Origin of the sequence: Proteus vulgaris (assembly GCF_033708015.1) — a bacterium.
Taxonomy (GTDB): domain Bacteria; phylum Pseudomonadota; class Gammaproteobacteria; order Enterobacterales; family Enterobacteriaceae; genus Proteus.
In genome coordinates, this window is record NZ_CP137920.1 from 807399 (window position 1) to 865069 (window position 57671).

Sequence of the window (57671 nt, forward strand, 5' to 3'; positions counted from 1 at the left end):
GCCTGCGATATTTATAGCGGTTAAAAATGCAATAAACCAAGTCCCTAAAGTCATATTTCATACCGCTATTGCTATGTTGATCCCTGTGATATTTGGAGTTTTGATGATGAATTTTATTCCACAGGATATAAGTAGTGAGTTAGCTTCTAATTGGGTCTCTGATTTAATCAAAGCGGATTATTTTAAACAATTTATAATGGCGATAATGAGTGTGATGTTTTTAATGGTTTCCGTAATCGTTTTATTGATCCTGTTTGTTTTCCCTTCATCGAGTATATTGAAAAAAAGGCCATAGATTAGGGAAAATAAAATGAAAAAAAGAGTAAAACTTATACTGATTATTATTGGCATTATAACGTTACTGTTCCCTTTTTGGTTACCTGCTTTTTTAGTTTCAACTTTTAGTTTGATTGATAGTTTTAATAGCAAAATTCTCCCCTCATCTGTTCGCTTTGATGAGCGTAATTTCTTACTGGGAGTGTGGGTAGGCTCTCTGATTATGACGATTGTGATGTTGTTGCAATCGTGGCGATCTAAAAATATTTATTATTTATGTGGTGGTGGGCTCGTATTTTTAATGGCACTCAGCGTGTCATTTTCGATTATCCCCAAAAATGAATTAGAAGATCGTCGTCGATTTGTTTTACAGAATATCGAACAATCAGAATGGAAAAATTATCATGACTTAGTTGTTAACAGTGAAGATGATATTCGTAAAGCTATTCGCTCTAATCAACCGAAAGCATTAGCGTCTATTAGTGCTATGGAGAAAGCCAGAATAGCTTTACCCGGGCTAGATTATTTTAGTGATGATGTGATAGACGCGATAAAAGCGAAAGAAGCTTATTTCGCTTATGCTAAGGGAACACCAGAACATGCAGAAGCAGTCAAAACACTCAATTTTTATGGCGACTGGTTATTAAATCAGCCGGAGGTTATGGTTGCTCAGGCATTGGCTTCTCTTTCAAATAGCCATGATGCTCAATTAATGCAATCAGGTATAAATGTGATTGCTGTTGCACCATTATCACCTGAAGCATGGCAAGTTTTAGCGCTGACTTATATTGCTCATCTTTCTTTGGATGCACAAGTTGAAAAAGCGATGCTAGCTTTAATGGTGGCGGATACACTGACACAAACTAAACAAGCTCGTCATGATGTTTCAGTACAACCATTATTGAAAAAAGCAATTTCAGAGCTTACTGAAAATCAACGGCAGATTTATCAAATATTGCAGGCGCGTGTTATCGAAGATCGTTTTTATCGGCAAAACAATTCTCCTCCAGAAGAGATAACAACGTTAGCAAACCAACGATTACCAGTGAATAACGCAATTAATAATGATTTAACCACTTATCTTGAAATGCAATCAATGATGGGAAAGGAGTATCCTGGAAAAGTGATCGTTGAATCGCCTAATGAAGTGAAAAATTTAACGGAGATCCGTTATCCAACCATCAGAAAGTATATCCCTCGTGCAGATGTTATTTTATCGGTTGATGTCAATCCTCAAGGGCGTATTTCAGGGCTTTGGGTACAAAACAGCAGTGGTATTGATGCTTTTGATGATCAAGCCGTGAAAGCTGCTCGCTACTGGCGTTTTATGCCAAACAAAGATGGGTATCGTCAACGAGTGACAGTACGTTTTGAAAGTACCCGTCTTGGTTGGAAAGAGTATGCCGTTAAGCTGCAATCTACATTGATAAAATTAGTGAAAGCCTACGCAAGACAAGATGCTAAAGGGATAACACTGACCGAAAATGCTTATTCAGAATTGAAAAAACAAGCACCAGAATTAAAAGATGGAAGAGAAGTGGCTCGCTCTAGCTATGATCCTTATGCTTCTTATTACCCTAGATTATCCCAACAACAGCAAGAAAAACGTGCAGCGTTACAAGCTATCTTAAAAGAGTTACAAACATTGCCTAATGGTAAAAATAACCATGAAAGTTGGGATAATAGTATTCGTTTCTTAAATGAAAAACTGGCTCTGTATCAAGATAATGCTGATGTTGTCAGAATGGTTGCTCGTTTTGAGTTGCAGTATTACAACGTGGGAATTAATAACTTAGCGAGCTCCCCTAAAATTTATCCGCAAGATAAAGAATATTGGCAAACTTTATTGTTGAAAGCGCGTACTCATTTTGAACAAGCTATTGCATTAGATCCTGAGCGTGAAGATGTTTGGTTAGGTTGGGGGATCACATGGCTTGATGAGGATCCTGAAATCGCAGCGGGAGCATTTGCTAAAGCCGCACAACAGAAGTCAAAAGAAAGTATTGGATCTCTTATGCAAATGTTAGAAATGCGTATGGTGATGGAGACACTTGAAGGTGTACGTTTAGAGCGTTATCAGACTTTACGAGCCAGAATGGATATGCGTTATTTACCTGAAGACGTCGAAATCAAGCCTGAAGAGGATTATCTCAGTGATGATTTAACTCAAATTCAATTAACTCAACGTGCAATACCCGCATCAGACCCGAATAGCAAAGTTGTTCGTTCACCGTTGAATACCAACAAAATTGAGCAATCAAATCGGGTATTTAGCATTGATTTTTCATCAGCGAATATCAAAGGCAGTGATCAGGCATTACCGAAAGTGAATGCACCTGATACAGCCCCTAAAACAGGGGATATGATCTTACAACTCGACGTTGATCCCCAAGGTGTTCCCACTGTGGTGTTATTGAAATCGAGTAGTGGTGACATGAGTATCGACGATGCTGTTATCGATGCTGCATATCAATGGCGTTTTAATGGGTCACCTGCTCTAAAAGGTAATGTGATTTTGATATCTGTTCAATTTAGCCAATAATCACTATTCAATTAAATAATGTTATAAAAAACCGCCGTTTTTGTTAATAAAAAGGCGGTTTTCTTTTATTTAGAGATTTTCTAACTTATTGAAAGTCATAAATTTGTTATCTTGATCACAAAAAAAACACCATTTAAAAATAGCAGAACCACTTAACTAAGAAAACAGACCGCTTAATTCGTTATACAACCGCTAAGAGATTTAGTCACTCCATTCCTATGTAAGAATTCTTATTATGTAGCTGCGGGCAGTTCTCTCTCAGATTCGCTTAAATCATTCTCTGCTGTCCCGCATTACTCTTTGGCTGTTCGGTCTTGCCTGAAAAAAAGGTGTCTCATGAACAAAAATACATTTTTAAAGCACGTACCTTGGGTGATCCTCGGGATTATTGGTGCTTTTTGTCTTTCAGTGGTTGCACTTCGTCGTGGGGAACACGTCAGTGCGCTGTGGATAGTTGTTGCTTCTGTTGCTGTTTATTTAGTTGCTTATCGTTATTATAGTCTTTATATCGCTCAAAAAGTGATGAAATTGGATCCAACGAGAGCAACACCTTCTGTTGTCAATAATGACGGTTTGAACTACGTTCCAACTAACCGTTACGTTTTATTTGGTCACCACTTTGCGGCTATCGCAGGTGCGGGTCCTTTGGTGGGGCCAGTACTTGCTGCGCAAATGGGATATTTACCGGGTACACTTTGGCTATTAGCTGGGGTTGTGCTTGCGGGTGCAGTACAAGACTTTATGGTGCTGTTTATTTCAACACGCCGTAATGGTAACTCACTTGGTGAGATGATAAAGAAAGAGATGGGTCCAATTCCGGGTACTATCGCGTTATTCGGCTGTTTCCTTATCATGATCATCATTCTTGCAGTGCTTGCACTTATTGTTGTTAAAGCATTAGCAGAAAGCCCATGGGGAGTATTCACTGTTTGTTCAACAGTACCGATTGCCCTGTTTATGGGGATCTACATGCGCTATATCCGCCCAGGCCGTGTTGGTGAAGTCTCTGTGATCGGTATTGTATTACTGGTTGCTGCGATTTGGTTTGGTGGTGTTATTGCTCACGACCCATACTGGGGACCTGCGTTAACCTTTAAAGATACAACCATCACCTTTGGTCTTATTGGTTATGCTTTTGTGTCCGCATTACTGCCAGTTTGGTTGATCCTAGCACCTCGCGATTACTTAGCGACGTTCCTGAAGATCGGGGTTATTGTTGGTTTAGCCGTTGGGATTGTGATCCTAAACCCTGAACTGAAAATGCCTGCGGTTACTCAATATGTCGATGGTACAGGTCCATTATGGAAAGGAGCTTTATTCCCATTCTTATTTATTACTATCGCTTGTGGTGCTGTTTCTGGTTTCCACGCACTGATTGCTTCAGGTACAACACCTAAGCTTATCGCCAATGAAATGGATGCGCGTTTTATCGGTTATGGTGCAATGTTAATGGAATCATTCGTTGCAATCATGGCGTTAGTGGCTGCATCTATCATTGAACCCGGTCTATACTTTGCAATGAATACACCACCAGCAGGTTTAGGTATTACTATGCCGAACCTCCATGAGTTAGGTGGTGAAAATACCGCAGTTATTATGGAGCAGTTAAGAGAAGTTACTGTACATACTGCTGCAACGGTGAGTTCATGGGGCTTTGTTATTTCGCCAGAAGAAATTCTACAAACGGCGAAAGACATAGGTGAGCCTTCTGTATTAAACCGTGCTGGTGGTGCGCCGACCTTAGCCGTGGGTATTGCGATGGTATTCCATAAAATCATTCCTGCTGCGGATATGGGCTTCTGGTATCACTTTGGTATCTTGTTCGAAGCGCTCTTTATTTTAACAGCGTTAGACGCAGGTACACGTTCTGGACGCTTTATGTTCCAAGACTTGATAGGTAACTTTATCCCTTACCTGAAGACAACAAACTCATTCATTCCGGGTGTGATTGGTACAGCGGGTTGCGTAGGATTATGGGGATATCTGTTATATCAAGGTGTTGTTGACCCATTAGGCGGAGTGAAAAGCTTGTGGCCACTGTTTGGTATTTCAAACCAAATGTTAGCCGCGGTTGCTCTGGTATTAGGTACTGTTATTTTAATTAAGATGAAACGTACTAAATATATCTGGGTGACAGTTGTTCCAGCAGTATGGTTATTAATTTGTACAACATGGGCGTTAGGTCTGAAACTTCTTAGTGATGATCCACAAATGGAAGGTTTCTTCTACTTAGCAAATGAATACAAAGCGAAGATTTTAGCGGGTGGTGCCGACTTAACTGCAGCTGAAATTACCAATATGAATCATATTGTTATTAATAACTACACCAATGCTGGCTTAAGTATTCTGTTCTTAGTGGTTGTTTACAGCATCATTTTCTACGGTTTCCGTACTGCAATGAAAGCACGTAAAACCCCAGAAGAAACAGCACAAGAAACACCGTATGTGCCTATGCCAAAAGATGTAAAAGTGTCTTCAGGTCACTAATTTAGGTTGGTAGGTAAAATCCCCCGCTCTGGCTTGCTAGGGCGGGGCTTAGGAGAAACTTATGTTTGGTAATTTAGGACAAGCTGGAAAATATCTAGGACAAGCAGCCCGTATGCTAATAGGTATTCCTGATTACGATAATTATGTGCAACACATGAAGGATAACCACCCAGATAAGCCGGTTATGACCTATAACGAGTTTTTCCGTGAGCGTCAGGAAGCCCGTTATGGCGGTGGTGATGGTAAAGGCGGTTTTCGCTGTTGCTAATGATCCGTAAAGGAGATAAATGATGGAACCTATTGCAGTGACAATACTGACCGGTTTTTTAGGATCCGGAAAAACAACACTGTTACGCCATATGCTTAATGAAAAGCATGGTTATAAAATTGCTGTTATTGAAAATGAATTTGGTGAAGTACCTATTGATGATGAAATCATTGGTGATAGAGCCACTCAAATAAAAACACTGACCAATGGTTGTATTTGCTGTAGTAAATCGAATGAATTAGAAGACACACTATTAGACTTATGTGACAGTCTAGATCGTGGTGAAATCGAGTTTGATAGATTAGTTATTGAATGCACGGGTATGGCTGATCCTGGCCCTATTAGCCAAACATTCTTTTCTCATGAGATCATCTGCCAGCGCTACTTATTAGATGGCATTATCACGCTTGTGGATAATGTTCACGCTCAACAACAACTGGATCAATTTACGATTGCACAATCACAAATTGGTTATGCTGATCGCATTCTGTTAACGAAAACAGATATCACGCCAGCCTCTCCTGAATTAATGGCTCGATTAAGACGTATTAATGCCAGAGCACCAGTACATACCGTTATTCATGGGCAAGTTGATTTAGGACTCCTGTTTAACGTAAAAGGTTTTATGTTGAACGATAATCTCGATGTAAAACAGCCTTTGTTTCGTTATCAGGCGGATAAGCAAGATGATATCAGTTCGATTGTGTTAAAATTCGACTATCCCGTTGAGTTACAAGAAGTTTCAGACGTAATGGAAAAATTATTATTAAGCTTTGCTGATCATCTTTTACGTTATAAAGGGATATTAAATATTAAAGATCAGCCTAATCGTTTGCTATTCCAAGGGGTACAACGTCTTTATAGTGCTGATTGGGATAGACCGTGGAATGACGATGAAATACGTCAAAGCACATTGGTCTTTATTGGTATTCAATTACCAGAAGAAGAGATAAGAGCCAATTTTGATGCATTGATGCCTAGTATTGAAGAGAAGGCTAATTAACCGAATACCCTGTAGTGAGTGTTAGAATGTAGTAAGAAGTCACCGTAGTAGCCGTAAATAGCAGTAACGAATATTGATAAGCTCCTGACTTGAGGAGGATCCTGTTCCTAGGATCTTATGTTTTACCCCATAATACGGGTTATTATGGGGTACTTTTTTAAACACTCAAATTAGCCATTAGCAACGGCTTTATATTCCATGATCTCAATAATTTGAACATCAGTATGTTGCATTGCACGGCTTGCTAATGCACATAGATTTTCAATTGTAGAATCCACATCATGAGCGACAATGCCGTCATTACCTGTCACATAAGTGTTGTCTAGCGCCATTAACACGGCTTTATACGCTGCACTCGCTCCAGTTGAGACTTTCATCGCACAGCTATTTGAGGCGCCATCACAAATCACACCACTGATATCACCAATCATGCTACTAATTGCCATAGCCATAGAATCGTAACGTTCATCCATTAGCCATGCAATTGCACCCGCCGCTCCCATTGATGCGGTTGTTGCTGCACATAATGCAGATAATGCAGGAAATTTATGGTGAATATAGATAGCCAGTAAATGAGAAAGCATTAATGCTCTTGCCATTTTCTCTTCGCTAACATGTAAATATTCAGCAACCACCACAACAGGCATCGTTGCAGCAATACCTTGGTTACCTGAACCTGAGTTACTCATTGCGGGTAAAACGGCGCCCCCCATACGTGCATCCGATGCGGCAGAGGTACGGATCATAATTTCTGATAATAAATCTTTTGCTAATAAGCCACGCTGTTGTTGGCGTTGTAAAGTTTGTCCAATATGTAAACCATAAGTATTGCTCAAACCTTCTTTTGATAACGCATCATTTAAGTGTGCTGATTCAAGGATAAAAGAAATGTCTTCTACGGGCGTTTGAGTAACAAACTGGTAAATCTCTTGGGTATTGGTTTGGGTCAACGTTTCTTTTATTTCGCAAGGTGATGCAGATTGTTCTGCATCAGTACAAGTGTTATCAAGAACAATATGACCGTTATGAATGATTTTAACAATATTAGTGTGGTTACCTGCAATAATGACTGTTGCGCTATTTTCGCCATCTTCAACAGTCACTTCGCTATATAGCACTTCTTGGCACGCTTTTTTAATCGAAACAGTCACAATGCCTGCCGCTAATAATGCTTTGCTTTGCTCTACGTGCTCTGATGTTGCATTCTTTAATACTTCAAGACCTGCTTTACAATCACCGCCCACAGCACCTAAGCTTGCGGCAATAGATAATCCCACCATGCCCGTACCAGGTACGGTTACACCCATACCGTTTTTCATTAAATTAGGAGAAACTTCTGCGCTAATGCGGGTAATCGCGTGTTGTAGGTAACTTGCTGCTGTTGCAGCCGCTAATGCAAGCGAAATAGGTTCTGTACAACCTAAAGCGGGTTTTACTTGTTGTTTAACTGCCGCTATCAATATTTTCCAACGAGAAGATAATTGTTTTTTCATTGCATGCATCCAATAAACAGTATGAGAATTCAATGGGTTATTCTATTTTTAATACCATCATCATACTGAATTTATTGGAGAAAGTTTTTTCTGAATTTACTAACATTGTTCAAATGTTGAGAAAATATTACCCTTTATATCTTCTATATTGGTAATTTTTTCCACATAAGATAAAGGTAAATGTTTTGGCTCTTTAATGTCATTTATCCGTGCAAGAGATGATGCTTTTGTCTCTAAATATATAAAGATGAGGGGATGAAAAATACAAGTGAGTAAGATTATTTAAGAAATTAATGGTGAGATGAAATAAAAAGGCAATAGAACGAATACACAATTCTATTGCTAGTATAATTATCATACTTAATGTGGGCTAACTCAGAGTTGTTAAAATAAAAATAATGAGTGGGTAATTCAATATCATATATTTATTTTAACAAAACAGATAATAGGCTCATTTTTTTTTAGTGTATAAGAATAATGCTTTATTATTTTGTTAATATTTTCATCATGATAGATTTAATGTTTTATTTAGAAAAAAGAGATTAAATCTATATTTATAAAAATAGATAACTGGTTTTTATTTATAAGAATAACCATAAAATATCTCTGCCTATTTTTAATATGTTTATTATTTGAAAATAACCTGAAGCAACAATTATTGCTTCAGGTATATTTATTAATAATAGAAGATAGCAATAATAGCACTATGGAATACAAAACCTACCATAAGCGGTATTGCCGTCCTTTTTACAACATCAAACGGTTGTAATTTTGCACCACTAGATACGGCAATGATAACACCAGCCACTGGAGACATACCTCGTCCCATATGTGACGCTTGTTGCATTGGTAAAATCATCGCAATTGGGTTTACCCCCATGCTATGAGCAATTTGTGGAATAAGTTCAACGAATGCAAGGAAAGGAGCATTACCTGAACCCATAATAATCGCTGCCGCTAATGTCACGATAGCGAAGACCAATGCCATTGCAAATGGCGGTAGACCAACAGATTCCGCCATAACAATCAGGCTATCTATTGCACCACTGACTTTAATACCATGAGCAAAAACACCCGCAGCGACTAATAATCCAACAACATGACTAAATGCAGAGCCCATACCTTTTAAAAAATGCTGGAAGCCGGCACATACTGATTTAAAATCACGCAAGCGTAATGTTTCAATCAGCATACAAATCGCCATTGAAATCAATACAATGGTGACTACATCAAGGTGAATGCCTTCAACAAATAGACTTGATGAACTTACCGCCATAATGATAGGTAACATTGGTAGTAAGGCATAAAAGCCCGGTACATTTTTATCACTCTTTGCTTCTTCAGACATTTTGCCTAATTGAGGTACAAATCCAGCTTTGCGATCACAATGGCGCTGCCAGAAGATATGAGTAATACCAACCGCTAAGACGGTTGCAATCGCCGCAGGCCCTTGGTAATAAAGCACATATTCAACAACACCTAAGTCAACCGCTTTTGCACCACGTATGGCATCAATTGCTGTTGGAGTGTAAGCAACACCTAATGAAGTCGCAATCACCCCAGCAGCAGATGCTGGAGATAAGCCAAGTCCTATCATAATCGGGAACATCGTACCCATTAATAGAACAGCCAGCCCCGTTGCTGAAGGAATAGCAAGTTGCAAAACACTCGCGAGTAAAAAAGAGAAAAATAGCAGCACATAAGGTGAGCGCATATTCTTCAATGGACGAGTTGCAACACGCACAACGGCCTCATTGGCGCCAATATGATCCATATAATGTGCAAATCCCATTAGTGCCATGATCATTAAACCAAGATCAGCTGCACGGCTACTAAAGAGATCACGCATCACTTCGAAAGGATCTAACCAACCAATACCGGTTGTTTTGACATTTTTAGGAAGAATATCTCCCCAGCCAAACATCATGGTTAGCACCATTAAGGCTAAACCCGCAACTAACAAAACAGGCTCAGCTTTATATCCTTTCAAGATCATTCTAGCGACAATAACAACGACAATTAAGACCGCAAGAATTTGGATCATGCTTTAGCTCCAGGGGCAAAGCGCTCTGCCGTGATCTTAACGACAGACTTTAAGACATCGCTAGCAGCGTAAAGTGATTTAACCGGCAGATATTCATAAATAGAGTGGAAATTATGAGCTCCTGTAAAAATATTAGGGCAAGGCAGACCATTTTGAGAGAGTGCTGCACCATCATAACCACCACGCATTGGGATTGGACGAGGTGTAATGCCATTCGCTTCATAAGCAGCCACTGCAATATCGATAGGATAGCGATTATCACCTTGTAGGCTATTAAACACGTTGGCATAACGGTCTGCGAGTTTACAAGTGACAGAACCTTCACCCCATAAACCTTCACAATAATCTGAAAGTTGTTTTAAAAATGCCATACGGTGCGCATAACCTTTTTCGGTGAAATCACGCACATCCATTTTTAATACAGTACGAGCACTATTACCTGCTAATTGTTTGACCCAATAATAGCCTTCACGGCCTTCAGTATATTCAGGGGCTTCACCGCCCGGTAACATCGCAACAAATTTGTGCGCCATTAATAATGAATTTTTTAATTTACCTTTTGCTGACATTGGGTGGGCTGATGCGCCTGTAAAGGTGATTTCAACATCACCCGCATTCCAGTTTTCATATACTAATTCACCAATACCACAACAATCTAAGGTATAGGCAAAATCAGCACCGAATTCTTTAGTATCAAAGACTTTTGCACCACGTAAACCTTGCTCTTCATCGGGTACAAAACCAATTTTAACGGTACCATGTTTAATTTCAGGATGTTGTTTAAAGTACTGCAACATATCCATAATAGAGGCGATCGCGGCTTTGTCGTCAGCGCCTAATAAGCTAGTACCATCAGTAACGATGATATCGTCGCCAATATAGTTTTCTAATTCAGGGAATTCACTTTGACGTAAAAAGATCTCAAGCTCTTTATTTAAGCAAAGATCGCCGCCTTTATAAGGTAGGATTTGCGCTTTAGTATCATTAGTTTGTTCAGCACTGGTATCTAAGTGACCAAAGAAAGCAACGGTTGGAACTTCATAGTCAAGGTTAGAAGGGAGTGTCGCGGTAACAATGGCAGTATCACGAATTTTAATATCCTCGACACCTAACGCTTTTAACTCTTCAACTAATTGTAGTGCAAGCACTCGCTGACCTTCTGAAGAAGGCATAATACCCGCAGCGCCATTTTCCCTATTTGTGGTGGTGTTAACTTTAGTATAAGAAATAAACCGTTCAACGAGATTCATAACAAGACTCCATTGTGTTTTTAATTGTATATTCTCTTTATTTAATCTAAGTCGTCTTCTTGATAAGAAAAATCCAACACTTACTTGTATCATAAAAAAAACAATAGGGAATTATGGAAAAATATTTTTTTTTATAAAAATATTTTAATGTTGATTATTATTTAATTTTTGGTTTTTTCTTTATTAAAAAAAATCGTGATTTTTGTATGTGAGGTTATTTTATTTAACTTATAGTACTGTTTTTTTGTGATCTTAATCATAAAAAAAACATACTCAATATTAAATACATTAAATATATAAAAATAATCATTATTTATTTTAATGTATTATTTTATTTAATAATTATATTTTATTAACTTTTTTATGAAAAAATTAGCTAATAATGATTAAAAAAACATAACTTATTGATAGAAGCTGACGATGATATACAGTTTAATTCTCCTAACACAATTAGGGGGATATATGTATATAACTAATATAGTTAGAAATACATTTTTAACGATAAAAAATATTGAAAATAAAGAAAGCGGAATTAAAAATATTATAAATGGGATGATATTAAGTTGTTATAATACAATTGTTATTTTTATAAAACCCAATTCTAATATAGAAAATAATTTTTTAGGGCTAAAAAAAAGAATCTCTAATATTAAAAATGAAGATAATCGTAGTGAAAGTAATACTATAAAAATAGATAATAGGGAAATAGAAAATAAAGAGAATATTAATGAGGTTTTCGACAAAAATTTAGCCAGAGAACAAAAAAAAGCAAAAAGTGATAAAATAAAAGAAATAGTAATTAATGATATTATCTCCTCTTTGGAAGAAATACCTACATTAGAGAAAGAAAAAATTACAGAGCTTAAGAATAAGTTATATTTTGATTCGAAATTGCTCTTATTTTCTGGTGATGCGGCGTCTTTAACGAAAATTAAAAAAGATTTTGTAAAATCAATAGTGGATACGCTATTAGATTCAGATGATAAGATAAAATCTAATATTGGAAATATTGATAGTTACAAATATTTTTTACAAAATAGTATTAATCATACTGTCGATATTGTTCTTTACAAAAATTAGGTTTATATATTTGTTTCGGTAAAAAATATTTATTATAAATGGTGGGTAAATGATAGAAGGATATCAAGTAATCCATAAAATAGCATTAATGTTAAATTATTTGGATAATAATGATGCTTTTAGGAAATATAAAGCCAATATCACAAGAAACACCTTCAGTTTTATCAAATTATATACCAGATAATGAACTCTATATTAATCGATACTTGGTATTATCAATAAAAAACTCATCAAATAAATTAATTAATATTAAAGAATCTACGGAAAAATACATACATGAGATAGAAAAATCTACATATATAAATATAAGTGATAAAGATACTTGCCAGGAAGAACAAATTTATAATCCAGGGGCAAAGACAGAAACAGAGACAGAGACAGAGGCAAAGACAGAAACAGAGACAGGGACAGAGACAGAGGCAAAGACAGAAACAGAAACAGAGACAGGGACAGAAACAAAGACAGAAACAGAAACAGAAACAGAGGCAAAGACAGAGGCAAAGACAGAGGCAAAGACAGAGACAGAAACAAAGACAGAGACAGAATCAGATTACGTTGATATGGATGAACTTAGTATTTTTTCTGAAAAATATAAAATGATAACAAAGGATGTTATGGATAATGAATTAATAATAGATGAATTAATTACTGATGAAGAAATAATGATTTATAATAGTCATAAAAAATTGGAAGGAATATATCGAAATGACTTTGATCGATATTTTTCTTTAATTCATTTAATCAATGAAAGTGATGATTTTATATCATTAGAAGTAAAGTCTCTGCTTGAAAAAGAAATTGCTATTTTAGGGTCTTTTAGCTGTGAACTTTTAAGTGTAAAAAATAAAATAATGGAAAGTTTATCAGAATTAGTTAATAACTCTAAATTTAAAGATAAGTTATTTCAGGAAACAAAAGAGATATCATTAAAAGAGTTGATTTCTAAAAAAGATAAAAAGAACTATTATTTGACTAATATTTTTTCTAGACTATTAAATGGTTACCATAAAGATATAAATTATTCAAAAATTGAAAATATAAAAAGAATTAACGATATTTCAAATGCGATAATTAGTTTGGTTTTAGCTAAACATGATAAGGAAGATATTATTTAAATGTTTCAAGTAGAGCTCTTTTGTTAAAGCCTGATAATGATTTTATCAGGCTCTTTTTAATATTAAATATCCAACCGTTTAGCTTGCCATTTACGAGAGCGCCAACGCCATGCGTTAGTTAATCCACGTAGCCACTCATCACAAAGGAAACCAATCCAAATACCAATTAAGCCCATTTCCATTTTTATACCCAGGAAATAGCCCACAGGAATAGCCACACCCCACATAAAACAAATTGCGGTCATAAGAGGAAATTTAGCATCGCCAGCAGCACGTAGGGCATTCACCATCACAATATTAAAAGTACGTCCTGGCTCTAAAAAGACCGACAAAATAAATAGAGGAATTAATTGATCAATAATACGTTGATCTTCTGTAATGGAATACAAAATAGGATCACGCATAAACCAATAAACAATAACCACTCCGATGGTAAATATTACTCCCGTTTTTAAGCTTTTCCAGCCTCTAGCAAAAGCGTCATCAAAGCGTTTGGCACCAACTAAGTGACCCACTAATATTTCATTACCAATACTAATTGCAATACCAAAAAGCATTAAAAATAATGACAGTTGAAAATAGAGAGTCTGTGCAGCAAGAGGAACTTCACCCATTAAGCCAATAAAGGCAGATGCAGTCATATAATGTAAAATCCAAACCAAGTTTTCACCCGCAGCAGGTAAACCGATATGTAGGATTTTCCCTAACATATTTTTAGACCACACGACGAGCTGTTTGGCTTCGAATTTTATACGCAAACCGTAGAACAGCAATCCACACAGTAAAATAACTGCAATAATACGACCAACGACGGTAGACCAAGCAACGCCGACTAATCCATATTGTGGTAACCCAAAAAAGCCATAAAGCACAATCATATTACCAATAACCGTAACAATATTGGCAATCAATGTGACATACATCGCCGCTTTAGACTTACCATAGACCCTCAGACAAGCTGCAAGAATAATTGAAATTGCCTCAGGAATAAGGCAAATACCAATAATATGTAGGTAATTGTAGCCATCTTGCACTAAATGCTCAGGCGTATTCATAATATGTAGAATCTTGTAGCCAAAGAAAAGAATGATCAACGCGCTACTCATACCTAGCAAAGAGTTAAAAGCGATAGAAATATGAATCGCTTGGCTGGCTTTTTCTTTTTTACCTGCACCTAAGTATTGGGCAATAACAACGCTACATCCCACACTAATAAAGCTAAAGATGGTAATGAAAAGATCAAAAACTTGGTTACCGACGCCCATGGCTGCTAAGTAGGCAGTGGAAACGTGGCTTACCATGTAAGTATTAATTAATAGTGTGGCTAGATGTAGGAATATATCTATAAATATTGGCCAACTAAGGGAAAAAAGCGAGCGATCCGCTACATCAGACTGATGCATTGAAAACCTTCTTAAAAACAGAGTGAAATCGATATTATTAATATAACGCGTAGGAAGATGAGAGATTCTACAAGGTTTATTTATAAGGTAATAGCGCAAATCATGTTTATCTGGCAAAAAAGATATTTATATGGTTTATTCATTGATAACTCATCACTATTATCATTAAGAGATGATTAACATTAAAGTCAGGGGAATTAATGAATACTAAAATAAAAGTAGCCATTGTAGGTTATGGCAATATTGGTCGATTTGCATTAGAAGCGGTTCAAGCAGCTCAAGATTTTGAATTAGTGGGGGTTGTTCGTCGTGATATCAATAATGTTCCAGAAGAACTGCAAAATCTTACCGTGACTAACGATATTAAAACATTAGGTAATGTTGATGTTGCGCTTTTATGTTCACCGACTCGTGCAATTAAAGAATTAGCTAAATCTATTTTAAGCTTAGGCATTAATACAGTAGATAGTTTTGATGTCCACAGTGAAATTGTGTCATTAAAAACAGAATTAGATGAAGTTGCAAAAAAACATGACCGTGTCGCCGTTATCTCAGCGGGTTGGGATCCGGGTTCTGATTCTATTATTCGTACGTTAATGTTAGCCATGGCGCCAAAAGGGATCACTTATACTAACTTTGGACCAGGTATGAGCATGGGACATAGCGTAGCGGCAAAAGCGATTGAAGGTGTAAAAGAGGCACTTTCAATGACAATCCCATTGGGGACTGGTGTCCATCGTCGAATGGTTTACGTAGAATTAGAAGCGGGAGCCAATTTTAATCAAGTAGAGCAAGCCATTAAAGCAGATAGCTATTTCTCTTCTGATGAAACGCATATTAAACAAGTTGATTGTGTTGATAGCTTAAAGGATGTGGGACATGGCGTTCATATGACTCATAAAGGGGTATCTGGTAAAACACATAATCAATTATTTGAATATTCAATGCGTATTAATAACCCAGCATTGACGTCTCAATTTATGGTGTCTGCCGCAAGAGCGAGTATGAAACAACGTGCAGGTGCTTATACCGTTATTGAAATTCCACCTGTTGATTTCTTAGCGGGGGATTTAAATACATTAATTGCAAAATTGGTTTAATTTTAATTAGTACTCTTTACATAAAATATTGCCCACATAATGTGGGCAATATGGATTAACGCTTAGGCAAACTTGATGATTTTGAATTAGCGTTTAATACTTTTAAATTCTTGGGTTGTTGCGGTTAATGCCACTTCTGTTGGTAAGCGTTCCATTGAACTTGCACCATAGAAGCCGTGACAATCAGGGCAATTATCTAAGATATATTGTGCATCTTCTGGCGTTGCAATTGGACCACCATGACAAAGCACAATCACATCAGAACGTACAGCTTTTGCTGCTTTTGCCCAGTCATTAATTAAAGGAACACAGTCCGCTAATGTTAATGCTGTTTCAGCACCAATATTACCGCCAGTTGTTAATCCCATATGAGGTACAATAATATCTGCGCCAGCCTCAGCCATTGCGATTGCATCTTCACGGCTAAAGACATAAGGTGTGGTTAATAAACCTTTCTCATGAGCTTTGCGGATCATCTCTACTTCAAGATCATAGCCCATACCTGTTTCTTCTAAATTAGCGCGGAAATTACCATCAATCAGACCTACTGTTGGGAAATTCTGCACACCAGCAAAGCCTGTTGCTTTCACTTCATCTAAGAATTTATCAAAGTTACAGAAAGGATCTGTACCATTAACACCAGCAAGTACGGGTGTATGTTTAACAACAGGTAAGACCTCTTTTGCCATATCCATAACGATTTCATTAGCGTTACCATAAGCTAATAAACCCGCTAAAGAGCCACGGCCAGCCATACGATAACGACCCGAGTTATAAATAACGATAAGATCAATACCACCGGCTTCTTCACATTTAGCTGAAAGCCCTGTACCTGCACCACCGCCAATAATAGGCTCATGGCGTTCAATCATTTCATTGAATTTTTTTAGTAACGTTTCACGTGAATGAGTCATTCTTCTTTCTCCGTGGTTAACAAATAAGTTCCTGGTGTAAATCATAAATTTGCTGAGTAAATTCAGCAGAGTTTATGTGATAAGGACTGATGACTAATTGACGAGTCTCTGTCTCTTTAAATGTTGTTATAAATGCATTAAAAAAAGCTTGGTTCGCTTGAGGATCCCAGAAAGGGGCGCCTTCAATATCTAGGGCTGAAAAACCACCCTGTGGTAATACAAACCGCAATGGACCTTCACACTGATTGAGTTTTTCAGCGATCCAGATACCTAATTGGCGGTTTTCCTCTGGTGTTGTACGCATCAAGGTGACTTGTGCATTGTGATGATAAAATTGACGCCCTTTATATTTCTCAGGAACACTCGATGGGCGACCAAAGTTCACCATATCTAATGCACCACAAGAACCTATATAAGGAATTTTGGTGCGGGCGATTGCACCAAAACGGTCTTCATCACAAGCAAGTACACCGTCAAATAAGTAATCACACACTTCTGTTGTTGTAAGATCGAGTACGCTATGAAGTAAGTGATTGTCTGCGAGTTTTTCCATGGCTTTACCGCCACTTCCTGTTGCATGAAAAACAAGGCAGTCATAATTATTTTCAAGTTTTTTTGTCAGTTGCTGTACACAAGGCGTGGTTACACCAAACATCGTTAAGGCGACAGCCGGTTTATCAATAACTTGTTCTTCTTGATAAAAATAAACAGCGCCCGCTATTTGGTTCGCCGCATTTCTTAGCACTTTACGAGAAATACGATTTAAGCCTGATACATCTGTAACGGAGTACATCATTGAGATATCACTTGCACCGATATAGCCTGAAATATCACCGGATGCCATTGTAGATACCATCAATTTAGGTACACCAATTGGCAACGATTGCATTGCTGGTGTAATCAGTGCCGTTCCCCCAGAGCCACCTAGCCCAAGAATGGCTAAGATATCATCTTGGTGGGTTAAATAATGTTTAAACGCAACTGACATTGCTTCAATTGCTTTACCTCTATCGCCACAGAAAACCGCTTCTTGACCATCTGGGTGAAAACGCGCAATTTCTGCTGCGGTGACATCCGCTTCTCGTGCGAGTGCCGTGGGTTTGGTTGTCAAATCGACGGTTTTAACAGGAAGGCCTGCTTTTTTTATTAAATCACTGACATAAAAAATCTCAGCACTTTTAGTATCAAGCGTTGTGGCAACATATATTGAACCAGCATACTGTTTCATAAGCCTTCCCTTACCTTCTATGATTATTGACGGGTAGATTATAATCATATTGAGACTTGAGTTTCATTTATCATAACACCGTTTTGAGACTCTTGTCTCATTATTTTTATTTTTATATTCTAAAGGTCGATAAGGTGACATTAATCACTTAAAGTAAACATTAATTATTATGAGTATTTGACTTAACGTAAATTAGACACATAAAGTGTAGAAATAACGAAGGATTTTCTATGAGTTACAGTGACGAAACGGATGCAATGTCCGGTACACGAAAAAGAACCCATCAGCTGTTGGTGACAACCGCGTTGGGACTTTTTGAGCAAGGAATGTTACCGACAGTGTCGGAATTAGCAGCACATGCAGGTGTTTCAAGAGCAACCGCATATCGTTATTTTCCCACACAAAGTGATTTAATTAGCGCGACTGTTGATGCAAGTTTAGCTCCGATCATTGCATGGACCCCCACTCCTGAAGATAATACGCAACAACGCATAACTGAATTGCTCAATCTTGCCTATCCACAAATGTTTAAACATGAAGGTGCATTACGTGGTGCATTACAAGTTTCATTACAGCAATGGGCAAAAGAGAGACAATCAAGTGAATATGCAGAAAAACGATTTATTCGCGGCCACCGTAAAGAGATTTTACTCAAAGTTATTGAACCCTTAAAAGCGCATTATCCTCAAGAAATGTGGGATAAGGTGATCAAATCATTTTCTTTGATTTACGGATCCGAAGTCTTTTTGGTAATGAAAGATATCTGGAAAATGGATGATCAGCAGGTCATTGACATGACTCAGTGGATGGCAAAAGCTATATTAAATCAGGCTAAATCTGATTATCCTGCAGATAACGATTAATTATTTGAATAAATCAGTTAAAATTGTATAAATCATTTACGTTTTAGCTATTGCAAGGATCGTTATGTCACATAAAACAGAAGACCAAGAGTGGCTGGTAGAACAACTACAATTTATTGCACAAGGCATTGGTAAAACATTATCGCCTTTTTGTGAAGTTGTACTTCATGATCTAACCGATAGTGAAAATACCATTATGGTCATTGAAAATAATCTATCAGGTAGAAAAGTTGGAGATAGAGCGACTGAGCTTGGAATGGCTCGCATTGAATCGTCAGATTTCCCTCAAATAGTGGCTAATTATCCTAACCAGTTTCCTGATGGCAGAACGGCAAAAAGTACGTCTATTGGTATTAAAGATAAACAAGGCAATTATGTTGCTGCATTATGTTTAAATATTGATATTTCGATGATCAAAGGATTACAAATGGTACTTAACCAATTTGCAACCCTTGAAGAAGGTAATGACATTATTGAAACCTTTAGTTCAGTGACTGAAGATTCGCTGAAAAAACGTATTGATGAGTTTTCTGCGACTTATTCTGTCACACCAAGAGCATTAAAACCGCATCAACGACGTGAATTGTTACTCTGTTTACAGGATGAAGGTTATCTTTCACTGCGTAAAGCGATGGAGATCACTGCACAATACCTGGGTGTTTCAAGGGCTACTGTATATAACGATTTAAAAGAATGATTAAAATGTACATTATTTTTTAAACTCCAGCGGAATATAAGCCATTAAATAAAAAAAAGATATCACTTATTGATATCTTTTTTTGTTTTCTATTTTAATTTTTAATTACATATGGTTATTTTATTGAAGGTCGTTAATTAATTACTATTGTGCGATTTTTATAAACTTAAAAAAATAAAGGGAATAGACTATCTATAATGATTTTTCAATAAGGTGCTAAAAAATGAGTATTCATGAAATAGGAAGAAAAATTGATAATGGATTACAGGGGATAAATAGTAAACTTAATAAAAAATGGAATAATTTAGAAGGAGTTAAATCTATTTCAAATACAAGCTTGCCAATGATTAATAAAACTAAGGATCATACTACCTCTATATTACCTATGAGTGAATTTATACAAAACTGTCAAAATATTTTAGATCAGAGTCGAAATAGTATTTTAATTCATCAATATAATGGAGTTGTTACAGAATCAAATAATGCCAGTAATCAAGAGACTAGTGAACATAGAATATCTAATAAAGATCCTTTGGATAATTCTGCACTATTGGATAAAGAATCAAATAATGCCAGTAATCAAGAGACTAGTGAACATAGAATATCTAATAAAGATCCTTTGGATAATTCTGCACTATTGGATAAAGAATCAAATAATGCCAGTAATCAAGAGACTAGTGAACATAGAATATCTAATAAAGATCCTTTGGATAATTCTGCACTATTGGATAAAGAATCAAATAATGCCAGTAATCAAGAGACTAGTGAACATAGAATATCTAATAAAGATCCTTTGGATAATTCTGCACTATTGGATAAAGAAACAAATAATTCAGTTAGTAGCATTGAAGGTCAAGGTGGAAAAGCTGATATTGTTAACAATGTTCAGATAAAAAAACTTCCTGATTGGATTTTTAACACAGGAATAGACGGATTAAATACAGAGCAAAAACTTATCTTTAAAAAAGAGAAGACAAGAAATTTTAAAAATTTAGTAAAGCCATTTATATCACCAATTAAATTTATGAATAGATCACTATTGCCTATAAAAATAAATTTAAAAAAAACAACTGTAAATAAAGCATTAGATGAATTTAAGTTTAATGATGAATTAAGTAATAATGATACTTTTATGAATTTCTCAGATAGATTAAAAAAACTCAATGAAACATTTATTGATAATATTGGTAATGTAAGGCATAAAAAAGAACTTAGTCATGAAAAAATAGATGTTGTGATTAAATATGAAACGCTAGAAAGAGCTTTAGAATGCAAACTTGTTAACGATATTAAAATATTAAGTGATGAATTTAAAACAGAGCTAGCAAAAAATAAATTTCAAGAAAATTATTCTGATTTACCCAATAAAATATCGAGTAAGTTAAATTCTATTTTTAACTCAAATTCTATTTCTAACTCAAATATTGATGAGCTTTTTTCTTCTTATATAATTGATGATTTGATTGTTTTTTTAAAACCAGAGATTGATAGCCAGAATGGTAAAATTGATGTTCGTAATGTTATTAATGATGCTATTAATTCTGTTTTGAGTAAAAAAGATAAAATAATTACAGAATTTATAAATGAACCTGGAGGTATAAAAAAAGGATTTTCTCTTAATTTAACTAAAGAGATATTTAAAAATATTTCAAAAGAGACCGCTTTTATTGGTGAAAAAGATGCTATTGATAAAATCGATAATTTAATTAAAACAGTAAAAGATAATATTGCAATAAAAATAGGTGAACCAACAGATAACATAATAAATTCTCTTGAAAAATATTTTTATGAAAACATAAAATCAAGTGATAATGGAGACAATTTACTTATTCGATTGTTTAAAAATTCAAGTAATAATATTCAGTATAAATGGGCGCAAGATGCTGTTTTGCTATTAATTAATTATGAAACATTTGAAAATAAAGATGATCAAACAAGTTCGACTAATTATACAAGCCATGGCGTAGTTGAATATGGTGGAGATGGTTCTGAAAAGAAACAAAAAACAACGATAGAAGATACATTAAGTGGTATTTATAGTCGTTTAGGATTAAGTAATGAGAATTTAGACGAATCGAAAGATGAAGTTCTTAGAAAATATTTTGCTAATTATTTTTAGTATATGTTATTAAATTTTATTATTTAATATAAAATTACATTAATCTATAATAGGATGAGATATGACTATTAAAATAAATTTATTTGAACCGAGAGTGCTATTTTCCAATAAAACACATTATTTTCCACATACGGAAAATTTCACTTTTGCAAAAAATATACGTGGAATAAAAAACACCCCCGTTGCACCTTCTTTTGCTAAGAGATTTATTCATGGAGTAATTTCTTTATTCCATAGGTTGGAAATTTATTTTCTTATAAGAGATATAAAAAATAATAAATTTTCAAATGTTTTTGATATAAATAAAAGTAATGTTATCGTTAATAGAGTAGATAGTAAAATAATTAGTTTAAAAAAAGAGATTGAAGTTATAGAAAAAGAAAGTAAAAATTTACATGATTCTATTTGTTTAAATCTTGGTTCTGAACAAACTTATTTTAAAGATGATTTCGCCCAGGATGAAATAAATAAAAAAAAGATTGAAATAAAAGAAATACTAGATGAAACAAGAAATAAAAATATATATTCTATAAGAGATATAATTTGTCATGCAAATGATAAGTTTGACTTTTATAGTTTCTGTGATTATTTAACTGAAGTAAAAAGAGCTAAAGATTTTTTCTCAGCACAAGATGATATAGGAAAAGAAGGCTCTGATAGTAAATTAATTGTAGAGTTTTTAAATGAAGTTATTAAAAATAGAATAAATTCACTAGATGATAAAAGTATAAAAAATATTCTTAAATTGATTTTTTTAAAATTTAAATTTGAAAATATTCATTTAAATGAAAAATATGATTTTATGAGTAACTTTTCAAGCATTAAAAAAAGAGATGAATTTATAAGCTGTATTAATTTTCTAGTTATTGCTGAAGTTGAAAGTAATATATTACTTAAATTTGATAAAGAGCTTCATAATGAAATAAAAAACTATTTATCAACAATAATGAACTTAGTGCTAGAAAATAAAAAAAGTGAAAACCTTTCTTTTGAAAGTGTGTCGATAGATTGGGCGAATAAATATATTAGTAACTTTAAAATAGATTTCAATACAGAGTGGGATAATGAAGATGTAGAACCATATAAAAGGGATAATCTAATGGAAAATCAATTGGTAGAGACGAATATAGATAGTTCAATCATCAAAATTGATCAATATGTCACTAATGATGAATCAAAAATACTTTTTGATGAAAACGCGCTTTTTGTTGACGAAAATATTGAAGATCAGAATATTAATACTGGTTTTGGTGATATAGAAGATAGTAAGGATAGAGATAATGTTACACCTCTTTTATCTAATGAATCGATTGAAACCTCTGATACTTTACTATCATCATTAAAAAACAATATCTATGAGTTTTTTGATTATTCAAATGAAAGGGAGCTACAAGAAAAAAACATAATACATTTATATGAGGGGCGGGACTCTGATTTTGAATCTTATATCGAAAATATAAAAAATAGGTTTAACGACATTTTGGGGGAATTAAGAAGAATAGATGTTGAAGAAGAGCGTATTTTAAAAGAACTAACATTAAGTAGTGAATTTTACCATAATATTGATTTATACAAAAATGAAATAAATAAAATTATTAAAGAAATTAATGAAATATCAGATGATGAAAATAAAAATAATTTTAAAAGTATAAAAGATACTTTAAATGATGATTTGGAAATTTTTAATAATAGTTTAAAGGATATACAAGTTTTTAATATTGAAGATAAGAAAAGTATCATTAATGGCTTGATAAAAGACCTTGATAAAATAATAGTAAGTTTTAAAAATGATGCTTTAGATAATGAACTTAATAAGTTGAGTGATATTTTTAAACAAAACTCAAAAAGTTCTAATATTGCGGCTAAGACTTTATTAGTTAATTATGAGAGTACACTATTAACAGGAAGTGAAGATATCGATATTACATCTCAGTTACATGAAAGTAACGAGGATGAATTAAATGTGGATGAATTAAATGCGGATGAATTGTTTTCATCTTTAGAAAATAGTGTAAATGAGATAAGTAGTGATATTTCTGATATTCTTGATAAGTTTAAAAGTTTATCGCATAATATTGGAAGTGGAATTGAAACTAATTCAGTGTTAAGTAAGATTCGAGCTCTAAAAAAGAAATATATTAATGAAAAAAATATAGTTATTGATTCTAAAATTAACAATCCATCTAAAAATAAATTGGATGAAGAATACATTAAAAACACTAAAAAAGTAAAAGAATTACTGAGAGAAATAGATTTAATGAAAAGAAAATCAGTGGAATCAAAAGCGCGATACAGTAAAGAAAACCAACAATCAGATGAAATTTATATTAGCAACTCAGATATAATTGAAAAAAAATCAAAAAGTGAAGAGATAATAAAAAGTAATAAGAAAAGTATCGATTCTAATATCAGTGAAAATGTTGAAAATGTTGAAAATGTTGAAAATGTTGAAAATGTTGAAAATGTTGAAAATGTTGAAAATGTTGAAAATATTGAAAATATTGAAAATATTGAAAATATTGAAAATATTGAAGAAAATACCGTAAATAAACCAATTAAAGGTAATAATGATTTAATAGAAAAAAATATAGTTGCTAACTGGAGGGGAGATGATGATAAATATGAAGGTGAATTAAGAACAGTACATTCTATTAGTATTGACAATGCGGATAAAATTGAAATAAAAGATAACGGTATTATCTTGATAAAAGACCCCGATAAAAAAAATAAAAATATTGAAAATGTTAAAATTAATATAAATGAAAATAGAGTTACCTATTTAAGAGTGGATTATGATAATAAGAAATTAGCTAAAAGTTTTAAATATGTTATTAATGATGAAATAATAAAGGAAATAAAAGATGTAATATCTAATTTGAAAATAAACGGAGTAAATAATAATGGAATTAAGACGAAAAATGAGGGATCAGATCCTAAAATAAATAAATTAAAAGAAAAAATTAAAAGCGATATAGAAAATATCATTAATGAAATCAATAGATTGTCAAAAAAAGTAGATATTAAGGAATAAAACCAGCGTTAAAGTTTTTTTCTCAAGTAATACTTCTTATCACTCAAAGGATAATTTTCTAGCATGCCAAATATTTCAAATCCCTGCTTTTGATAAAAAGGTAGGGCTTGAAAGCTAAAGGTATCTACTTCTGCATATTTGGCACCTTTTTCTTTTGCTGCGAGTTCCATTGTTTGCAGCAATTCTGTCCCTATATTTTGTCCACGATGGGCTTTATCTACCCACAAATAGCGAATGCGTAGCCAATTTCCTAAAATATCTCCTGTGATCCCACCTATTTTTTTACCGCTCTCTTCCTTAAAAACGGCAAGTGGTGTGTATTGTTCCATCTGAATATAGTGAAGATTGTGGGTTAGCAATCCTTCATAAATTTCATTGATCTCGCTAGGCGTTGGGTTTGTGGTGATCTTTAACGACATATTCGGCTCTTAATATTAAGAAAAATAATAATTATATTATCACTATTTGGTTATTAAATATTTATACAGATGATAGGATGGAAACAATAATTAAAAAAGCCGGATAACACAACATGTCGTTTTTTAAAACTCTGCCAGGTATTCTATTTTGTGCATTAATAGGTGGTATTCTTACCCTTTCAGGTTTGCCCATGGCGCTGATGTTTGGGCCAATTTTTGTTGTCATTATTGCTTATCGCTTCAAGTGGGAGCTTGCGGTTCCTAAACATACATTGACGTTTATTCAGCTCACTTTAGGCACTTCAGTTGGATTAATGTTTAACCAAGTTCATTTAGGTAGTGCTGATAACTTAATCATTCTATTACTCACTCTTGTTGTGTGTTTAGCCATTCAATTTTTTGTGAGCTATTTTTGGTTTCATCGCCATATTGGGTGGACGAAAGAAGAGTCAATGCTTGGGGCTGTACCTGGAGCGATGGCGGCTATTTTAGCATTAACGGATCACACCAAAACACCGCCTCAAAAAATCGTGATTTCTCATACTATTCGTTTAATGGTGCTGATTATTATGGCGGGTTTTATTGTGGGTGCTGATAAAGCTAATATGCCAGAATTTTCTATACCCGAAATGACCTTTATTTCATTGTTGTGGTTATTATTGATTGTTGCTTTAGGGTTAGGCTCAGGGCTTTTATTGCAGAAAATTCGATTTCCTGCGCCCTTTATGCTGACGTCATTAGGTAGTGCGATATTAGTTCAATCGTTTGTTAGCGAATCTATTGCTTTTCCGATGTTACTGAATGAATTGAGCATGGTGTTAATTGGTATGAACATTGGCGCTCACTTTGTGGTTTTCCCTTTTTCATCATTAATTAAAAATGCCTTTTCTTCTGTCCAAGTGGTTATTATTAATGTCATTTTAACAGTGATTGTCGCATATGGTGCAGCTTATTTAACGGGGGTTCCTTGGGAGACATTAGTATTGGCATGGGCGCCAGGAAGTATGGAAGCGATGACATTTGCAGCGATAACAATGAATGTTGATGCGGCTTTTGTTATGTCAAATCATATTTTTAGGATGCTGATTATTCAAAGTATTCCATCCGTTGCTTTGTATTGGAACGAATATAGACAGAAGAAAAATAATCAGGACAAAGAAGAATAAAATAGAAAAGGAATAATGTTGTTTTTGATAACCTCTATTTAGCCACTTTATATTGAAATATAAATATGCGAATTAAGAGGTTATTTTGTTCCATTAATCCAGTTGTGACTGAATAAAAGCATTAATAGTTTAATAGACTGAGTGATTTATTAGCTAACAGTTGGCATTTCTTATTGTGTGATACTTCAATACCTTTTAAATCATTGTAACTATCTTCATTCAATTGGCTCATCGGTAATATCGAGTAATTACTCACATCCCATTGCTGTGAGCGAGAAAAAATCATTAAGGCTCTTTCGATTTTAGATTTTGATATCTGCTCATAACCACAATCTTTATTTAAAAAAAGGTAGATGGCGGTTAAATCTGCCAAGTCTTCTGCTTGTGTGTAAGTTAACGCTTTTGTACTCGAAGAAAAGAGCAGGGTAAAAGAAAGCGTGAGTGTGCAGAACAAGGCGAACATTTTTTTCATTAGGTGTGCTCTTCCTTTGTGTGATGATTTAGTCAGTTTTGTTATTTGACTTAATGTAGTTAAAAGTTTTGCAAAGACCCTTTGTTTTGTTGGGTTTTAAATTGACCTTCCAGTAAGGGGAAACTTTACCATTGGTAATAGTTTACAAAACTTCTTTCTCCATTTTATTTCAATAAATACAAAATAATTTGTTTTTATTCAGAGGAATATATTATGCAACGTCGCGAATTTTTAAAATTAGGCGCCACATTAAGTGCTGTCACATTATTACCAAGCTGGAGTCGTTTTGCGTTTGCCCAAAGTAACATGCCTTCACTGGCTATTCCACCTCAAATTACCCCTGATGCCCAACAAAAGATTGTTCTGAATATTCAACAAGGTGTTTCTCAATTTATTCCCACCGCAAAGACAACTACGTGGGGTTATAACGGTAGTTTATTAGGTCCCGCATTGAAACTTAAGCGTGGTCAACCCGTCACCATTAATATCAATAACCAATTACCAGAAACAACAACGGTTCATTGGCATGGGCTTGAAATCAGTGGCGAAGAAGATGGTGGCCCACAAGCAATGATTGAGTCAGGAAAATCTCGTACGGTTACTTTTACACCTAATCAAGCTGAATCAACGTGCTGGTTCCATCCTCATACTCATGGTGTAACTGGACAACAAGTCGCGATGGGATTAGGTGGATTAGTGATCATTGAAGATGATGAAACCTCAAACCGTAAATTGCCTAATCGCTGGGGCGTGGATGATTTACCTATTATTTTGCAAGACAAACGTTTAGACAGTGATGGACAAATTGATTATCAACTCGATGTAATGAGTGCTGCAATTGGTTGGTTTGGCGATATGATGTTAACCAATGGTGCCATTCAACCACAGCATATTGTGCCCAAAGGTTGGGTAAGATTACGTTTCTTAAATGGCTGTAACGCGCGTAGCCTAAACCTTGCAACCAGTGATGGCAGACCCATGTATGTGATTGCCAGCGATGGTGGATTACTCGCAGAACCCGTCAAAGTGACAGAGCTACCGATTTTAATGGGGGAACGCTTTGAGGTTTTAGTGGATACCTCTGATGGGCGTGATTTTGATATTGTCACTTTACCCGTTCGTCAAATGGGGATGGTTTTAGCGCCATTTGATAATGTATTGCCTGTATTGCGCTTATTACCCTCAGCAGAAAAAGGACAGGGTCTTTTACCTGAGCAATTGGCGCTTATTCCTGCATTACCCACATTAAGCAATCTTTCAACGCGCACATTACACCTGCGCATGGATATGCGTTTAGATATGCAAGGGATGATGTTATTAACCGAGCGTTATGGTGATAAAGCTTTAGCGGGTATTCATCATGGAATGAGTCATATGCGCCAAGGTAACGGTAGTGGCATGATGGGCGGCGGAATGAATTGTGGTCATGGTAGTGGGGATCTTGATATTTATAATGCAAATAGTATCAATGGTATTCCATTCTCAATGACTGAACCTGCATTTGATGTAAAACAAGGCGTTTATGAGCGTTGGGTTGTTTCTGGTCGGGGTGACATGATGTTACATCCATTCCATGTTCATGGTACACAATTTCGCATTTTATCTGAAAATGGTAGAGCACCAGAGAAGCACCGCCAAGGTTGGAAAGATATTGTGAAAGTTGAAGGGCAATTTAGCGAAATTCTAGTGAAATTCGACCATTTAGCAACAAAAGCACATCCGTTTATGGCGCACTGTCATTTATTAGAACATGAAGATACTGGAATGATGGCGGGTTTTACTGTGAGTAAATAATCAATCACTGTAAAAGTTATTAATATCAGTAAGATAAATTAATAAAAGGCATGAAATTGATATTTCGTGCCTTTATTTTCATTAAATCAGATCATCGCATGATGAAGGAAGTTCTGGTACAATCGTTTGCTTTCCCCGTTAACCCAATCGAAATTAATCATGAAACATATTGTTGATGTCATGATCTCTGAAGAAGAGATCAAACAGCGTATTGCTGAGCTAGGTCGTGAAATCACAGAACATTACCGCCCACGTCAAGGTCAACATGATCTTGTCTTAATCGGCTTGTTAAAAGGTTCTTTTATTTTTATGGCTGATTTGTGCCGTGAAATTGATGTGAACCATGAAGTCGATTTTATGACTGTATCAAGTTACGGTAATGGTATGACGTCAACGCGAGACGTTAAAATCATTAAAGATCTCGATGAAGACATTCGTGGTAAAGATGTTCTGATTGTTGAAGATATTATCGACTCAGGTAACACCTTAAATCGTGTTAAAGAGATTTTAAGCTTACGTGAGCCAGCTTCTATTTCTATCTGTACATTACTGGATAAACCCTCTCGTCGTGAAGTTGATGTTCCTGTTGAGTGGATTGGTTATTCCATTGAAGATAAATTTGTTATTGGTTACGGCATCGATTACGCACAGCGCTATCGTCACTTGCCTTATATTGGGCATGTCACCTTATTAGATGAGTAATTTATTTTAAATAGAAGTAAGAAAACCCGCTTTAGGCGGGTTTTTTATCGGTATTACTTAATAAAAATAGACACAGGTAGATTGAATCGAACCGACAGTTTTTTAATATGTTCTAATGTGAGATTACGTTCACCATTGAGAATGCGACTTACATAAGAGCGTGAACCCAATTCTTCTTTAAAATCAGTAGTATTTAGTTGGTATTGATCCATCAATGTACGCAAAACTGCAATCGCATCATCACATTGATTGAGTCTTGCATTGAAGACCCTAAATTCAGGCGCGCTATTTTCATATTCGTCAATTTTATGACAAAGCATATCAATTAAAGGATTATCTGGGTCGTGTTCTACTAAATATTCAACCAACTTGACACCTTCTTCATAGTCTTTACGAGATTGGCTACGACCAAGAATAGGAACTATATTGACTAGGCTATTAGCAGCCTTAATTGCATCAACAATCATCATTCTTTTGTTCTCCGATAGTAATCAATAAGTTTATCGTATTCAGCATGAGTAGAAATATGTTTTACAAATATTTTGTTGCGTTCAAAATCTGCAAAAAATAGGATCCTTAATGTATTTCCACCAATATTGATAACCCACCATTTTTCTCTATATTTCATTCTATCTAAACTTGGGAAGACTTTTTTTAATGCATCAGGTGTTTGATAAGTACTCTGTTTTAACGTTCTATAAGTATCAGTAATTGATTGAGCACAATTGGGGAAACGTGCAGATGCTAAATCAAAAGGCTCTCGTGATATTACGTGCATTCCCTGTCCCTCGTTTCCTATTTGTCAATAGATTAGCACCTTTTTTCATTGTTGCCAAATAGGAAACTTTATTTTTTATAACGTATAAAAAAGCCCTAATATTTTTTAAATATTAGGGCCTAAAATGATTGCTTATAATGAATGTATTAGCGTGGATGACTCAATTTTGCCATCGCTTGACGATAAGATAGTTCAAGTTTTTCACGGCTATCTGACGTGATATCGAGGTCGTGTAACTCACCGTTATTTAAACCGTAAACCCAACCGTGGATCATCACTTTTTGTCCACGTTTCCATGCTGCTTGCATAATCGTTGAATGACCAAGGTTGTATACTTGTTCGATAACATTTAGCTCACAAAGTAGGTTTAATCTATCTTGCGGTGCCAGTTCACCTAACATTGAACTGTGTTTGTACCAGATATCGCGGATATGCAGTAACCAGTTATTGATAAGACCTAATTCGGTGCCTTCAATAGCTGCTTCAATACCACCACAACCATAATGACCACAGACAATAATGTGTTCAACTTGTAATACATCAACTGCATACTGGATCACTGAAAGACAGTTTAAGTCAGTGTGGATGACCAAGTTTGCCACATTACGGTGAACAAATAAGTCACCTGGTGCTGCGTTGATTAATTTTTCTGCTGGAACGCGGCTATCGGAGCAACCAATCCATAAGAAGTGAGGTTTTTGACCTTTACAGAGATCTTTAAAAAACTGAGGATTTTCTTCAGTAACAGATTCTGACCATTGCTTGTTATTGGCTAACAGCTCTTCAATTTTTCTCATCATGACGTGACTGCCTGTAATTCGGTTTCCCACCATTTGCGCTGACAGTACGCCAACACGAAATAGCGCTTGTGTTATTGTTAGATGCAAGAGATCCATTAAGAAAGGGTATTTTTATACCATTACTTTTGAATAAATCAGAAGGTTTTTTAAAGCCAAGTGATCGATAATTGCTTGTCATTTTTTGCTTTCAAATAAGATAGATCTTTTTATAGCATTTGTTTAATGAATTTATCAATACATTCCTTGATGTAAATCAAATGTATAAAAAGATAACTGTTTGTTAAACCAGCTGTTGTATTATTTAAAAATAGACGCTTATAAATATTATATAAATAAAACTAATGATTATAATTGTTGGTTTTATTTTTATACTGAAAGTAAAGATGACAAAAAATAAAGAGCATCATTGATTGAGATAGTAGATCGCGAGATAATTTTCATCAGTAAACTTGAGAAACAAAGGCAATAATTTTATTGGTATCAATTAGGCTAAATGATTACACTAAGGGATAAATTGATAAAAATATCAGAAAAACAGTAAGAAATAACAGAACATTGAGCCTTAAATGCTAATTTACGCTCTCTTCATCTCTTATTCTTTATTATTGCAATAGTTAAAAAATATTTATTTATTCGTTTGTGTCATAAGCGCTAAAACGGTTTATTTGCTATTGAATATTCTCTAGAATAACTTATTCCATTTTATTCTTTGAACTAAGCTTATTTTCTGATTTCAGCTCAGTTAATGCTGAATAATGCTGTTGATAAAAGGTAATTCCCACTTATGACGTATGCATTGGAGTTAACGGAGTTAACGAAAACTTATCACAATGGTGTAAAAGCACTAAAAGGAATTAATCTCACCGTTGAGGCTGGCGATTTTTATGCTTTATTAGGACCTAATGGCGCAGGCAAATCGACCACAATTGGTATTATTAGCTCTTTGGTTAATAAGAGTAGCGGTAAAGTTAAAGTGTTTGGTTATGACACCGATACCGATATGGTTAATGCAAAACGTCAATTAGGATTAGTACCACAAGAATTCAATTTCAACCCTTTTGAAACCGTTTTACAAATTGTTCTCAATCAAGCGGGTTATTATGGTGTCCCACGTAAATTAGCGTTAGAACGTGCTGAAACTTATTTGACCCAGCTTGATTTATGGGAAAAACGTGACGACAGAGCGCGTTTTTTATCTGGGGGGATGAAGCGCCGTTTAATGATTGCGCGTGCATTAATGCACCAACCTAAATTACTTATTCTTGATGAACCTACCGCGGGTGTTGATATTGAATTACGTCGCTCTATGTGGACGTTTTTAAAACAATTAAATGCTGAAGGCACGACGATTATTCTCACCACACACTATTTAGAAGAAGCCGAAATGCTGTGTCGGAATATTGGTATTATTCAACGTGGTGAGTTGGTTGAAAATACCAGTATGAAGGGGCTATTAAGTAAATTAGAGTCTGAAACCTTTATTTTAGATTTAGCGTCAAAAAGCCCACTACCTGAGTTACAAAATTATCAATATCGTTTGGTTGATACATCAACATTAGAAGTTGATGTTAAAAGAGAGCAAGGACTAAACAGTGTATTTGCTCAACTAAATGCGCAAGGTATTCAAGTCTTAAGTATGCGTAATAAAGCTAACCGTCTTGAGGAGTTATTTGTGCACTTAGTTAATGAAGATCATACAGAAGTAGAAGGAGAGAGGGAATGATTCAGTTGTATTGGGTAGCCCTCAAGACGATTTGGATTAAAGAAGTGACCCGTTTTGGGCGTATTTGGGTACAAACTTTAATTCCTCCCGTTATTACGATGTCGCTCTATTTTGTTATTTTCGGTAATTTAATTGGTAAGCGTATTGGGGATATGGGAGGCGTTGATTATATGCAGTTTATTGTCCCCGGTCTGATTATGATGGCGGTGATCACAAACTCATATGCTAATGTCTCATCTTCATTTTTTGGTGCTAAATTCCAACGTAGTATTGAAGAATTATTAGTATCGCCAGTACCGACCCATGTTGTTATCGCGGGTTTTGTCGGTGGGGGTGTAGCGCGTGGTATTTGTGTTGGAATATTGGTCACACTGGTTTCGCTATTTTTTGTACCACTAGAGATACACTCTTGGACAATGGTGGTGGTGACATTATTGATGACCTCAATTGTGTTTTCTCTCGCTGGATTATTAAATGCGATTTTTGCGAAAACCTTTGATGATATCAGCATCATCCCGACGTTTGTTCTAACGCCATTAACCTATTTAGGGGGCGTGTTCTATTCACTGTCACTCTTACCTGAATTTTGGCAAGGCGTGTCTAAGTTAAACCCTATTGTGTATATGATCAGCGGTTTCCGTTACGGTTTTCTGGGTATTACGGATGTCTCTTTAACAGTGACGATTAGTGTTCTGTGTCTTTTCATTGCGGTGTTTTATGTTATTGCATGGTATTTAATTGAGAAAGGTCGCGGTTTAAGAAGCTAATCAAAAAAACAAAAGAGAAAGAGATAAAAGTTGAAATCGGTATCTTAATTAGAGATACCGATTTTTTTTAACTGTTTTTTCAGCACAAATGTTAATTTTTCTTTAAATTTACGCTTGGGTATTAACAAAGTCAATTTTCTTGTTTAGTATACTAAACACTTTGGCAGGGGATAAAAAGGAAATGTAATGACAACGGCAAGCCAAACAGGTAAAGCACCTAAGGCAATCTCTCGTAATAAACTTTTATGTATTGCAGGTATGGGCTGGACTTTTGATGCAATGGATGTGGGATTACTTGCATTCTTACTCTCGGCATTAAAAGAGGATTGGGGGTTGACGGCATCACAATTGGGTTGGATTGGCAGTATAAATTCAATTGGTATGGCTGTTGGCGCATTTGTGTTTGGTATTATGGCGGATAGAAAAGGGCGTAAACCCGTCTTTATTTTTACATTGTTGCTGTTTAGCTTAGGTTGTGGGTTAACGGCATTAGCAAGCTCTTTGATGGTGGTACTTGTTTTACGCTTTTTTATTGGAATGGGATTAGGTGGCGAATTACCTGTTGCGTCGACCCTTGTCAGTGAAAGTGTTGAAACCCATGAACGAGGCCGTATAGTTGTTTTATTAGAGAGTTTTTGGGCTGTCGGCTGGTTAATTGCTGCGTTAATTGCTTATTTTATTATTCCTGATTATGGCTGGCGTATGGCTATGCTATTAAGTGCATTACCTGCAGTATATGCTCTCTATTTACGTTCAAAACTACCTGAACCCACTTCATCGCATATTTTACAGAAAAAAACACGTTTATCGATCCGCCAATCAATGGCATTAATATGGTCTCCACAATACCGTCGCTCAACACTAATGTTGTGGATCTTATGGTTCTGTGTTGTTTTCTCTTATTACGGTATTTTCTTATGGTTGCCAAGTGTCGCTATGTTAAAAGGCTTTAGCTTAATTAAAAGCTTTCAATATGTGCTTATCATGACATTAGCCCAGTTGCCTGGCTATTTTACAGCCGCGTGGTTAATTGAACGGTATGGTCGAAAATTTGTTCTCGTCACTTATTTAGCGGGTACAGCTATTAGTGCTTATTATTTCAGTGTGGCTGATTCTACCGCAACATTACTTATTTTCGGTATGTTGTTATCGTTCTTTAATTTGGGGGCTTGGGGAGCTTTATATGCTTATACGCCAGAACAATACCCCGATGGAATTCGGACAACGGGTGCTGGAACAGCAACCGCAATAGGGCGTATTGGTGGAATATTAGGGCCGTTAATGGTGGGATATTTGGTTCAATATCAATTTGAAATAAGTTCAATATTTCTGATTTTCAGTTTTTCGATTGTGATTGGAATATTAGCGGTGATGTTATTGGGGCAAGAAACAAAAAATAAGCCACTTAACTCAATTTAGTCATACTTTGTGCGACTAAAAATATAGAAATACGCTTTCTTGTAATATGATAGCAGTTAAGATTTTTATGAGAAAAAGGAGATCACGATGTCTCATTATGACGAAATGGTTAAACAGGTTGATGATGCTATTGCTACAACCAGTATTCAAACCATGAATGAACTTTTAGTGGAGTTAGGTAAAGATAAAACGATTGAATTTCCACTGCGTTATGAGCAGCAAGAGCGTTTACGCACGGCTATTTTCCATCACGGTGAAAAAAATCGTTAATCGGATTGTTGCTAAGAACTAAGAACTAAGAACTAAAAAAGCGTTTGAGCCATATCGATAAACTGATACAAACGCTTTTTTCTTTTTTACTGTATCAAATTGAATTAAAACGTCTTTCGACCTTCTAGTACGGCGATCCTATTTTCAATGGAAGGATGTGTTGAGAAAAACGAATCTCCTTTATTAAAAATAAATGCCGCTTTACGATAAGCACGTCCTGTTGAACCATCTTCAAAATTTTCAGTGTCATGTTGTGCTGAAATTTTCTTTAATGCATTAATCATCGCTTGATTATCTTGAGTTAAATCAACCGCAGCAGCATCTGCCATATATTCACGGGTGCGGGATAAATAGAAATAGAGCACCTGTGTAATGATTGGCAAAACTAAGTTGAGAATAATTAAAATGAGTCGCGCTTTGCTTGCTGCATCATTACTTTTACCGCTACGGTTGCCTGAGGCAATATATAAACGACTCCCAAAGATATTTGTTACCGTCAGAATAACGTTCGCTAATATGCCAACATATAAGGTCAGTCGTGAATCACCATGAATAATATGTCCTGTTTCATGCGCTAATACAGCTTGTACTTCTTGGCGATTCAGGCGATGTAATAAGCCTGTTGTTACACCAATAAAGGCATTTTTCTCAGACCAACCCGCGGCAAAGGCATTCGCTTCTGGTGTATCAAGCAGATAGAGTTTAGGAATATAGCCGAGTGTTGCACTTAAGCTAAGCTCTTCAACAATATTAAGGAGTTGGCGTTCTTGTGCATTTAAGGTGTCGTTTGGGCTAATTAATCGCGCATTCATGCCCGTTAGCATGATTTTATGCCCTTTAAAATGAATAAAGATAAGCAATAAAATGGAGATAGCGAGAATAATTAATGAAGCAATGGGAAGCGATTGGAACGTCAGAAATGCCCACATATTCTCGGTAAGATCTAAATAAGGATTTGCTCCGATAGCCGTATCCACCAGCAAACCGATCATAAGCATTAAGAGTAAATAAGTTGCTATAACAAAACGAGTTCGAATAGCATTTTTTCGTAGAACATTTCTGAAATCCATTAGTGACTCCAAACAGCACCGTTAAGTGCTGTTTTTATCAATCTAAAAGTAATAAATATTTTGTATCACTATAAAATTAATCAAAATTAATGCGGCGCGCTTCTTCTGTTTTAATCGTTCCTTCATCAAGACGCCAGTACTCTTTATCAATAACGAGGCTTGGGAAGATCTTGACGATAAATACTGCAGGAATAGAGGCGATAAAAGCACGGTATTGCTCTAAAGTTCGATTGTAACCGCGTTTTGCAAAAGAGAGTTTATTTTCTGTCGAAACAATCTCTTCTTGTAAATTTGCCATAATAGTGTCGGATTTTAATTCAGGGTAATTTTCAACCGCAACATTAATGGCACCACTTGAGACAATTTTAGATAACTCATCTTCAGCCGCTTTGGCTTCTTTGGCATTTGTACTCTGAGTTTGTGTTCTTAATTCAGTGATTTTAGTAAAGACTTCAGACTCATGGCTGAGATATTTTTTAACGGTGGCTAATAGACTATCAAACACTTTTCCACGACGATCTAATTGCACTGAAATTTCAGTTTCACTTGAGATAACCGCTTCACGCATAGAGATAATACGGTTGTAATAATAAAAAATAAGACCTAGTAACGCGATGGTAATAATTAATCCAGTCATGCGAAGCGCTCTCTTTTATAATAGTAAACAGGGGATTATGCGAAATCATTAATGCTAATTTTGCCTATTATTGATAAAGATAGCCAGATGATTATTTCATCAAAGATAAAAAGAGTATTGATAAAGTAAAATCAATCATATTGGATGAGATAAAAAATACCCCGAATAAATTCGGGGCAAAATTAAAGGTAATGTTAAGGTAAACAAAAATATCAAGTGGAATATAATCAATGGATCTGAGTTAAATAGGCGTATTAGCGTGGCTATTTAACTCAGAGGAATAACATGCTTAAAACCAAGGTGCTTGTGCCATTACATTGCCATAGAACAACATTCTGCCTGTGATTTCGCCACTAAAAAGCATCAAAATAGCGAGAATAGAGAGCGCGGTTTTGCTAAATGAAGCACTATGAGACAGCGTAATAATACAAATACCTATCATCAGACTCGCAATAACTTGCCACCATAATAATAGACTTGCTACATCGGCATTGGGTACTTGTGCTCTTATCACTAATCCTACAAGTACCAATAATACGCCGATTAACGTTCCTATCTTTAATGAATTGCTAATGGTTTTACCTTGTAAACGTAACCAAGGGATCATCGATCCAAAACCAAGTAACAACGCGGTACCAATAAAGCTAATTTGTGTTGCGGGTGTATGCCAAAGTGGGTGAGCCTGCATTTGATAATAGATTTGTGCTGTAACCAAAATAACGGGTAAACCAATCACACCACAAAATAACCCAATCAAACTATTACGGCGAATAGCATGAGGCTGTATCCAACTCGCTAATGCCCATAATGAAACCAACCCATTAAGCATAACGAAGGCAATTGCCTCACGGCTTAACCAAGAGTGAGCAAGACCTAATACAGAACGATAAGCACCAAGCGGATCACCTAAGTGCCCCATTGACATTGATGATCCTACAACTTCAATTAGCCAAATCAATGCAATGGTCGTTCTTAATGCTTTGGTATTTAGTATTGCAACTTTTTGAGTCTGGTTTTGCCATTGATACAGTGAAAAAGCTAATATCGCACCAATACCCCATTGACTCATTACTGTAAACAGGACTAGTGGCAATTGATAATCATGCATAATTAATCCTCCATACCAATAATGACAATATTAGGATGACTGATGGTGTGATCAGGAACGCCATAGCGTTTTTCTAATAAAGCCCAATTTGTCGTATGTTTTTTACGTAAATCTTCAATTTCACCAAATTCGATAGCACTTGTAGGGCAAGATTCTACGCAACGTGGTTTCAAGCCTTCATCTAGTCTATCAGCACACATGTTGCATTTGCTGGTTTTGCCTTCAACGGGATCATAAACAGGCGCATTATAAGGGCAAGCCATAATACACATTTGGCAACCAATACATTTGTCATGATCTTGTACGACAATACCATCCTCACGTTTGGTATAAGTATCAGCAGGGCAGACTTTCAGGCATTGTGGATCATCACAATGGTTACAAGACATGGTAATAAAAGCTTGTGCATTAGGTTGATCTTCATTAAATTCACGAACACGACGCCATAGCACACCAGGTGGTGTGACATTTTCAGATTTACATGCCATCGAGCAGGTGCGGCAACCATAGCAATCTTTGGTGTTTATCAGAAAACCATACTGTTTTTTCGCCATGATCATGCCTCCCGTCTTACGTTAACTAAGGTACTATTACAGCAATGACCATTGCCTAAAGGCTCTACGTGATCGTTGGTAACATGGCTACTGCTTCCACCTTGTTGCTCCCACCAACCGTTATCTAATGACACAACACCTTGCTTAATATGAGTGGTTACAACCGCAATAGCGCGGTGTTCACCGCGATCATTAAATGCGATAGCCCATTCACCATCTTTAATACCTCGAGCTAAGGCATCATTAGGATGGATAAGAATATTGGGTTGATTGCGCTGCACTTCTAAGATCCACTCATTCATACCGTGACTCGAGTGAACACTACGGGCAAGTTTGCGCTGTACCGCCATAAGAGGATACTTTTTGGCGAGTTCAGGTGAGCCTTTTGCGGATTCTTTTACTGGATAATAGGTGACAATCGGTGAGAAATTTTTGCTTTGCCACTCTTCAATAAAGAAGTGTGCTTTTTTCGTTGAAGTACGGAAGATACCATCTTTAAATGGGATCCAATCACCTTCAACTGGACGCACTGGGCCTTTTTCAAGCATTGCACGAGTAATTCCAGATCCCTTGAGGCAAGCATCAATGTAGTGTTCTATGGGTTGATTAAAGACGTCACCAAAGCCAAAACGCTCAGCAAGACGAGCAAAGATCCAATAATCAGGTTTTGCTTCTCCTGGTGGTTCAACGGCTTTTTCCATCAATTGTACATATTGACTACGAACACCCGCCATTAAGCTGGTATCTTCAAAAATAGTGGTAACAGGAAGCACAAGGTCAGCATAAAGTGCTGTAGATGACATCAAGTTATCAGCGACAACAACAAAAGGAACTTTTTTCAGTGCGTTACGCACCATATTTGTATTAGGAAGTTGCGTCATCACCCCCATTGTCATGATCCACCAAAAGTTAATTGGATGGGGTCTTTCATTGACAATCCAATCCCCCACTTTTGCAACAGGGATAGGCTTGATAGGTTTGGCATTAGGCGCTGGTGGAATAATCGGGCTAAATTTTGCCATTTGACGAGCACCACCTGCGTCACAAATACCTGCGCCTTTTTTACCAATATTGCCAGTTAATAAGGCTAGATAAAATTGGCTGGCTGCGACATAAGCACCGAACTCTGTCCGTTGAGCGCCTGACATATTTTGCACAATCATAGCGGGTTTGGTTGTGGCATAATCGCGAGCCAAACGAATGATCGTTTCGTTAGGAATATCTGTTTCTTGACTGGTCTTTTCGACAGTCCAAGGCTGTGCTTGCTGATAAATTTGTTCAAAGACAGTGACATAATCTGCATTAGCAGGTAGTTCATCATGAGTTAACGCAGGAACAATATTCGGTTTCTCATGGTGAACAAGTTGCTGGCTTAAGGTATCAAAAACCAGATAGCTATCTTGATCATCATCAGATTGACGTAATAGCTTTTGTTGTGAGTTTACAAGATAAACGGCACCTGTATGTGCTCGTAAAAAAGGCTTATCAGTGAGATTTTCTTCAATGATAATTTTGATCATACCTAATGCAAGCGCAGTATCTGTACCGGGTACAATAGGGATCCACTCATCTGCTTTAGCCGCAGTTTCATTAAAACGAGGATCAATTACCACCATTCTGGCGCCATTTCGGCGAGCTTGGTTGTAATTTTTAAAATAGGCTTGCATAGTGACTGCTGGGTTATTACCCCAACAAAGAATATAGCGACTATCTTTTACTGTATCGCGAGTATCCGCATAGCGTAGACCCACCATTGGGATCATCGCCGCTGTTACAGCGGAACAGCATAAAGAGCCAGCTTGTTTTGTTGAGCCTCCTAAATAATCGAAAAACGCTTTACCCATATCATTTTTAATCGAGTCCATATTACCCGCATGAGTGGAGATAAATAACCCCTCATTACCAAATTTATCAATGGTTTCTCTGATGTTTTTTTCGATAAGATCAAGCGCTTCATCCCAGCTGATTGGTTTGAATTCAGCTTTTCCTTTTTCGCCAACCCGTAATAAAGGTGTGGTGAGACGATCTTTATGGTATACCCACTTGGTTCGACTCATTCCACGCAAACAGCATTTTACATTAAAGCCTTCAGAGGCTTCGACTTTGATCAATTTCCCCTGATGTGTAAAAGCTGTTAGGTTACAGTGCAAACATTCCATCGCACAGGTTGAACGAAACGTTTTATATTCGGATAATTTTATCCGTGGTTTCTGGTTAAATATGGGGTTATTTTCATTAACTAGACTGAACGCGTTAGGAGAAAGTGCAGCCACGCCAATGGCGCCCATTCCTTTTAACAATGTTCTTCTATTTAATTCCCATTTGTTATCTTTAGACATAGACATTCTCACACACAAGAAAGGTTAACTATATATAAACCCAATTCATATATAGTTAACATTGAGTTAGATCATCTAAAAATAGACAAAGAAAATAATCGATAGAAAATGATTAAAAAGCCCCATTTAAAATAAGGTTTTAGTGAAATAATCTAGTAAAGATGACAAAAAAAGAATAATGGGATATCGTCATAAAACAAAGTAAGTAACGGATAGGTGTGGGAAAAATAAATGCAGAATTCTCAAGGAGTTAACTCGGTTGATATCGCTATTACCATTCTGGAATTTATTGCTTCGAATGGAGGTATTGCCCGATCGTCAGATATTGCAAAAGCCTGTTCGCTTTCAAAAAGTCGCTTACATAAGTATTTAGTCTCACTTTGTCGCTCAGAAATGTTATATCAAGAGAGTGAAGGGAGTCAGTATTGCTTAGGGAGTAAAATTCTTTTTTTAGCGCAGGCGACACCAAAACCGCAATCCATGATAGATGAAATTAATCAACTATTATGTGAGTTTAGAGATGAACATAATATGTCTACGGGATTGGTGATATCACAAGGTAATCAACTGTTTTTAACGCGTTACAACCGTAGCTTTAAACATGTTGATATCGATTTTTTGCCGGATACGCCTGTGCCTCATAAAGTCAGTGCTGCGGGGGCTATTTTTGCTACCTTCAGTGATTTAATAATTGAAGCAGATTTATCACAAAAGCAGAAGGATACCATTCGCCAACAAGGTTTTGCTATTCGCCATGAACCGGCTGAGGGAATTCCTGGCGCACAATCTATTTCATGTCCTGTACTGAATAAAAAAGGGGAAATGGTGGCGGCAGTATTGACGATGGGATTTATTGAACCAGAAAGACAAATGCAGTTAGGCAATGCATTGAAAGCAAAAATGGCGCATTTTTCCCGTTAATGGTTAAAGAACTTATTTAGGCACTTTTGCAGGAAAAGCAATGTGCCTAACATCGTGTATTGATTAATCAAATAGTCCTTTTGCCAGAATGTCGCCTTCTTGAGATATACCGGGTAACACAAAGTCATATCCACCACCAAAAGGTTTGATATAACGCTCTGGATTTTTACCTTCAGCTCGTCGCATATGAGTGTCAAATAGCACTCTCTAAAAGGATTAAATTTGACTTTGAGCACTCCAAAACTGTTTGGAGTGTGTCAGCGCCACAGCAGAAACTTGCTCTTCATTTGGTGGCAGGAAAAATGCAGGAGTCACTTTTAGCTCTTGTGCAATATGAAAGAGCATATCAACATCAATCTTACATAGCCCATTCTCATAACGTGAAAATTGTTGTTGGCTAATACCGACTCGTTCAGCGACAACCTTTGCTGACAAGCGAAGTTGCTGGCGTTGTTTACGAATTTTATGCCCAATAATTTGAGAGATGGGATAAATCTTTGACATTAGTGACCTCATTCTTCCTATCAACCACCAATAATATCCAATACATTGAATATCAAGTTTCCGTGATGGATCTTCAAAATAAACAAGCACTCCGACTTGAATGAGTAAAATCCATACTACTGTGTTATCGGTTAATTGGATGAATTATTTATACCTATCATGTTATAAGATGATATTAATTTTCATTAAACTATTTTGATATCCTTCTTTTTCCTAGCAGGATAGTCGAGATTTTTTTGATAAACAGTGCTATATATTGCCTAAACACTATTTTGTTTGCTATTTATGCTCGCATTTGTGATTAATAAAGAGTAAATAATGAAGTCATAACAAAAAAGATAAATCCCTCTTTGACTGTGTTTATACTCGAAAATACCTTTTATGTATTTTTATAATGGGCTATTTTTGAGTTTTTTTTTATATCACCAAGATTTCGTTTCTTAAATTCGTATCAAATTCAAACGGCTCTTCTCACTTTATTGAAATTTATAAAATTACATTCACATCTAATAGTCTACGGCGTTAAGATTGTTAACTATACTACTTAGGCAAGATTATAAGTGTTATAGGGTAATTATCTATTTATCGTCAAGGTCGAGATTATGAATGTAAAAGATATCATTCGTCATGAACCATTTGGAACATTGCTAGGCTATGCGCCGGGTGGTGTCGCGATTTACTCTTCAGATTACAGCAGTATTGATAAAGAAGACTATGCCGCTAATGATTCATTCCGTAGTTATATTGGTAATGAATATATGGGGCACAAGTGGCAGTGTGTTGAGTTTGCACGCCGTTTTCTCTATTTGCATTATGGCGCTGTATTTACTGATGTGGGAATGGCTTATGAGATCTTCTCACTGCGTTTTTTACGTAAAACCATCGATGACGATATATTACCATTACAAGCTTTTCCAAATGGTAGCAAACAACCGCCTGCTGTGGGCGCTTTGCTGATTTGGCAAGAAGGTGGAGAGTTTAAAGTAACAGGGCATGTTGCTGTGATTACTGAAGTGCTTAAAGATAAAATTCGTATTGCGGAACAAAATGTTATTCACACTAGATTACCAGCAGGGCAACAGTGGACTCGAGAATTACCCCTTAAAGAGACGAATAACGGTTATTTTATTCAAGATACCTTCGATAATACAACGCTACTAGGTTGGATGATCCAAACAGAGCCTAATGCTTATAGCCTTCCTCAACCTAAAATAATGCCAGAATTACTCAATATTCATGCTGAACAGCTTGATAATAAAGGTCAATTAGATGGCAAATGGTTAGATGAAAGTTCGCCTCTAGAAAAAGCTTACGTCGATGCGCAACATGGCCATATTATCAATCAAAATAGTTATGAATATTTCACCATTTCAGAAAGTGCAGAACAGGAACTTATTCGTGCAAGTAATGAAATGCATTTGATGTATTTGCATGCAACTGAAAAAGTGTTGAAAGACGATAAGTTACTGCGTTTATTCGATATTCCTGAAGTATTATGGCCTCGTATTCGTTTGTCATGGCAAAACAGACGCCATCAAATGATCACAGGACGATTAGATTTTTGTATGGATGAACGTGGTGTCAAAGTTTATGAATATAATGCTGACTCTGCCTCTTGCCATACAGAAGCAGGCTTAATCATCGAAAAATGGGCACAGAAAGGTGGAATTAAAGCGGGCTTTAATCCCGGCGAACGATTACTTGATGCATTAGCAGATGCTTGGAAACATTGTGATGCAAAACCTTTTGTGCATATTCTTCAAGATGATGATAGTGAAGAAGATTATCACGCTCTCTTTATGCAACAAGCACTGACTCAGGCAGGTTATCACAGTAAAATTCTACGTGGATTAGATGAGCTTCATTGGAATAGTCGTGGTCAATTGATTGATGCAGACAAGCGGGTTGTTGAATGCGTTTGGAAAACATGGGCTTGGGAAACGGCGTTAAACCAACTAAGAGAAGAGAGTGAGCAACAAGCACTTATCCCGATTCGGACAGGACATCCTGAAGGTGAAGTCCGCTTGGTTGATGTGCTTTTACGTCCTGAAATTACAGTTTTTGAACCGCTTTGGACGCTTATTCCTAGTAATAAAGCGATCCTACCTATTCTATGGCAATTGTTCCCTGATAACCCTTATTTATTAGATACGGATTTCACGGTGACACCGCGTCTTGCTCAAAGTGGTTATGCAGTTAAACCAATAGCGGGTCGTTGTGGTAGTAACATTGGGTTAGTTGATCACAAAGAGAATGTGTTAGATGAGACCAATGGCCAATTTGATCATCAAGAAAATATTTACCAAGAACTATGGTGCTTACCAAAAGTGGCAAATCGTTATATCCAAGTTTGCACCTTTACTGTTGGTGGGCATTATGGTGGTTGTTGTTTACGTTCAGATCCAACGTTAGTGATTAAAAAAGAGAGTGATATTGAACCGTTAATTGTGATTGAAGATAAACACTTTTTAGCTAAATAAGATCATAGACGTTAAGAATGAAGAAATAATAGACCCGCCTAATTGGCGGGTTTATTGTGAAAATAACGAGATCCTTAGTGAGAAATAGAATGATACAAAAATTTGAAACGCTTAGTGAATTATTAGCCTCGCTTTCAACTCTTGAATCTAATGAGTGGATTTATACGGAAATTACAACTTGGGATCGTGATCCTGATCGGGCAATTTTTTATTACATTCCTTGGGATTATCTTCAAGAATTACCTGATGATGAGATTTATCTTGATGATGAAGATCTGGAAATGCCAAAAGTTGTTGAAGATAAAAATTTACGGGGCTGGATGGTCGTTTGTGATTTAGTGTTATTTTATCAAACCCAACAAGCTCAACAAAAAAACTTGCAGTGGGTTATTGAAGAAATTAACTATTATCGTGAGTATGATGCCTTTCGGTGTTTGAGTTAGATTTTAGTCTTAGTAATTAAATATCAAATTATTATAGTTAATTATTTGATATTTAATGATTTTATTTATGACTTTTTATTTTAATAGAGAATATTTTCAATATTGGGCCAATCATCGGCATAATGATCTGTCATTAATAAAAAACATTCGGCAATAGCGCGAGGTAAAGATTGATGTTCGACAGTGTCTTTTTCTAGTGAAGTGACAGACCATACTTTATTTTCTTGATGATAAGAGCATGACATTTGACAATCTTCTAATAAAGAAAGTGCATCCTCGGCATTTTTAAGTAAATCAAATATTGCCCCATCGGGATCTAAAGAGCTCCACACTTTTTCGGTTTCTGTATCAAATTCGATTTCATAGCCATAACGACGATAGATAGCGGTTAGGTTTATTTGAAAATCCGTGTAATGGCTATAACGATGAATCGGGGGCTGGTAGGTATCTGGCTCTTGGGATTGTCGATGATGGTTATAGTTTTGAATTTGTTTTTCACGAGCCTGAGCGCGTTGATAGCCTTCACCGCCAAATTCTAAAATACGCGCTTTACGATGAGCATCACTAAACTCAAGTACTGCCGGCCCATAATAGAGACCTTCTTCTGTTTGCACATCGAGAAGATCAACTAAAATATAATGTTTATCTTTTGCGATGTCGTTTTTATTTACGATTGTCAGCCCTGCGTATTCTGCAATGGCAATAAGTTGTCGTGTTGTGAATGTCATCTCTTTCATCGTATTTCCCTTAAGAAATTAAATTACATGCTTTCCCTAATTTGTTTTTTCAGCCACTGAATGAAAAGCTGTACTTTAGCATTATTCTTTTCATTTCGAGTGACAAGATAATAACGCTGAGCACATAAAAACTCACTATTATTAAAAGGAATAATTAATTCTTTACTAGCCAGTTGTTTTTGTACTAAACGTTTTCTGCCCATTGCCACGCCTGAGTGGTTAACTGCGGCAATAACAGCAAGATCAGAGCGATCAAAACAGATATTGCTACGATGAGGAAAAAGTGAAAGTCCCATATATTCACCCCAAGCTCGCCATTCGTCGAAATCAGAATTATTACTCCAAGCTTGTCTATCATGTAGCAAAGTACAATTAGAAAGATGATGAATATTACCAATAAGCTCATGTTTTTTAGCGTATTTAGGGCTACATACAGGAATAATAGATTCTGAAATTAAATCTTCGCAATATAGATTTTGCAGTGTCTTATCATCAAAATAGATTGCGAGATCAATACCATAACCTCGAAAGTTAATATCATCATTTCCTGTAAGTAGATTTAATTCAATAGATGGGTAACGCTCAGTAAAATCTGAAATACGAGGAACTAACCAACATTGGGCAATAGAGGGGCGTGAATATACGGTGAGAATACCCGAGATTTCTTGATTATGAATATCTAAAATTTCTTGGTTAATATCTTCGAGTGTTTTTTTAAGTGCCCAATAAATGCGTTCACCTTCTTCTGTTAACTCTATTCGGCGATGAAAGCGGTTAAAGAGCTTAATGCCTAACTCTTCTTCTAATGTATTAATTCGGTGGCTAATGGCACTGGGGGTTAATGACAGTTCTTCTGCCGCTAAAGCGAATGAAAGATGGCGACCTGTTGCTTCAAAAGTGTGAAGTCTTGCTAATTGATAACTGGATAATCGTTTATTTCTTAAAATCACGTTAGAAGATTCAAACATTCTTTTATTCTCGTTTTGTTATTAATAGTAACGCTAATTAACAATCAAGCTAATGTTAAGATGAAATATCCGGCTATTCTTCATCATAATAGGGTTATTTGTGAATTTAATCACTTATTAGGGTTAATTGATTTCATCTTAGTGTAAATTTTAATCATTTGTAAGTATTAAATGATTAATATTCAATATGAATAACAATAAATAAAATATTTGGGATGGATATATGGATTCAACGTTATGGGTGCTAGGTACTCTTATAATGAGTATCTTGCTCATTGTTTTTACTATAATAAAATTTAAGTTTCACCCGTTTTTAGCGTTACTATTGGCGAGCTTCTTTGTGGGGACAGCAATGAAGATGAACCCTTTAGAAATGGTAAATGCGATTGAAAATGGTATTGGCGGTACGTTAGGGTTTTTAGCGGCAATTATCGGTTTAGGCACTATTCTGGGTAAGATGATGGAAATATCAGGTGCCGCAGAACGCATCGGTATTACATTACAAAAATGCCGTTGGTTATCTCCAGACGTTATTATGGTATTGGTTGGTCTTATTTGTGGTATTACACTCTTTGTTGAAGTGGGTGTGGTATTACTTATTCCTCTTGCTTTCTCAATTGCGAAAAAAACAAATACCTCATTATTAAAGTTAGCCATTCCACTATGTACAGCATTAATGGCCGTTCACTGTATTGTTCCTCCTCATCCTGCTGCACTATTCGTGACTAATGAATTAGGGGCAGATATGGGAACTGTTATTGTTGCAGGTCTTGCTGTTGGTTTAGTCGCGTCTTTAGTCGGTGGTCCTTTATTCTTAAAAATGTTAGGCGAGCGCTTACCATTTAAAACTGTGCCTGAAGAATTTTCTGATATGGAAATTCGTGAAGAAAAAGATTTACCTTCATTAGGTGCCACACTATTTACTGTTTTATTACCTATTGTTCTGATGCTGATAAAAACAGCCGCAGAATTAAATATGACTAAAGGTACATCGGTTTATACCGCATTACAGTTTATTGGTAACCCTATTACTGCGATGTTTATTGCCGCTTTTGTTGCTTATTATGTGTTAGGTATTCGCCGTAATATGGGCATGAATACGTTATTGAAGAAAACAGAAGATAGCTTTAGCTCTATTGCCAATATCTTATTAATTATTGGTGCGGGTGGGGCTTTTAATGGCATTTTAAAAGGTAGTGGTTTAAGTGAATCTTTAGCACTAATTCTTTCTAACTTAGATATGCATCCTATTTTATTGGCTTGGTTAGTCGCCATTATCCTTCATGCTGCAGTGGGTTCTGCAACCGTTGCAATGATGGGCGCGACGGCAATTGTTGCACCTTTAATGCCTTTATATCCAGACATTAGCCCTGAAATTATTACATTAGCAATTGGTTCAGGTGCTATTGGTTGTACCATCGTCACAGACTCACTGTTTTGGCTAGTCAAACAGTATTGTAATGCAACTTTAAGTGAAACTTTTCGTTTTTACAGTGTCGCGACCTTTATTGCCTCCTTTGTCGCATTAGGCGGTACATTTATGCTTTCTTTTGTCATATAAAAGAGAACGACTATGAGCCATATAGATATAAATAAATTAATCAGTCAGTTTCCACTCGTTCGTGACTTAGTGGACTTAAAAGAAGTGGTTTGGTTTAACCCAAAAGTGACCACCACTGACCAGGGACTTCCATATGTTGGTTTAACGCAAGATGATGTCATTGATGCGCAAGCACGACTACAACGTTTTGCACCTTATTTAGCTAAAGCATTTCCAGAAACAGCGGTTACTCAAGGAATTATTGAATCAGAAGTGGTTGATATTCCTAAAATGAAAATTGCGCTTGAACAGCGTTATAACACATCCATTAGCGGTCAGTTGCGTTTGAAAAAGGATAGTCATCTTCCTATTTCAGGTTCAATTAAAGCACGTGGTGGGATTTATGAAGTATTGACTCATGCTGAGAAATTGGCGATCAACGCGGGATTATTAAGTACAGATGATAATTATGAAAAATTATTTTCTGATAAATTCCGTGAATTCTTTAGCCAATACAGTATCGCCGTAGGCTCAACAGGCAACTTAGGTATGTCTATTGGGATCATGAGTGCGAAATTAGGCTTTAGCGTGAGTGTTCATATGTCTGCTGATGCACGTCAGTGGAAAAAAGATAAATTACGTTCTCATGGCGTTAATGTTGTTGAATATGAACAAGATTACAGTATTGCGGTAGAAGAAGGTCGCAAAGCAGCAGAGAAAGATCCTAACTGTTTCTTTATTGATGATGAAAACTCAAAAACATTGTTCTTGGGTTATGCCGTAGCGGGATTACGTTTAAAACGCCAATTTGAAGAACAAGGTGTTCGTGTCGATAGTGAACATCCTTTGTTTGTGTATCTGCCTTGTGGTGTTGGTGGTGGCCCTGGGGGGGTTGCTTTTGGGTTAAAACTGGCATTTGGTGATGCAGTACACTGTTTATTTGCAGAGCCTACACATTCACCTTGTATGTTATTGGGTGTTTACACTCAGTTACATGAAGGCATCTCTGTACAAGAGATGGGCATCGATAACGTCACTGCCGCTGATGGTCTTGCTGTTGGCCGTGCATCAGGCTTTGTTGGTCGAGCAATGGAGCGGTTAATTGATGGTTATTACACTATCGATGACCAAGCGCTTTATGACTTACTCAGCTTATTAAATAAAGAAGAAGGGATTAAATTAGAACCGTCGGCTTTAGCGGGAATGGTCGGTGCTGTACATGTCACTCAAGCTAAAGATTATCTGCAAGGTTTATCACTAGATAGTCAAAAAATGCAAAATGCAACGCATTTAGTATGGGCAACGGGAGGAGGGATGGTACCTGCGGATGAAATGCAAAAATATCTCGCTCAAGGGAAATAGCATGTAGAGCGAAGGCGGTCATCTTTTGTTCTGATAGCCTTTTAAAAAATAAAGGGAATAGTACAGGTATCTTGGATCGTTATCTAAAACAATAATAGCGTAGCCATGTGTTATACCAAGTGTTACATCAAACATTCACACCAGGATGTCACACCAGGGAAAATGTCGTAGTATTATTATAAAAAGAGGCACCCAATGGGTGCCTCAATTACTATTTTTGTAAAATTTCTATATTGCAATAGCGTTATTCTAAAATAAACATGCCATAAGGATGGATCTGCAAGTAATAACTATCACCAACATTGGGCTGAAGCTGTGTGGCATTGACTTGTAATAGTAAGGTTTGATTTTGCCATTCTACGGTCACTTCATATTGAGGCCCCATATAAGCGACATGGACAATTTTACATTGCTGACAGGCATCGCCTTGTTGAGATAAAGTGATAGCTTCAGGTCTCACTCCGACTCTAACTTCTGTTTTATTTGTATTAAACGTATCTGGCTTTGGCAAACGATATTGGAAGATATCAACATAATCAGCGCCCAATGTGGCTGGGAATAAGTTTGCATCTCCCATAAAACTTGCCATAAATTCAGACGCGGGTTGGCGATAAAGAGTTTGCGGTGAACCTAATTGCATTATCTTCCCTTTATTCATTACTAAAACCATATCAGAAACTGCAAAGGCTTCACTTTGGTCATGGGTGACATAAAGAGAGGTAATATTAAACTGTTGTTGTAACTCACGAATTTTCTCTCTCATACTACGACGTAAGTTAGCATCAAGGTTACTTAATGGCTCATCAAAAAGCAGCACTTTAGGTTTCAAAATTAACGCACGCGCTAAGGCGACACGTTGTTGCTGTCCACCCGATATTTGGTCAACAAAGCGGTCTTCAAAGCCCGCTAAATCCACCAGTTCTAAAGCTTCAGAGACACGTTGTTTAATTTCAGCTTTAGGACGTCCTAGCATTTTTAAGCCATAGCCAATATTTTCTCCCAAAGACATATGAGGGAAAAGGGCATAAGATTGAAATACCATACAGATATCACGTTGCTGGATAGAGCGGTCAGTCACATCTTCACCATCGATGAAAATTTTACCTTCTGTCGGTTTTTCTAACCCCGCCACTAAACGTAACACCGTTGTTTTACCGCAACCTGAAGGTCCTAATAATGAAACCATTTTGCCTTGTGGAATAGACAAACTGAGATCTTCAATTACTGTGTTAGTGCCAAAACGCTTAATGACATTTTTCAGTTCAACGAAATGTTGTTGTGTCATGATTTAGACTCCGTATTACTGTGCATTTTTGGCTTTAGAGCGTGAAACACGGGCTTCGCCAATCAAATAGTCAAATAAGAAAATAATTGCCAACATCACGACGATTAAAATTGAGCCGTAGGCAATTGCGACGCCGTATTCACCATCTTCAACACGGTTTAAAATATACGCGGTGGCAACGCGTGTATCCGGTGTAACAAGGAAGACGATGGCACTGACAGTGGTAATGGCACGCACAAAGCTATAAATCAGTGCAGACAAAATAGCAGGGCGCAATAGTGGTAATAGCACATAGAAAATGGTTCTCATTGAGTTCGCTCTTAAACTTAGAGAAGCTTCATCAAGCGATTTATCAATTTGCCCTAATCCCGCAATACCTGCACGTATTCCCACGGGGACGTTACGCATTGTCATTGAGATAATGACAATTGCCGCCGTTCCCGTTAAATAGAACGGCGAGTCGTTAAACGCAAGAATATAAGAGACACCGGCGACGGTTCCTGGTACGGCGAAACAAAGCATTGTTGTGAACTCGATACTTTTTTTACCTTTAAAGTCTTGGCGTACCACAATATAGGCAATTAATAGTCCGAGAATTGCCGTAATCGGCGCTGCGATACCTGCATATAACAAGGTATCTAATAATGAAGGCCATGCCCCGTCATTCATTCCTTGACCAAATAGTTTGATAAAGTTATCAAGTGTTAAGGTGTAATCAACCCCCCAGTTAACGGTGAAACTACCGTAGAAAATACTGCCATAGAGCAGGATATTAAAAATAACCCAAATACCGAGAATGGTTGTGACAAACGCTATCAGTGAAGATGGAAGGGGTTGAACATCACCACGATAAGATTTACCAGAAACCGTGACATAAGAGCGTTTACCAATCCACATATACTGCACACAGAACACTAATAGTGAGAAAACTAAGAGTGACGCACCTAGTGTGCTGGCTGATTGATAATCCAGTTGAGAGCCAGTGATATAGAAGTAAATTTGTGTGGCAATAACGTCAAAGTTGCCCCCTAAAACCAAGGGATTACTAAAGTCAGCAAGAGATTGCACAATCACAATTAAAAATGCATTGGCTAATGCTGGCTTAAGTAACGGCATAAAAACATTAAAGAAGGTTTGATAGCGGTTGGCTCTTAACGTGTAAGACGCTTCTTCTAATGAAGGATGAATGGTTTTAATGGCACCATCTAAGATCATAAATGACATAGGGGTAAAGGCGAGCACTTGCGCTAACCAAATGCCCGTAAAGCCATATAACCAGTTGGTATTTTCAAGTCCTGCGTATGTGGCGAGGAACTCTGTCACATAACCTGAACGTCCCATCATCAATGTCACCCCTAAACCGACAACAAAGGGAGGAGTAACAATAGGTAAGATAGAAAATACACGACCAATAATTGCCGAGCGTACAGCAATACGAGATGTATAAATTGCTAGAATTAAACCAAAGAACGTACAACCTATCCCTACGGCAATAGAGAGTGCAATAGAGTTGAGCATCACTTGCACAATATGAGCTTGGCTTAAAATAGCGATAAACTCAAAAGGTGCAAAATTGCCTGCACTATCTTTAAACATCGGAATAAAAATAGCGATGCTAGGAAAGATAATAAAGACACCAATCAGCGCAACAACGGTGATTAAAGAGCCGATGACAAAGCTATCACCGCCTAGCCATTCAAGGCGTGTTAAGGCAGTTTTCATGATCATCCCCAAAGAAATAAAGAGGATGATCGCAGAATAACCTAAGCCCCGTCCTTCAAGGGTTGCACTGACTATCGCAATTAATGCACAAAATAGGGCAAAACTCGCGTCAAAATAGTGGCGAGCGCGATTTTCACGCTTAGGCGCAGTTAATGGGCGCAATAGCAGTAAACTCGGTAATAAAAACCAGAGCCAACTGATATTAACGTTACTCCAACCGTAAGCGGTGAGTAATTCATCTGCTGTTGAATCTAAAAGACCGTAGTCAAGGCTCCATGATGGTAGTAACGCAAATGCCATCCATGCAATTAGGATCCATAAAAATATGGGATCCCGCCTCTTTTTTTCAGGTAAAGCGAGTGTATGAGACATAAATCCCCCGAGAGTAAATGTATTTATTATTATGAGAAAAAGAGAGCGAGAGACTATCTCGCTCTATTAATAGGTTATTTACCCATTTTTACTTCGGTAACCCACTTATTAATCAACTCTTTACGCACTTCACTATCGCCATATTTATCCATGTCGTAGTTAATGAGTTTTAAGTCTGATAATTTCAGTGCCATAGGTGAAGATTCAGCCGAGGTATTGGTTAGAATTTGGTAAGATTTACCTTCTTTCCAGCTAATTTCCTGAGCTTCTTTTGAAAGTGTCCAATCTACGAATAATTTTGCGTTATCCATATTGCGGGCATTTTTAATGATACTGACACCACCGATTTCATAGCCTGTACCCTCACAAGGTGAAATTAATTCAAGTGGAGCACCATTTTCAACTTCTAATGAGTAATCATGTAGGAAGCCAATACCAATGGCAGCTTCACCACGCGCTGCATTTCGTGCGGGTGCAATACCTGATTTGGTGTATTGAGAGATATTTGTATTGATTTTCTTTAGGTAATCAAAGGCTTGTTCAGTACCCCATAATTGGTCAAAGGTTGCCAGTGCTGTGTAAGCGGTTCCTGAACTTTGTGGATCGGCAATTTGAATTTCACCTTTATATTCAGGTTTAATGAGATCTTTCCAGCACGTTGGAATGGCGATACCTTTTTCTTTTAAGCGATCTTTATTGACGCCAAAACCTAAAATACCAACATAGACCGCAGAAGAGTAGTTACCTTTACGTTTAGCGGGATCACGAAATTGTGGCATGATTTGATCGAGATTAGGAGAAACATAAGGCTCTAGCAGATCCATTTCACCCGCTTGTGAGTGAGGATCCATAGTACCACCATACCAAACGTCAGCTTGAGGATTACGTTTTTCAGCTTCGATTTTTGCCAAGGTACTTCCCGAACCATTACGAACGAAAGTCGTTTTCACATCATACTTTTCGGCAAAGGCTTTTGTTTCAGCTTCACACATTGCATTTGTCGCACTACAGTAAACGACTAAGCGGCCAGCCGCATTTGTTGATAAGCTAACCGCAGAAAGAGCAAGACCAGCCGCAACAAGTGTAGAGAGGGTTTTCAATTTCATGTTCAGAACCTTTTAAATGTGTCGTCATCGGAAAATGAAAGTGGACCAACTAAATGTTGTTGTTTGCTAACATCAGCAATCAACAACGGCATTAGTAAGAGTCCCATTAAGGCCGCAGCACTGGTTAATAATGCAAACATCCCAGTCCAACCATAATGCGCCATGACCTGACTTAATGGCCAACCTGCCATTGCCGCCCCTAAATAGGCAAACAATCCCAAGTAGCCTGTTACCGTGCCTGCCGCGTTTTTATGGCAATATTCTGTTGCAGCAAGCCCGATTAACATCTGTGGTCCGAACACAAAAAAACCGATACTAAAAAAACAGGCTGCGAGCAAAGCATAATGATGAATTGGAATTAACCAAAGTGCTGTTACAGCGGTAAAAAGCCCGAGTGAAAACAGCAATATCATTGGCGCTCGCTGGCCGCGGAATAATAAATCCGAGCCCCAGCCTGAACATAACGCCCCGAGTAACCCTCCCATCTCGAACAAAGAGAGAATGGCATTAGCACTCAATAAGTTGGCACCATGTGTTTCTGATAACCAGATATTTCCCCAATCGTTAATCGCCATGCGTATGAGATAAACTAAAATATAGGAAAAACCCAGTAACCAAATCATTCGGTTAAATAAAATGGTCTCTTTCAAAATAGTTAGCATAGGTTTAGGGGGTGAGGCCTGCTCTTGACGTAATTCAAAAACATCGCGCCGCCACACACCCACAGTAGGAAGTCCTTCCTCTGCGGGGGTCCCTTTTAATCGTACACACAACCATAGCCCAATGATGATGCCGATAATACCGGGCACAAACAGGGCGACTTGCCAACTATAATGCGTCGCTAGCCACGCAGTTAAAATGGGAAGACTCATCCCGCCAAGGTTAATTGAGATATTCCATAATCCCCACCAGAAACCACGTTCATTACGTGAATACCAGTGTGTTAACAACCTTGCACAAGGAGGCCATCCAAAGCCTTGAAAGAAACCATTTAGTGCCCAGACCAAAAGCAGTGCAGGAAATGAAAGACAATAGGCAAAAATAATATTCATAATGCCTGTCATCACTAATCCCACACCCATAAACCAGCGGTATCCCCATTTGTCATGGAAAACACCAGAAACAAATTTAGATAAACCGTAAGTGAGATAAAAAAGGCTGGCTATCCAACCGATATCCCCTTTATCTAAATTCAACTCAACTTGCATAATGGGCATCACAAAGTTGACGCTTTTACGTGTGAGATAGAAAGTGGCATAACCGATAATCATCGACAGCATTAAATTTTTGCGCCAAAAGTTATAGGTCTTATTAATTGATGCCGTATTTTCACCTGACATAACATCCTCTTTGATGTTGCAAATGTAAAAAAAATGTCGTGAAAAAGAATGAGATAAGGTTGTAGATGACTAAGAATTATTCTTAGTTTTCACTGTTTTCTTTTGAATTTGTGGGTAAGTTAACAATTATTTTCGTACCGTGATGGTTAATCACTTCCCATTCTCCGCCTAAAGCACGAATGCGTTCTTCTATGCCTCGTAATCCAAAGCCACTACTTTGTTGTACTGATAGTGAGGTTGGTAACATACCAACGCCATTATCACTAATAACTAGCCGTAAACAGGTTTTATTTTGAGTTAGTGAGATTTGGATATAGGTTGCGTTAGCATGTTTACTAATGTTGTTTAACAGTTCTTGTACTAAACGGTAGAGGGTAAAAATAATGGTTTCGTTTTCGGGCTCTTTCTCTAACGAGTAATTAAAATTACAGGTAATGCCGTTGTCATCAAAAGCAAATTCGTTGATTAAATGATGGAGCGCTTTTTCAAGCGACATTTCGTCTAAAACAGGAGGACGTAATTGTCTAAGTAATTGACGTGTAGATTGATGAATTTGTAGGGCGAGTCGTTCGATTTGCTCTCCGGTTTGGCGTGTTTTGTCGTTATCTGCTGTTTTTTTGATGAGCATCGATTGAATTTGAATGGCAGTAATATTCTGCCCAATTTCATCATGTAATTCGCGTGCAATAGCTTTTTTAACATCTTCTTCGGTATGAACCAGTTTTTCCATAAGATCACGACGAGCTTGCAACTCTTGTTCTAGGCGTAGACGGTAATGGCGTAAATTATGAGCAAGTTGTTGTTGGCGGCTAATCGCAATTCCTAAGCCAATACCAATAATAGCTTGTGTGGTTAAAAACATTTCTAACTCACGCAAATCATTAAATGCGCCATTCACTTGGCGAGCAAACGTAATCATTAAACTGCCTAATAATGCAGATAATACGCCACCTTGCCAGCCATAACGGTAAGCCATAAAGACATTAGGAATAAAAACAAGGATAACTAATAATCGCTCTATCTCGGGTGTTAAGAAAAACTGAGCACTTAACCCAATAAGGCAAAATAGAAATCCCCACATCAGCAAAGAAGTTCTTAGTGGGGGATCGGGAGTACCATTAGAAATTAGGGTACGACTTTGTAATTCACGAAGATATTCATAAAGTAAAAAGACAAAAGGTGCGAGTAATATGCCACCGGTGACAGAGGTGAGGAAAATTCCGCTGGTGGTATTAATAGAGAAACCAAGAATAAAGGCTTGCAACAGGCTATTAAAACCCACGGCACCAATTAATAGGGTTAAGCGTTGCCAATACAAAGGATATCGCCACCAAATACGTTGAACTTCGAGTGCGACAACGAGGCTGAGTATTGGTGAGAGATAAATAATCGCGTGTGTAATTAATTGCTCTTGCGCTAACCAGTAATAAAGCCCCCATTCTGCAAATAACATCGGTAGCCAAAAGCGACGCCAGAGTAAAATTATGAGGGCTAATCGCAGACCTTGAGGTAAGAAAAGAGCCGCTTGTTGCCCATTTTTACTTAAATAGAAGCCAATCACCCAAAGTGATAGCCAAAGTAAAGAGTAGGTGAGTAATAAAAAGAGGGATTGAAGAAGAAAACGGAGTCCCCTTTTCATGTTATAGCGATCCGGTAATCAACTGATTTTTTAAGGCGAAATGAACTAAATCGATGGTTGTTTCACAGCCTAATTTACCGAGTACATTGGCGCGATGAACGTGTACAGTCTTATGACTAAGATTCAGTTTTACGGCAATGGTTTTGACATTAATTCCTTGGACTAAAAGATTAAAAATTTCTCTTTCACGGGGGGTTAAGGTATGTAGCGCACTGTCTTCTTCAGGCGTTTGTCGCAATGCTTTCATCGCATCAGAACAAAGATAACAGCCACCTTGATGTACGGCGCGTACAGCTTGTACTAACTCTTCAGGGCCACAAC

50 protein-coding genes (2 of these 50 cut by a window edge) are annotated in these 57671 nt (G+C 36.7%); 24 read left to right on the forward strand and 26 right to left on the reverse strand.

What is annotated here, in order from left to right; genetic code table 11:
• From SB028_RS03835 to yjiA, 5 genes are all read left to right on the forward strand, one after another.
• Nucleotides 1-295, forward strand: the 3' portion of a protein-coding gene (locus tag SB028_RS03835; RefSeq protein WP_069368550.1) for a hypothetical protein. Its footprint begins 1181 nt before the window's first position; the window shows 295 of its 1476 coding nt (coding positions 1182-1476); its start codon lies beyond the left edge, outside the window; the stop codon is at nt 293-295.
• Between the two features lie 15 nt (nt 296-310).
• Entirely contained in the window at nt 311-2818 is a 2508-nt protein-coding gene (locus tag SB028_RS03840) for a TonB family protein (protein WP_069368549.1), read from the forward strand.
• A 336-nt stretch (nt 2819-3154) separates the two neighbouring features.
• Nucleotides 3155-5305: a carbon starvation CstA family protein gene (locus tag SB028_RS03845; protein ID WP_069368548.1), complete on the forward strand. Its 2151-nt coding sequence runs from the start codon at nt 3155-3157 to the stop codon at nt 5303-5305.
• Nucleotides 5306-5366: 61 nt separating this feature from the next.
• Nucleotides 5367-5573, forward strand: coding sequence for a YbdD/YjiX family protein (locus tag SB028_RS03850; protein WP_004245057.1), 207 nt, complete (start codon nt 5367-5369; stop codon nt 5571-5573).
• Nucleotides 5574-5595: 22 nt separating this feature from the next.
• Entirely contained in the window at nt 5596-6576 is a 981-nt protein-coding gene (gene yjiA / locus SB028_RS03855; protein WP_069368547.1) for a GTPase, read from the forward strand.
• 170 nt (nt 6577-6746) lie between these two features.
• Here the strand turns inward: yjiA and SB028_RS03860 are convergent, their stop codons facing one another.
• The 3 genes from SB028_RS03860 to pepT all read right to left on the reverse strand — a co-directional run bounded on the left by SB028_RS03860 (nt 6747) and on the right by pepT (nt 11363).
• Entirely contained in the window at nt 6747-8069 is a 1323-nt protein-coding gene (locus SB028_RS03860) for a serine dehydratase subunit alpha family protein (RefSeq protein ID WP_069368546.1), read from the reverse strand.
• A 676-nt stretch (nt 8070-8745) separates the two neighbouring features.
• Nucleotides 8746-10113: a C4-dicarboxylate transporter DcuC gene (gene dcuC, locus SB028_RS03865; RefSeq protein ID WP_069368545.1), complete on the reverse strand. Its 1368-nt coding sequence runs from the start codon at nt 10111-10113 to the stop codon at nt 8746-8748.
• Nucleotides 10110-11363 carry a peptidase T gene (gene pepT / locus SB028_RS03870; RefSeq protein ID WP_069368544.1) on the reverse strand — a complete coding sequence of 418 codons (1254 nt, stop codon included), beginning with the start codon at nt 11361-11363 and terminating at the stop codon, nt 10110-10112. The genes dcuC and pepT overlap by 4 nt, the downstream gene beginning before the upstream one ends.
• A 462-nt stretch (nt 11364-11825) precedes the next feature.
• On the opposite strand from pepT, the gene SB028_RS03875 reads away from it, so the two are divergent.
• On the forward strand, nt 11826-12443 hold the full coding sequence (locus SB028_RS03875; RefSeq protein ID WP_318859859.1) for a hypothetical protein: 618 nt from the start codon (nt 11826-11828) through the stop codon (nt 12441-12443).
• Between the two features lie 113 nt (nt 12444-12556).
• Complete coding sequence (locus SB028_RS03880) at nt 12557-13558, forward strand: hypothetical protein (RefSeq protein ID WP_069368543.1); 1002 nt, start codon at nt 12557-12559, stop codon at nt 13556-13558.
• Nucleotides 13559-13620: 62 nt separating this feature from the next.
• On the opposite strand, the gene SB028_RS03885 is transcribed toward SB028_RS03880, so the two are convergent.
• On the reverse strand, nt 13621-14961 hold the full coding sequence (locus tag SB028_RS03885) for an MATE family efflux transporter (protein WP_069368542.1): 1341 nt from the start codon (nt 14959-14961) through the stop codon (nt 13621-13623).
• Nucleotides 14962-15161: 200 nt separating this feature from the next.
• Here SB028_RS03885 and SB028_RS03890 point away from each other — a divergent pair, with 200 nt between their 5' ends.
• On the forward strand, nt 15162-16061 hold the full coding sequence (locus SB028_RS03890) for a diaminopimelate dehydrogenase (protein ID WP_069368541.1): 900 nt from the start codon (nt 15162-15164) through the stop codon (nt 16059-16061).
• Between the two features lie 86 nt (nt 16062-16147).
• Here SB028_RS03890 and SB028_RS03895 read toward each other — a convergent pair whose 3' ends face one another.
• Complete coding sequence (locus SB028_RS03895; RefSeq protein WP_069368540.1) at nt 16148-16975, reverse strand: phosphoenolpyruvate hydrolase family protein; 828 nt, start codon at nt 16973-16975, stop codon at nt 16148-16150.
• Nucleotides 16976-16991: 16 nt separating this feature from the next.
• Nucleotides 16992-18203 (reverse strand): Tm-1-like ATP-binding domain-containing protein, encoded by a 1212-nt coding sequence (locus tag SB028_RS03900; protein WP_069368539.1) that lies wholly within the window; start codon nt 18201-18203, stop codon nt 16992-16994.
• A 230-nt stretch (nt 18204-18433) separates the two neighbouring features.
• Between SB028_RS03900 and SB028_RS03905 the strand changes: the two genes are divergently transcribed.
• The 4 genes from SB028_RS03905 to SB028_RS03920 all read left to right on the forward strand — a co-directional run bounded on the left by SB028_RS03905 (nt 18434) and on the right by SB028_RS03920 (nt 24913).
• Nucleotides 18434-19066: a TetR/AcrR family transcriptional regulator gene (locus SB028_RS03905; RefSeq protein WP_069368538.1), complete on the forward strand. Its 633-nt coding sequence runs from the start codon at nt 18434-18436 to the stop codon at nt 19064-19066.
• A 64-nt stretch (nt 19067-19130) separates the two neighbouring features.
• Nucleotides 19131-19763: a transcriptional regulator gene (locus tag SB028_RS03910; protein WP_006535016.1), complete on the forward strand. Its 633-nt coding sequence runs from the start codon at nt 19131-19133 to the stop codon at nt 19761-19763.
• Between the two features lie 223 nt (nt 19764-19986).
• Nucleotides 19987-21882 (forward strand): hypothetical protein, encoded by a 1896-nt coding sequence (locus SB028_RS03915; RefSeq protein ID WP_318859861.1) that lies wholly within the window; start codon nt 19987-19989, stop codon nt 21880-21882.
• Between the two features lie 61 nt (nt 21883-21943).
• Nucleotides 21944-24913, forward strand: coding sequence for a hypothetical protein (locus tag SB028_RS03920; RefSeq protein WP_318859863.1), 2970 nt, complete (start codon nt 21944-21946; stop codon nt 24911-24913).
• An 8-nt stretch (nt 24914-24921) separates the two neighbouring features.
• Here the strand turns inward: SB028_RS03920 and SB028_RS03925 are convergent, their stop codons facing one another.
• A complete protein-coding gene (locus tag SB028_RS03925; protein ID WP_069368535.1) occupies nt 24922-25332 on the reverse strand; it encodes a GNAT family N-acetyltransferase in 411 nt (136 codons plus the stop codon).
• Between the two features lie 113 nt (nt 25333-25445).
• On the opposite strand from SB028_RS03925, the gene SB028_RS03930 reads away from it, so the two are divergent.
• Entirely contained in the window at nt 25446-26498 is a 1053-nt protein-coding gene (locus tag SB028_RS03930) for an AbrB family transcriptional regulator (protein ID WP_069368534.1), read from the forward strand.
• Between the two features lie 121 nt (nt 26499-26619).
• On the opposite strand, the gene SB028_RS03935 is transcribed toward SB028_RS03930, so the two are convergent.
• A complete protein-coding gene (locus SB028_RS03935) occupies nt 26620-26970 on the reverse strand; it encodes a YacC family pilotin-like protein (RefSeq protein ID WP_069368533.1) in 351 nt (116 codons plus the stop codon).
• A 213-nt stretch (nt 26971-27183) separates the two neighbouring features.
• Between SB028_RS03935 and cueO the strand changes: the two genes are divergently transcribed.
• Both cueO and hpt read left to right on the forward strand, forming a co-directional pair.
• Nucleotides 27184-28764, forward strand: a complete 1581-nt coding sequence (gene cueO, locus SB028_RS03940; protein WP_069368532.1) for a multicopper oxidase CueO — start codon at nt 27184-27186, stop codon at nt 28762-28764.
• Between the two features lie 159 nt (nt 28765-28923).
• Nucleotides 28924-29466, forward strand: a complete 543-nt coding sequence (hpt, locus tag SB028_RS03945) for a hypoxanthine phosphoribosyltransferase (RefSeq protein WP_036932823.1) — start codon at nt 28924-28926, stop codon at nt 29464-29466.
• Nucleotides 29467-29519: 53 nt separating this feature from the next.
• On the opposite strand, the gene SB028_RS03950 is transcribed toward hpt, so the two are convergent.
• From SB028_RS03950 to can, 3 genes are all read right to left on the reverse strand, one after another.
• Entirely contained in the window at nt 29520-29936 is a 417-nt protein-coding gene (locus SB028_RS03950; protein ID WP_069368531.1) for a helix-turn-helix domain-containing protein, read from the reverse strand.
• Nucleotides 29933-30244: a type II toxin-antitoxin system HigB family toxin gene (locus SB028_RS03955; protein ID WP_069368530.1), complete on the reverse strand. Its 312-nt coding sequence runs from the start codon at nt 30242-30244 to the stop codon at nt 29933-29935. Before SB028_RS03955 ends, SB028_RS03950 begins: the two co-directional genes overlap by 4 nt.
• A gap of 146 nt (nt 30245-30390) precedes the next feature.
• The gene (gene can, locus SB028_RS03960) at nt 30391-31044 is read right to left on the reverse strand and encodes a carbonate dehydratase (RefSeq protein ID WP_023580816.1); all 654 of its coding nucleotides are present in this window, start codon (nt 31042-31044) and stop codon (nt 30391-30393) included.
• A 784-nt stretch (nt 31045-31828) separates the two neighbouring features.
• On the opposite strand from can, the gene SB028_RS03965 reads away from it, so the two are divergent.
• The 4 genes from SB028_RS03965 (at nt 31829) to SB028_RS03980 (ending at nt 35223) form a co-directional block, all read left to right on the forward strand.
• A complete protein-coding gene (locus SB028_RS03965; RefSeq protein ID WP_069368529.1) occupies nt 31829-32767 on the forward strand; it encodes an ABC transporter ATP-binding protein in 939 nt (312 codons plus the stop codon).
• Nucleotides 32764-33534 (forward strand): ABC transporter permease, encoded by a 771-nt coding sequence (locus tag SB028_RS03970; RefSeq protein ID WP_069368528.1) that lies wholly within the window; start codon nt 32764-32766, stop codon nt 33532-33534. Before SB028_RS03965 ends, SB028_RS03970 begins: the two co-directional genes overlap by 4 nt.
• Nucleotides 33535-33720: 186 nt before the next feature.
• Nucleotides 33721-34953: an MFS transporter gene (locus SB028_RS03975; protein WP_069368527.1), complete on the forward strand. Its 1233-nt coding sequence runs from the start codon at nt 33721-33723 to the stop codon at nt 34951-34953.
• 87 nt (nt 34954-35040) lie between these two features.
• A complete protein-coding gene (locus SB028_RS03980) occupies nt 35041-35223 on the forward strand; it encodes a DUF2526 family protein (protein ID WP_069368526.1) in 183 nt (60 codons plus the stop codon).
• Between the two features lie 104 nt (nt 35224-35327).
• Here SB028_RS03980 and htpX read toward each other — a convergent pair whose 3' ends face one another.
• The 5 genes from htpX to SB028_RS04005 all read right to left on the reverse strand — a co-directional run bounded on the left by htpX (nt 35328) and on the right by SB028_RS04005 (nt 40931).
• Nucleotides 35328-36293 (reverse strand): zinc metalloprotease HtpX, encoded by a 966-nt coding sequence (htpX, locus tag SB028_RS03985; RefSeq protein ID WP_069368525.1) that lies wholly within the window; start codon nt 36291-36293, stop codon nt 35328-35330.
• A gap of 76 nt (nt 36294-36369) precedes the next feature.
• Nucleotides 36370-36930 carry a LemA family protein gene (locus tag SB028_RS03990; protein ID WP_069368524.1) on the reverse strand — a complete coding sequence of 187 codons (561 nt, stop codon included), beginning with the start codon at nt 36928-36930 and terminating at the stop codon, nt 36370-36372.
• A gap of 289 nt (nt 36931-37219) precedes the next feature.
• Nucleotides 37220-38038, reverse strand: coding sequence for a dimethyl sulfoxide reductase anchor subunit family protein (locus SB028_RS03995; protein ID WP_069368523.1), 819 nt, complete (start codon nt 38036-38038; stop codon nt 37220-37222).
• A gap of 2 nt (nt 38039-38040) precedes the next feature.
• Nucleotides 38041-38592 carry a 4Fe-4S dicluster domain-containing protein gene (locus SB028_RS04000; RefSeq protein WP_069368522.1) on the reverse strand — a complete coding sequence of 184 codons (552 nt, stop codon included), beginning with the start codon at nt 38590-38592 and terminating at the stop codon, nt 38041-38043.
• Between the two features lie 2 nt (nt 38593-38594).
• A complete protein-coding gene (locus SB028_RS04005; protein WP_069368521.1) occupies nt 38595-40931 on the reverse strand; it encodes a molybdopterin-dependent oxidoreductase in 2337 nt (778 codons plus the stop codon).
• A 231-nt stretch (nt 40932-41162) separates the two neighbouring features.
• On the opposite strand from SB028_RS04005, the gene SB028_RS04010 reads away from it, so the two are divergent.
• The gene (locus SB028_RS04010; RefSeq protein ID WP_069368520.1) at nt 41163-41852 is read left to right on the forward strand and encodes an IclR family transcriptional regulator; all 690 of its coding nucleotides are present in this window, start codon (nt 41163-41165) and stop codon (nt 41850-41852) included.
• Nucleotides 41853-41915: 63 nt separating this feature from the next.
• Here SB028_RS04010 and SB028_RS04015 read toward each other — a convergent pair whose 3' ends face one another.
• Entirely contained in the window at nt 41916-42038 is a 123-nt protein-coding gene (locus SB028_RS04015) for a hypothetical protein (RefSeq protein ID WP_286138898.1), read from the reverse strand.
• A gap of 30 nt (nt 42039-42068) precedes the next feature.
• Entirely contained in the window at nt 42069-42356 is a 288-nt protein-coding gene (locus SB028_RS04020) for a helix-turn-helix domain-containing protein (protein ID WP_248620048.1), read from the reverse strand.
• Nucleotides 42357-42958: 602 nt separating this feature from the next.
• On the opposite strand from SB028_RS04020, the gene gss reads away from it, so the two are divergent.
• Entirely contained in the window at nt 42959-44836 is a 1878-nt protein-coding gene (gene gss, locus SB028_RS04025; protein ID WP_069368518.1) for a bifunctional glutathionylspermidine amidase/synthase, read from the forward strand.
• Between the two features lie 89 nt (nt 44837-44925).
• Entirely contained in the window at nt 44926-45279 is a 354-nt protein-coding gene (locus tag SB028_RS04030; RefSeq protein ID WP_069368517.1) for a hypothetical protein, read from the forward strand.
• Nucleotides 45280-45359: 80 nt separating this feature from the next.
• On the opposite strand, the gene SB028_RS04035 is transcribed toward SB028_RS04030, so the two are convergent.
• Entirely contained in the window at nt 45360-46016 is a 657-nt protein-coding gene (locus SB028_RS04035) for a hypothetical protein (protein ID WP_069368516.1), read from the reverse strand.
• A 23-nt stretch (nt 46017-46039) separates the two neighbouring features.
• Nucleotides 46040-46984 (reverse strand): DNA-binding transcriptional regulator DsdC, encoded by a 945-nt coding sequence (dsdC, locus tag SB028_RS04040; RefSeq protein WP_069368515.1) that lies wholly within the window; start codon nt 46982-46984, stop codon nt 46040-46042.
• A gap of 223 nt (nt 46985-47207) precedes the next feature.
• Here dsdC and dsdX point away from each other — a divergent pair, with 223 nt between their 5' ends.
• Together dsdX and SB028_RS04050 are read left to right on the forward strand one after the other, a co-directional pair.
• Nucleotides 47208-48545: a D-serine transporter DsdX gene (gene dsdX, locus SB028_RS04045; RefSeq protein ID WP_069368514.1), complete on the forward strand. Its 1338-nt coding sequence runs from the start codon at nt 47208-47210 to the stop codon at nt 48543-48545.
• A 12-nt stretch (nt 48546-48557) separates the two neighbouring features.
• Nucleotides 48558-49886: a D-serine ammonia-lyase gene (locus tag SB028_RS04050; RefSeq protein ID WP_069368513.1), complete on the forward strand. Its 1329-nt coding sequence runs from the start codon at nt 48558-48560 to the stop codon at nt 49884-49886.
• A gap of 244 nt (nt 49887-50130) precedes the next feature.
• Here SB028_RS04050 and fbpC read toward each other — a convergent pair whose 3' ends face one another.
• From fbpC to SB028_RS04080, 6 genes are all read right to left on the reverse strand, one after another.
• A complete protein-coding gene (gene fbpC, locus SB028_RS04055; protein ID WP_069368512.1) occupies nt 50131-51171 on the reverse strand; it encodes a ferric ABC transporter ATP-binding protein in 1041 nt (346 codons plus the stop codon).
• 15 nt (nt 51172-51186) lie between these two features.
• The gene (locus SB028_RS04060; protein WP_069368511.1) at nt 51187-53265 is read right to left on the reverse strand and encodes an ABC transporter permease; all 2079 of its coding nucleotides are present in this window, start codon (nt 53263-53265) and stop codon (nt 51187-51189) included.
• Nucleotides 53266-53339: 74 nt separating this feature from the next.
• A complete protein-coding gene (locus SB028_RS04065) occupies nt 53340-54371 on the reverse strand; it encodes an ABC transporter substrate-binding protein (RefSeq protein ID WP_069368510.1) in 1032 nt (343 codons plus the stop codon).
• A gap of 2 nt (nt 54372-54373) precedes the next feature.
• A complete protein-coding gene (gene uhpC, locus SB028_RS04070) occupies nt 54374-55711 on the reverse strand; it encodes an MFS transporter family glucose-6-phosphate receptor UhpC (RefSeq protein WP_069368509.1) in 1338 nt (445 codons plus the stop codon).
• Between the two features lie 82 nt (nt 55712-55793).
• A complete protein-coding gene (locus tag SB028_RS04075; RefSeq protein WP_069368508.1) occupies nt 55794-57350 on the reverse strand; it encodes an MASE1 domain-containing protein in 1557 nt (518 codons plus the stop codon).
• A gap of 1 nt (nt 57351) precedes the next feature.
• On the reverse strand, nt 57352-57671 hold the 3' portion of the coding sequence (locus tag SB028_RS04080) for a response regulator transcription factor (RefSeq protein ID WP_069368507.1). It continues 313 nt past the right edge of the window; only the last 320 of its 633 coding nucleotides appear in the window; its start codon lies beyond the right edge, outside the window; its stop codon occupies nt 57352-57354.

Coding starts and splice junctions, on each gene's coding strand:
- SB028_RS03840 (WP_069368549.1), top strand. CDS start 311: ATGAAAAAAAGAGTAAAACTTATACTGATTATTATTGGCATTATAACG.
- SB028_RS03845 (WP_069368548.1), top strand. CDS start 3,155: ATGAACAAAAATACATTTTTAAAGCACGTACCTTGGGTGATCCTCGGG.
- SB028_RS03850 (WP_004245057.1), top strand. CDS start 5,367: ATGTTTGGTAATTTAGGACAAGCTGGAAAATATCTAGGACAAGCAGCC.
- yjiA (WP_069368547.1), top strand. CDS start 5,596: ATGGAACCTATTGCAGTGACAATACTGACCGGTTTTTTAGGATCCGGA.
- SB028_RS03860 (WP_069368546.1), bottom strand. CDS start 8,069: ATGAAAAAACAATTATCTTCTCGTTGGAAAATATTGATAGCGGCAGTT.
- dcuC (WP_069368545.1), bottom strand. CDS start 10,113: ATGATCCAAATTCTTGCGGTCTTAATTGTCGTTGTTATTGTCGCTAGA.
- pepT (WP_069368544.1), bottom strand. CDS start 11,363: ATGAATCTCGTTGAACGGTTTATTTCTTATACTAAAGTTAACACCACC.
- SB028_RS03875 (WP_318859859.1), top strand. CDS start 11,826: ATGTATATAACTAATATAGTTAGAAATACATTTTTAACGATAAAAAAT.
- SB028_RS03880 (WP_069368543.1), top strand. CDS start 12,557: ATGCTTTTAGGAAATATAAAGCCAATATCACAAGAAACACCTTCAGTT.
- SB028_RS03885 (WP_069368542.1), bottom strand. CDS start 14,961: ATGCATCAGTCTGATGTAGCGGATCGCTCGCTTTTTTCCCTTAGTTGG.
- SB028_RS03890 (WP_069368541.1), top strand. CDS start 15,162: ATGAATACTAAAATAAAAGTAGCCATTGTAGGTTATGGCAATATTGGT.
- SB028_RS03895 (WP_069368540.1), bottom strand. CDS start 16,975: ATGACTCATTCACGTGAAACGTTACTAAAAAAATTCAATGAAATGATT.
- SB028_RS03900 (WP_069368539.1), bottom strand. CDS start 18,203: ATGAAACAGTATGCTGGTTCAATATATGTTGCCACAACGCTTGATACT.
- SB028_RS03905 (WP_069368538.1), top strand. CDS start 18,434: ATGAGTTACAGTGACGAAACGGATGCAATGTCCGGTACACGAAAAAGA.
- SB028_RS03910 (WP_006535016.1), top strand. CDS start 19,131: ATGTCACATAAAACAGAAGACCAAGAGTGGCTGGTAGAACAACTACAA.
- SB028_RS03915 (WP_318859861.1), top strand. CDS start 19,987: ATGAGTATTCATGAAATAGGAAGAAAAATTGATAATGGATTACAGGGG.
- SB028_RS03920 (WP_318859863.1), top strand. CDS start 21,944: ATGACTATTAAAATAAATTTATTTGAACCGAGAGTGCTATTTTCCAAT.
- SB028_RS03925 (WP_069368535.1), bottom strand. CDS start 25,332: ATGTCGTTAAAGATCACCACAAACCCAACGCCTAGCGAGATCAATGAA.
- SB028_RS03930 (WP_069368534.1), top strand. CDS start 25,446: ATGTCGTTTTTTAAAACTCTGCCAGGTATTCTATTTTGTGCATTAATA.
- SB028_RS03935 (WP_069368533.1), bottom strand. CDS start 26,970: ATGAAAAAAATGTTCGCCTTGTTCTGCACACTCACGCTTTCTTTTACC.
- cueO (WP_069368532.1), top strand. CDS start 27,184: ATGCAACGTCGCGAATTTTTAAAATTAGGCGCCACATTAAGTGCTGTC.
- hpt (WP_036932823.1), top strand. CDS start 28,924: ATGAAACATATTGTTGATGTCATGATCTCTGAAGAAGAGATCAAACAG.
- SB028_RS03950 (WP_069368531.1), bottom strand. CDS start 29,936: ATGATGATTGTTGATGCAATTAAGGCTGCTAATAGCCTAGTCAATATA.
- SB028_RS03955 (WP_069368530.1), bottom strand. CDS start 30,244: ATGCACGTAATATCACGAGAGCCTTTTGATTTAGCATCTGCACGTTTC.
- can (WP_023580816.1), bottom strand. CDS start 31,044: ATGATGAGAAAAATTGAAGAGCTGTTAGCCAATAACAAGCAATGGTCA.
- SB028_RS03965 (WP_069368529.1), top strand. CDS start 31,829: ATGACGTATGCATTGGAGTTAACGGAGTTAACGAAAACTTATCACAAT.
- SB028_RS03970 (WP_069368528.1), top strand. CDS start 32,764: ATGATTCAGTTGTATTGGGTAGCCCTCAAGACGATTTGGATTAAAGAA.
- SB028_RS03975 (WP_069368527.1), top strand. CDS start 33,721: ATGACAACGGCAAGCCAAACAGGTAAAGCACCTAAGGCAATCTCTCGT.
- SB028_RS03980 (WP_069368526.1), top strand. CDS start 35,041: ATGTCTCATTATGACGAAATGGTTAAACAGGTTGATGATGCTATTGCT.
- htpX (WP_069368525.1), bottom strand. CDS start 36,293: ATGGATTTCAGAAATGTTCTACGAAAAAATGCTATTCGAACTCGTTTT.
- SB028_RS03990 (WP_069368524.1), bottom strand. CDS start 36,930: ATGACTGGATTAATTATTACCATCGCGTTACTAGGTCTTATTTTTTAT.
- SB028_RS03995 (WP_069368523.1), bottom strand. CDS start 38,038: ATGCATGATTATCAATTGCCACTAGTCCTGTTTACAGTAATGAGTCAA.
- SB028_RS04000 (WP_069368522.1), bottom strand. CDS start 38,592: ATGGCGAAAAAACAGTATGGTTTTCTGATAAACACCAAAGATTGCTAT.
- SB028_RS04005 (WP_069368521.1), bottom strand. CDS start 40,931: ATGTCTAAAGATAACAAATGGGAATTAAATAGAAGAACATTGTTAAAA.
- SB028_RS04010 (WP_069368520.1), top strand. CDS start 41,163: ATGCAGAATTCTCAAGGAGTTAACTCGGTTGATATCGCTATTACCATT.
- SB028_RS04015 (WP_286138898.1), bottom strand. CDS start 42,038: ATGCGACGAGCTGAAGGTAAAAATCCAGAGCGTTATATCAAACCTTTT.
- SB028_RS04020 (WP_248620048.1), bottom strand. CDS start 42,356: ATGTCAAAGATTTATCCCATCTCTCAAATTATTGGGCATAAAATTCGT.
- gss (WP_069368518.1), top strand. CDS start 42,959: ATGAATGTAAAAGATATCATTCGTCATGAACCATTTGGAACATTGCTA.
- SB028_RS04030 (WP_069368517.1), top strand. CDS start 44,926: ATGATACAAAAATTTGAAACGCTTAGTGAATTATTAGCCTCGCTTTCA.
- SB028_RS04035 (WP_069368516.1), bottom strand. CDS start 46,016: ATGAAAGAGATGACATTCACAACACGACAACTTATTGCCATTGCAGAA.
- dsdC (WP_069368515.1), bottom strand. CDS start 46,984: ATGTTTGAATCTTCTAACGTGATTTTAAGAAATAAACGATTATCCAGT.
- dsdX (WP_069368514.1), top strand. CDS start 47,208: ATGGATTCAACGTTATGGGTGCTAGGTACTCTTATAATGAGTATCTTG.
- SB028_RS04050 (WP_069368513.1), top strand. CDS start 48,558: ATGAGCCATATAGATATAAATAAATTAATCAGTCAGTTTCCACTCGTT.
- fbpC (WP_069368512.1), bottom strand. CDS start 51,171: ATGACACAACAACATTTCGTTGAACTGAAAAATGTCATTAAGCGTTTT.
- SB028_RS04060 (WP_069368511.1), bottom strand. CDS start 53,265: ATGTCTCATACACTCGCTTTACCTGAAAAAAAGAGGCGGGATCCCATA.
- SB028_RS04065 (WP_069368510.1), bottom strand. CDS start 54,371: ATGAAATTGAAAACCCTCTCTACACTTGTTGCGGCTGGTCTTGCTCTT.
- uhpC (WP_069368509.1), bottom strand. CDS start 55,711: ATGTCAGGTGAAAATACGGCATCAATTAATAAGACCTATAACTTTTGG.
- SB028_RS04075 (WP_069368508.1), bottom strand. CDS start 57,350: ATGAAAAGGGGACTCCGTTTTCTTCTTCAATCCCTCTTTTTATTACTC.